Source organism: Stenotrophomonas sp. STEN031 (assembly GCF_056759975.1).
Map to the genome: position 1 here is coordinate 54892 of NZ_JBRREA010000016.1, position 40940 is coordinate 95831.

The window sequence follows — 40940 nt, forward strand, 5'->3', positions numbered from 1 at the left end:
ATCGCTGTTGCCGCGCGCACCGAGTCCAATAGCGCCGCGGCGGTGGCGTCACCGGCCAGATACGCATGCGGCCCACGCGTACCCAAGCCGGGATAGTCACTGGCCACCACCACCCAGCCACGGCCCAGCATGTCGGCCAATCCCGGGATCTGGTCCAGCGTTCGGATGGGTGTACAGGCCGGATCGATGCCCACCGTGCCATGCGCCCAGGCCACCACCTCACGTCCTTGAACCGGACTTGGCCCGTCGGGGGCGATCACCACGCCGGTGGATTGGGTCGGATCGCCATCGACATCGGTGGTTTCGTAGCGGATGCGCCAGGCCTTCGCGCCGGCGGGTGCGCCCTCGCTGGCGATCGCCTCCAGCAGCTTGCCCGGTGCTGCCATCGCTGGCGCACTGCCCAGATGCAGCAGGGAGACCAACACCAGCCAGCGCATCACGGCGTTCTTCATGCGTTCCAGTCCCTGGGGCATCCGGTTGCGCTGATGCTAGCTCAAACCGCGCGGCAAGTTCGACGAAGGCGTGTCAGTTCCCGACCTCGCCCCCCGAGATCAAAAGGCGGACGGCAACTGCGTCGTTACAATGCCACGCCAGCATCCTGTTTGCCGCAGCCCTGCAGCTGCGGCCGCTGCCGTCATCTGGAACCGCACTCAATGACACTCTCGCTTCTGCCGCAGAACATGCTTGGCCATTGGACGGACCGCACCCCCGCGGTCTGCGAGTTCCAGCACGGCAGCACATTGATCTTTGTCGAATACGTCGGCGCCTATCCATTGGAGCGCAAGCTGGCCAGTGCCCAGCAGACCATCGACGATGCGTTCGCGGAATGTGCCTGCGCGGTCGCCTTTGCCTCCGCGGTCTCCGCTGCAAGGCATCCCGCTTTCTGGAAGCATGCCAACCGAATCCCCCTGACGCAGGCATTGCTGATCGTGTTCAGCATCCGCTACGTTCCAGATTGCGATCAGCCCATCTATGAGATTTCGTGGAACCCACGCTTCCGAGCGGAATCCGGCGTCACGTACTCCGAAGACTGGCTGGAGGAAACCGTTGAAGTAGTCGCCCCCATGGATCTTGAGTTCATCCGCGTGAAGCGGATCGGCAGGCACCAATATCAGCTTCTGGATGGATCGCCGGCCTAGAACTGCCCCCGCTCCACACCCTGCCTCCACGCCTCCGGCCGCGGTGTCCATTCGCCCTCGCCAAGCACGGCCTCAAGCAGGTTCTGGATGGGATAGCCCAGGTGCTGCTGCGCGGCCAGGCCGCCATCGTTCATCTGCGCCGCGGCCACGAAGGCGCGGAACGCGCGTTCGTCGCCTGCTGCAAGCGCGGTGATCTTCTTGGCCAGGTCGTAGGAGAGCCGGTTGCCATCGTCCGCCGCCAGGAACGACTTGCCGGACCAGAAGGCCTGGATGCTGTCCTGGTTCCAGTAGGCCGCGTGCTGGGCAGCAATCTCGTGCGGGAAGTACATCTGTGCGCCCGGTGCGGCCAGCTGCGGGTACAAGGTGTGTTCGGTATTCACCGCCAGGCCCTCGTTCAACCACGCCGGTATCGGCAGGTGTTGCAGCAGGCAGTGGGTGAGTTCATGGGCAATCACCGGCTCCATCGAATCGATGATCTCCAGTGGCATCACGAAGTGGCCGTAGCCGGCCTTGATGAACATGCCCGATGACATCGCGTACTCGCCGCCGTCCGGGTAGTAATGCGATACGTAGGCGTAATAGTCCTCCTGGTCGGCAAACACCATCACCACATGCTTGCCAAGACCGGGCGCGACTGCGAGATCGCCAAGACTGCGATTGATCCGCGATAGCAGGCGCTGGCAGGTCGCAAGGAATACCTCGCCAGGCCTGTCCATCAGGTTCGACAGCAGCAGGAAGTCGGCGGACTCGGTGATGCGGTAGTGCTCTCCCAGTTGCTGGTTGAGCGCTTCCAGCCACTCCTTCGCCGCCGACGTGCGATGGATATGCGTCGCGTCGGCATCCATTCCCGTCGGCGCGTCCTCGCTGATACGTTCCCAATCCGCGATGGGCAGCCGGGTGCCGTCATACCAATGCATGCGCACCGGAACACGCGGCAATGGCGCTACTTTCGCGGATCTCTTTTCGCGCGACAGGTGCGTTGCCAGCCAAGCAATCAGGATGAAGACCACGAGGAAGAACGCCACCGCATAGAGTGCGTCCTTTCCTTTTTCCCTGTCATCAGCGAACGGACCGGCGTCTGCAGCCGCTACAACCAACGGCAGCACGGTATGCGCAGCATCAGCCGGAGCCGCCAGTGAACTGCCGATGCCGGGTGCCAGCAGAGCAGGAATCAAGAAGAATTTCATATTGCTTCGTCTACCTGTGCCAAACCAATTCCAATATTGAAGTCACTTTCCACCCGATCTATTCATCTATCTGCGGTAGATTCCGAAGCAGGAAGCCACCGCACCCGTCGCTCCGGAAGAGCCGCACAGCGGCACCTGATTCTGTGGGAGCGGCGTAAGCCGCGAAGCTGGCCATCCCTCCCATCTGCATGTGCCATGGATCTGGGCCGTTTGGAATCATCGGCTTCGCGGCTTACGCCGCTCCCACATGCAACTGTTGCTACCGCGAGCCCAACACGAGGAAGTACTTCTCGTCCTTCCCTGATCCAACCCGCAAGCAGCCATCGTCCGTCTTCCGGTCCAGCGCATGATCCCGATCCAGCGCCAGATACCGAAATACCACACCGATATCACCGGATGCGGTTACGATCCATGGCGTTTGGCAACTGTCGCCATCGCCACTTGCCATGATGGCCCGCAACAACCCGTCAAACCCAAAGCGCACATCCGCATCATCGTCGGCAAGGCTTTCCAGCGCATGCAAATGCAGGGGATACCGCCGCAGAAAATCCTGGTAAAGCTGCATACGCGCGCCAGCTGGGCCGCCCGCCTCACCCAACGCAGCAAGCTGGCTGCGCAGTTCGAGATAGCCCTCGGCCGCCGCCAGCTCATCAGCCCCGGTGAATGGCGAGCTGGCTTCGGCGGGTGTCGGCCCGAGTTCGCGCCGCAACCATGCGCCGTAGTAAAGATGGGCGAACTCATTGGCGCCAAGCGCCCTATCACGAGCGATGAATCGGGCCAGCAACTTCGGATGGAACGTTGCCTGCTCAGGCTCCAACACCGCATCCGCGCGCACACCAGTGACGCTCGCCATCATGCCCGGCCCTGCCGCATCACCGCGTGCCCACAACTGGCGTCCCGCGCGATAGCTCATCGGTGCTACAGGACCGTCATTCGTGCTTCCATAGCGCCGGACCAGCAACATCACATCGGTCCCGGCGCTATGTGTATAGCCGTCAACCGCCAGGACGTCGTCGTTCCAATCCGATGCAGCGTTCTCCCGACCATCCAGCGCCACCTCGCGGAACAGCAGGCAACGATTACCGGGCAGCCAGGTGTTCGCGCATCCAGCCGATGTCTCCTTGATCTGCAGCAGTCGTTCCGCTCCCTGCACACCGTAGTGCGCATCCTGCGCAAGCGCCGTCCCTTCGAAACGCAATACCCCGCCAAATGCGTCGCCAAGCTCCAGTTGCGGCCGGTCTTGTTTCGCCTGCTCAACGCGCATGCGTAGCGCATGCCCGCCGGACAACATCTGCAGCAGGCGCTGCTCAGCGGTGTACGCCGGCTTCTGGCAGGTCAATGCAGGCGCTCGCTCATGCGGCTGTCTGTGCAGATTCAGCTGCCAGGCCACCTCGCGCTGCGAATCAGCGCCCTGCACCTGATAGCGCCGCAGCACCACCTCGCCATCCACCTGCCGCTTGCATAGCTCGCTATGCACTAGCAGAGACGGTTCCGCTGACGGGCCTTTTTCCTCGACACCGAATTGCAGCTGCGGCGCATCCGCGCCCTCGCCGAACCAGGTTCGCGGCATTCCGTCCTTGTCCACCGCAGTGAGCAAACGCCAGCGGTAAAGTGGAAGCAGCTGTTGATAGCGCTGGGCGGTCTGGCGTGCTGCGGATTCGTCGGGGTGCGTTGGAGGTGGCGCCAGTGCAGCCGGCATTGATGCGGGCTGTCGCCCAATCGCCAGTGCGGGCAACGCAAGTACAGCAAGCGCGATCGCCATGCGGATTCCGGACAAGCGGCGAAGACGAATCGCGGTCATTCCACATCTCCCTATGTGGCTCTGGACTGTCGGACAGCCCAGAGCGCCTTCAACAATCGGCTCAGTCAATCAACCCTGCTATCGAACTTCGGTGCCCCTGTTGCCGCTGCACGCCGATCCTTCGCGACGAAGGTAACCGGACATTTTCGCGATCTCAGGATTCCGCCTCACATGTCGCTTCATCCGTGAGCAGCGCGGGGTCTACCGGCCGCGTAGTATCGATGAGCACACGCTGCTCCTCCGTCGGATCACCCAACCACCAGACCTGGCAGCGCGAGACCAGGCGGCCAACCATTCGGGCTTGCTCAGGCTGGTAAAGCATCGCCAACTGATGCGTACCGCACTGGTGTGCCTGGCAGGCCGTGTAGTACCACCATGTTTCCTGGCCCAGCAGCTTCGGGACGCCAGGCGCGCTGGGGCCACTGAGCAGACGGTCGCGCAGCGAAGGCACATCCGGATCGGCGATGTCCCCCTGCGCGGCCTCTTTCAGCAACGCATCGAATGCTGCAGTCACTTTGGCATCGGCACGCCCACAGTTGTCCACGCTGTTGCCACCTACCAGGGTGAAGAAGTAAGTGGCCAGCGGGTTCTCTTCGCAGCTCGGCTCATGATCGAAGCCTGCCGGCGTGGGGACATCGCTATCACCCTCCTCATACGGCGCGGACACGGTGTCTTCAGGCTCATTGTTCGTGCCACCACTAGCGGATACAGCCGGCCCCTGCACCGCTACGGCATCAGCGGCAGCGGCAGCGCCATCAGCCGCAGGCGCAGGCGCAGCAGCCTGCTTGCAACCGAGCAATGAACCCAGTGCCAAGGCCACCCACAAAACCCGTAACTTCATCTACCACCCCAGGTAATCAGCACATTGCATCCATGTCATTCCCGGCAATGCTGCAGGAATCTGCCGATTGTAGCTTCTGCCTCCAGCGGCCGTGCTATCAGATTGAAAGCAAACACCAAACCCAGCTCTTGTGGGAGCGGCGTAAGCCGCGAAGCCAGGAAACCAGAGGAACCACACTTTCCGGAGCTGTCGCTACTTCCCGCAGCTTCGCGGCTTACGCCGCTCCCACAAGTCAGCTTCGCTTTTGTTTTATCGCAAGCACTCTCAAACCAGCACGCTTCACCGCACCGCTACTACACAGGCATGAGCCGCCGGCTAGCCAACCAGAACACCAGCGCAACGCCACAGGTAGCAGCACCCAACACACAGACGCCGCTCCACCCTGCGCGCGCATAGATAGCCGTGGTGGCAATCGCCCCCAACCCGCTGCCTGCTGCATAGAACAGCATGTAAAGCCCGACCAGCCGACTGTGCGCTTCAGGCCGCTCGCGAAGGATCATGCTCTGGTTGCTCACGTGCAGCGCCTGCCCACCAAGGTCCAGCAACACAATGCCGAACGCCAGCGCCCACAACGACACCGGCATCAACGACAACGGCCACCACGCCAACAACAGCACCAGCAGCGCCATCGCCGTGACGGTCTGGCCACGCCCCTTGTCCACCCAGCGGCCCGCACCGGCAGCGCCCAATGCGCCGATCACGCCCACCAGACCGAATGCGCCAATCACCGTGTGTGAGTAGCCGTAGGGTGGCGCACTCAACGGCAGCACCAGCGCGCTCCAGAAGATATTGAACGCAGCAAACATCAGCAACGCCAGCATTCCCCGGATTTGCAGCACCCGCTCCTCTCGCAGCAGACGTGCCATGGAGCCGATCAGCTGCAGGTAGCCCAGCGCCGCCGGTGCCGCAGGCAGTCGGGGAAGTTTGCGATGAAGCAGGCCCGCCAGTAGCAGCATTGCCAGCGCGGAAACGACATAGACGCTACGCCAACCGCCCAGGTCGGCAACGCCGCCGGCGACCACCCGCGCCATCAACAGACCAATGAACACGCCGGCCTGCGCGGCGCCGACCACCCGCCCTCGTTCGTTGTCGCCAGCGGCACTGGCGGCATAGGCAATCAGCCCCTGCGTCATCGCCGTGCCGAGCAAGCCAATCGCCAACATACCCAGCAATAGCAGCCACGGCGATCGCGCCCAGGCCACCCACAGCAGCGCGACCACCAAGCCCAGTAGCTGGACCAGCATCAGGCGGCGGCGCTCCATCCTGTCGCCCAAGGGCACGAGCAACAGCAAGGCCAAGGCGCTGCCGATCTGGGTTGCGGTCACCACGCTGCCAACCGCCGCCAGACTGATGCCCAGCGATGCAGCAAGCAGGTCCAGCAGGGGCTGCGCGTAATACACATTGGCAACGCACAGCCCGCTGGCGATGGCGAACAGCCATATCAGACCGGCAGGCAGCGCCTGACCTACCCGGCTCACAGCTGCCTCGGGGCATTCCAAAGCACTTTCCAAAGGCAGGTTCATGGCACACCTAAATCCAGTTGCATATCGCAACCAGATGCATGCTAGCGAACTGTGGTTTTAAAATGCAACTACAATGGATTCAGCCACAGGAGTCGCCATGTCCCGCCGCAGCCTCGAATCCGACTCACCCTGCCCGGTAGCCCGCAGCCTCGACCTTGTCGGCGACCGCTGGTCACTGCTCATCCTGCGCGATGCCTTCGATGGCGTCCGCCGCTTCGGCGACTTCCAGCGCGGCCTGGGCGTGGCCCGCAACATTCTCACCGACCGCCTGCGCAAACTCGTGGATGCCGGCATCCTGCAGCTGCATGCCGCATCGGACGGCACGGCGTATCAGGAGTACGTACTCACCCCGAAGGGCGAGAGCCTGTTCCCCCTCCTCGTCGCCCTGCGCCAATGGGGCGAGCAGCACCTGTACCAACGCGGCGAGCGGCATTCGCAACTGCTCGACAACCGCACCGGCAAGCCGGTTCCGCTGATGCGGCTGCAGGGTTCGGATGGGGCGTTGCTGGGAGCGGGGGATACGCGGGTTCGCAAGCTGAGGTAATGCCGCAGATGTGGTTTGAGCTGCGTGCTGCGGAACATCCAAGACCCCACTCTGCCCCCGGTTTTCTTTCAGCTGCCAAAGCGTTGGGCGTAGCGGCTGACTACGTCGATATTCTGCTGCGCTACAGTCTGAATCTCCGGCGCAATCTCCGATTCCGCTACCCGCCGCCAGAACTGCTCAGCCAGTTCTGCGGCCCAGGCAATGAATGGCGCTTGCCCGGCTCTGCTGGGCGCATTGATGTTTACCGGTACGAGTGCGCGAATATTCCCGGTTTGCGCGGATGGCGCCATATACATCGGCAGCATGTCGTATGCAGGACACAAGGGTAGCGGGCCATCGTCGATCAGATGGAAACCGATGTTGCCAAGATGCATGTCGGTATTGCCGATCAACCGGCCGAACCAATGCAGCCGGGCCAGGTTCTCGGCGGTGCCCTGAGTGATCAATCGCTCATCAACGAGCTGCTCGCCGGCCAGCCCCCAGTCGCGCGGCCCCTCACCGATGAATGCTGCATCCAGCGCCAATAGCGAAACGAAACCGCGCCTGCCCAATACGTCCACAGTGCGATCAAACCGCTCCACTTCAAGGAACACATGTTCCTCGCTGCGCAGAAGCTGTGTGCGGGAAGCCGGGAAGCCGGCCTCGCGCAGCGTGGATAAGGCCAGATGCTCGCAGACGAGCAGATCCGCCCAACGCGCGCCCAACGGGTTCAACGACGGCAGCGCGAACTTGACCAAGGCAGCGTAGCGACCAGTAGTAGTAACAACAGTCGCGGTGAACTTGGGCTGCTCGCCTCCTGGAGACGAACCAACTTCCTCGCCATCCAGGGCTTCCTTTGCGCGTATAGCGTAGTCGTCGTGCCGGCTGGCTACGTCCACGCGATCCAGTGGCGCATCCACATCCAGCAACGCACGGTCGATGGCAGCCTGTCCCAACAACAAATCGCCGACACTGGTGCCGCCATGCAGGATGCCGAGCAGGTTGTCGCGCGACTGCCAGCTCTTCAAGTCTTCGGGCACACCCAATGCCCGTCCCAAACGATGCGCCAGGGAACGACCGAGGAAACCCTGCGGACGCACATCATCCAGAAACCAGGGCAGCCCCGGAAAGTAGCCCGTCGGGCCATCTACTGCGCGCATCAGGTTCGGACGATCACCCGAGGGTTCAAAAAGGAAGCTGTCTCCACGCAACGCGTGAAGGTTGCCCAGCTCTTGCATGTTCGCGTCCGCGCCCATCCGGTAAAGCGGCCACATATTGGGCCGGACCAGCGCAGTGGCTACGTAAGCCGTAGCGCGCGCCTTGCCAACCCGGCGTACCTGATCACCAGCCTCCGTGACCAACCGCGACAGGACGGGACGGGAGACGGCCAGCTTCTCGACCAACTCGCCGGCCGGCACCGGATCGCCGCTTTGAAGCAGATCAAGCAGTTGCAGGACGCTAGCTGATGGAGGACGGGCCATGATCAGAGCTCGTTTCTTTACGATTCAAGAAACGATACTTCATGGCGGCCACTGCTGCAATACACTGATATATATGAATATTTGCAACTTCTCCAGCACTAACATCGGTTCATTTCTTTACGATTTTTTATCGATATTGCGCTCTCTCTGCAGCAGGGCCAGTTGGTTCTGGAAGCCCAAGACCCCTCAACGATCAAGGGCCAGAGCGGAAACCCCACTCTGACCCCGATTCCCCCTTCTTGATGTCCTGCCACAGCCTTGGATAGTCATCCGTGTTGGCCTCCATCTGGATCACCGCATGCAGATGTTCCGGCAGCACAACAGCGGCCAACACCAGGTGCGGAACACGCCGCGCGGCGTTGCGCCAAGCCTGCTTCAGCGCATCGATCTCGCGCACCAGCAGATCACTACGCCGGTCCTGCAAGGTAACGGTGAAGAAGTAGGTGCCGCCGGCAACACGATTACGTCGATAGTTGACCATCGCCCCAGCGTAGCCACATCTCCGGATAACGCCTGCCCCGCGATCCGTAAGCAAAACACCCGCCAATTACCAATCAATCCGTAGCCCGGGTAAGCGCAGCGCACCCGGGGTCGCACGATGCCCGCCAACGCATCAGGCCGCAGCCGAGGGATTAGGCGCGTCGTCGGCATCGAACGAAAACAGCCGAAGCCAAAAGTAGAAAGCCGAGCGTCGGCTCGGCTTCTTCGATCACTGTAGACCCCGGGTGCGCTGCGCTTACCCGGGCTACGTTACTTTTTTATAAATCGACTGTCACAACGAATTGATATTGAAATGAGAATGAAGCGTGAATCGCAAGTCCTGCCCAGCATGAATTCCACAATCATCAGCAGTCGCTGGAACCTCCATGTTCGCAGCCCCCAAAATATGAAGAAAGCGGTCGCCATCCACAAGCTCAATAGGGATGTGCCTTGATGTACTTATCCGCGCGGCTTCGACTGATCCCCTCTGGAATTTCGAAGTCGCCACGAAGACACCACGCCGATAGCCCCCAAGAGTAAGAGCACCAAGAAACGATCTAATCTGCTCAACCTCGATCGATCTCTTCTTTCTCTTAACCTGTACGCCAATCACATCACCAGCAGTGGACCGAAGCACAACATCAATGCCTCCATCGCCGGAGTAAGCAGTAACATCCGCACGATAATCAAAGTCACGAAATACACTCGCAACGGTCTCCTCGAACAGTCGGGGATGCATATCTCTCAGTGCCTGTTGCTTGGCCGAAAGGTACCTCCGCACAGCCATGATCGGAACGTTTATATCTCGAATGTCTAGATCGCGCAGTACTGCACCCGAAACAAGGGTCATGCTCCAAATCTGACGGCGCTCGGCACAGAACAGTGCTCTATCAATTGCTACCCACCAACCACACACTGGACAAACCTGAAGGAGCGCATCTCTTTCACTGGGATTTCCCTTGATCCGGAGTCGCCGTTCAGGCAGTTCGATTCCGGCTTTCCGCATCGAACTCACTACACGATTGTGAGTTGCCATATACCTCGCTAGTGGAACCTTCCAAAGACTTTCGCCAACGTAATCGTCCATCAAGGAATAACAATACTGACAGCGAACACTGTCCAGTCGCCGCATCCCATCCAGCGGGGTTATATCTAATCCTTGGAGGGGATTCAGATACCGGCAAGGAACATGGAGAAGACCTGTCATGAGGGAAACTCCGAATTTCCTTAAGAAAAAAGAGCCCCTGAAGGGGCTCCTTTTCTTATCTATCGATTACCCGCACTTGCTATACCCACAATTCAAGCAAGTCTGGCAGCCGTCCATGATCACCAGCGCCTTGGTGCTGCACTTGTGGCACATGCTGGCGCTGGCCGGGAAACTGCCGTTGTCGGCGCTTTCGGGGTCGGCTTCGGGGGCGACGGCAACCTCAAGGGCTACCCCTCCCCGGCCCTCCCCTTCGCTTTGCGAAAGGGAGGGGGCGAGCGCGGCGCTTTGCGCCGGCGCTGCGCTTACTTCACTGTTTTTTTTTGAGCGTTCTTCGAACTGCTTGCGCTTTTCGGCGATCAGGGCGCGCTGGTGGGCGCTCATTTCCGGATCCTGCAGCAGGCCGATCGACTTCATGTGGTCTTCGACGATGGAGCCCAGCTCGGCCACCAGCGACGGCATGTACACGCCGCCGGCCTTGAAGTAACCGCCCTTCGGGTCGAACACGGCCTTCATTTCGTCAACGATGAAGGTGACGTCGCCGCCCTTGCGGAACACGGCGGACATGATGCGGGTCAGCGCCACGATCCACTGGAAATGCTCCATCGACTTGGAGTTGATGAAGATCTCGAACGGACGGCGCAGTTCGTGCTCGGTGCCCTGGTTGAGCACGATGTCGTTGATGGTCACGTAGAAGGCGTGCTCCACCAGCGGCGATTTGATCTTGTAGGTGCTGCCGATCAGCACTTCCGGGCGCTCGATGCGCTCGTGCATGTGCACGATGTTGTCGGCCGGGGACTCGTCCAGGGCCACTGCCACCGGGGCCTTGGCCGCTGCTGCTTCACGGGCCTTGTCGTCCGGGGTGATGACGGAATAGCCCTTGATTTTCTTGTCGATCTTGACGGCCATGGTGCGAGTCCTGGTTATGCGTTGCTATACGGATTGGCAGCAACCCCGTCCCGGGGGACGGGGTGCGCGGTGCGGCTTACTTGCGGGTCGCCTTCTTGGCGGCCTTCTTCACTGCGGTAGCCTTTTTGGTAACCGCCTTCTTTGCGGTAGCGGCCTTCTTGGCCACGGTCTTCTTGGCCACGGCAACCTTCTTGGCAGCGGTCTTCTTGCTGACGGCTACTTTCCTGGCGACCTTCTTTTCAGTGGCCTTCACCGTCTTCTTGACGGCGGCGACCTTCTTGGCAGCCTTCTTTTCGACCTTCTTCACTGCCTTCTTGGCAGCGGTGGTCTTCTTGACGACGGCCTTGGCAATCTTCTTCTCGGTGGCCTTCACCGACTTCTTGGCGGCAGCAGCCTTCTTGCTGACGGCCTTGGCGACCTTCTTCTCGGCAGCCTTCACCGTCTTCTTGGCCGAGGCGACCTTGCTGGCGGCCTTCTTCTCGACCTTGGCGATGGCCTTCTTGGTGGCCGCACGCTTGCCGGCACCCTTCTTCTTCAGCTCGGTGGCTTCAGCCTGGGCGTTGGCCTTGGCGGCCTCCAGCTTCTGGCGGACCGAGGCGACCTTCTTCTTTACTTCCTTCTTGGCGGCGGCCGCTTTCTTGGCGACGACCTTTTCGGCCTTCTTGACGGCCTTTTCAGCCTTCTTCACTGCCTTCTTGACCTTGGCCACCTGCTTCTTGGCGCCGGCCTCGACCTTGTGCGCGCCGGTCTTGACGGCGGCCACGGCATCGCTGGCGGTCACGGCCAGGGTCTCGCCGACGTTGGCTGCGGTTTCTTTCACGTTCTCGGCAACCTGGGTTACGGTCGCGGTCACACCATTACCATTGCTCATATAGCCCTCCTCAGGGCATCGGGTCTTTTAACGTTGGCGATGCTATATCGAAGCCGATGCAACGTGAAACAAACGCGCAACAACCCGGTGGCGGTGAGACCACCGTCATGCCCTCCCAGCGCGCGGCCGGGAGGGCGATGAAGGCACTCAGAACTTGCCGTAGTAGCCTTCCTTGAGGGCGTCGAACAGGTTGGCGGCGGTGTGCATCTCGCCGTCGTACTCGATCTGTTCGTTGCCCTTGACCTCCACCACCTGGCCGTCTTCCAGCTCGAAGCGGTAGGTGGTGTTCTCCAGGTCCGCTTCCTTGACCAGCACGCCCTGGAAGGCGGCGGGGTTGAAGCGGAAGGTAGTGCAGCCCTTCAGGCCCTGCTCGTGGGCGTAGCGGTAGATGTCCTTGAACTGCTCGTACGGGTAATCGGTCGGTACGTTGGCAGTCTTGGAGATCGAGCTGTCCACCCACTTCTGCGCGGCGGCCTGCACGTCCACGTGTTCCTTGGGCGAGATGTCGTCGGCGCTGATGAAGTACTCCGGCAGCTGGGCGTCGGCCTCGTCGGAGAACGGCATGGCCTTGGCGTTGACCAGCTGGCGGTAGGCCAGCAGCTCGAACGAGAACACGTCCACCTTTTCCTTGGACTTCTTGCCTTCGCGGATCACGTTGCGGCTGTAGTGGTGCGCGAACGAGGGCTCGATGCCATTGGAGGCGTTGTTGGCCAGCGACAGGCTGATGGTGCCGGTCGGGGCGATGGAGCTGTGGTGGGTGAAGCGCGAACCGACCGTGGCCAGTTCTTCCACCAGCTCCGGGGCCACCGTGGCCACGCGCTGCATGTAGCGGCTGTAGCGGGCGTGCAGCACCTTGCCTGCGATCTTCTGGCCGACCTTCCAGCCGTCCTTCTTCATTTCCGGGCGCTGGCGCAGCATGGCGGCGGTGACCGAGAACTGTTCTTCCATGATCGGGGCAGCGCCCTTCTCACGGGCCAGTTCCAGGCCGGTTTCCCAGCCGGCCACGGCCATGTCACGGGCGATGGCTTCGGTGAACTCGCAGGACTCGGTGCTGCCGTACTTCATCTTCAGCATGGTCATGGTGCTGCCCAGGCCGAGGAAACCCATGCCGTGGCGGCGCTTGCGCATGATCTCGTTGCGCTGCTGTTCCAGCGGCAGGCCGTTCACTTCGACCACGTTGTCCAGCATGCGGGTAAACACGCGCACCACTTCCTTGTACTCGTCCCAGTCGAACGAGGCCTTGTCGGTGAACGGGTCGCGCACGAACTTGGTCAGGTTCACCGAGCCCAGCAGGCAGGCGCCGTAGGGCGGCAGCGGCTGCTCGCCGCAGGGGTTGGTGGCGCGGATGTTCTCGCACCACCAGTTGTTGTTCATCTCGTTGACGCGGTCGATCAGGATGAAACCCGGCTCGGCATAGTCATACGTGGAGACCATGATCATGTCCCACAGGTGACGGGCACGGATGTGGCCGTACACCTTGCAGGCCACCAGGCCGTCATCGCGGACGATGTAGTTTTCGTGGGTCGGCCACTCGCGCCAGACCACGTCGGTGGCGTTCTGGTCGACTTCGGCCTGTTCCTTGGTGTTGATCGGGAACACCAGCTGCCAGTCGGCGTCGTTGTTGACCGCATCCATGAAGCCATCGGTAATCAGCAGCGACAGGTTGAACTGGCGCAGGCGGCCGTCCTCGCGCTTGGCGCGGATGAAGTCCTTCACGTCCGGGTGCGACACATCGAAGGTGCCCATCTGCGCGCCACGACGGCCACCGGCCGAGGACACGGTGAAGCACATCTTGTCGTAGATATCCATGAAGGACATCGGCCCGGAGGTGTAGGCGCCCGCGCCGGCAACGAAGGCACCGCGCGGACGCAGGGTGCTGAACTCGTAGCCGATGCCGCAGCCGGCCTTCAGGGTCAGGCCCGCTTCGTGGACCTTCTCCAGGATGCCGTCCATCGAGTCGGTGATGGTGCCCGACACGGTGCAGTTGATGGTGCTGGTGGCCGGCTTGTGCTGCTGCGCGCCGGCATTGGAGGTGATGCGGCCGGCCGGGATCGCGCCACGGCGCAGGGCCCAGGCGAAACGCTCATACCAGTAGGCACGCTTGTCGTCGGTCGCCTCGGCATCCGCCAGGGCGCGGGCCACGCGCAGGTAGGTGCCGTCGATATCGGCGTCCAGCGCTTCGCCCGCCTTGGTCGTGAGGCGGTACTTCTTTTCCCAGATGTCCTGCGAGGCAGGTTGCAGAGGGATCATGTCCGACTTGGTTTGATTGCTGACCACTTCCAGACGCACCGTACTCATGATTGTGGAAACTCTCCTGGGGCACCTTGCGGTGCGATTTTTCTTTTCCCAAACAGGCCAGGCTGCAAAGACAACGACGCGCAGGCGCGTACTTACGCGCCTGTCGGCGGGATGAGGGGATTCCGGGAACTACCGGTTTTCTGCATCACTGTCGCGGTCATTGCACGCCTTCCGTTGGGGTGCTTGCACCCCGAGCACTAAACCCTACTGCTTGGGGACGCTTTTCACATCAACCCAACATCTAGTGGGTGATGACCGGACCAAGCTTACCCACCCACGGGGTGATGTCAAACGAAAAATCTACCGCCGGACTATTGCAATCCGTGCAGGGCTTGGGCCTCTTGGGATTGCGGCGATGCAGAGGTTTCATTGCCGATTTAAGCGCCCCCCGCCACACTCGCGTTCAGCAACCCGCCCCACCCCGGCGCCGCCCTCGGGCGCCCCCGCATGGAACCCCCGGCAATGCGACCCATCCCGACCCTGCTGACCCTGGCCCTGGCCGCCGCCTTCGGTGGCTTTACCGCCACCGCCATCAATGCCCACCTGGACAACCGCGCCGACGCCGCCTCGCTGGGCACGGTGTTGCCGACCACCGCTGCGCTGCCGGCCGCCGTCGCCGGGCAGGCCGTGCCATCGCTGGCGCCGATGCTGGAACAGGCCATGCCGGCCGTGGTCAGCGTCAATACCAAGCAGGTGGTGCGGGTACGCAACCCCTACTTCGACGATCCGTTCTTCCGCCGCCTGTTCCCACAGATACCGCAGGAGCGCATCAACGAGTCGCTGGGCTCGGGCGTGATCATCGATGCAGCGCGCGGCTATGTGCTGACCAACCACCATGTGGTCGAGAATGCCGACGACGTACAGGTCACCCTGGCCGACGGGCGTACAGTCAAGGCCGAGTTCCTCGGTTCGGACCGCGACACCGACATCGCCCTGATCCGCATCCCGGCCGAAAAGCTCACCGCCCTGCCGCTGGGCAATAGCGACCAGCTGCGCGTGGGTGACTTCGTGGTGGCGATCGGCAACCCGTTCGGCTTCAGCCAGACTGTCACCTCCGGCATCGTCTCGGCAGTGGGCCGCAGCGGCATCCGCGGGTTGGGCTACCAGAACTTCATCCAGACCGATGCCTCGATCAACCCGGGCAACTCCGGTGGCGCACTGGTCAACCTCAACGGCCAGCTGGTCGGCATCAATACCGCCAGCTACAACCCGCAGGGCAGCATGGCCGGCAACATCGGCCTGGGCCTGGCCATTCCGTCCAACCTGGCCCGCGACGTGGTCGAGCAGCTGATCACCAAGGGTGTGGTGGTGCGCGGCACGCTGGGCGTGGAAACCCAGAACCTGACCCCGCAGATCGCCCAGGGCCTGGGCCTGGAAGAAGCCCGCGGCGCGCTGGTGACACGCGTGCTGGCCGGCTCCGGTGCAGCAGCGGCCGGGGTCAAGGCTGGCGACGTGGTCACCGCGATCAATGGCCAGCGCGTGGACAGCGCGCAGGCCCTGCACAACTTCGAAGGCCTCTCCACGGTCGGCCGCACGGTTGATCTGGAAGTGCGCCGCGACGGCAAGCCATTGCAGCTCAAGGCCACCTTGAAGGAACAACCGCGCGCCGTGGCCGGCGACACGCTGGACCCGCGCCTGAGCGGTGCCACCTTCGCCGACCTGCCCGAATCACTGCGCCAGGCCGGCATCAACGGCGTGCTGGTCAGCGAAGTGGCGCGTGGCAGCCGCGCCGCGCAATCGGGCCTGGCCGGTGGCGATGTGATTCTTGCAGCCAGCAGCGGCGCCTTCACCGACCTCGCCGGCTGGCGCGCAAGCTTCGGCCAACGCCCGCCACAGCTGGTGCTCAGCATCCTGCGCGGTGGCAGCCAGCGTGGCCAATTGATGATGCGATGATGCCCAGGTGAGCATCTTGTGCTGTCGGCGTAACGTTGTTTACACCCGGCAGCTGCTATTTGTTGAGTTCTGTTGCAACCGCGCGCCATCCGGCGCACCCGCTGAAACCAGGAGATCACGATGAGCCCCACCAATACCGAGAACATGAAGGAACACCTGGGCGAGGCTGGCGCACACCTGAAGTCCGCCGCTTCCGCCGCTGGCTCGGCCGTCAAGGGCGCCGCCGGTGCTGCCGGCGACGAACTGCGTCTGGGCAAGGCCAACATGAAGGCCGAATTGTCCGACAGCGCGCTATCTGGCCTGGCCGCTGCTGAACTTGGCGGTGCCGCCGCCAAGGAACAGGTCGATGCCTTGATGGACAAGGGCAAGGACCTGATCGACAGCGCCGCCGACCTCATCCGCGAGCGTCCGCTGGCCTCGTTCGGCGTGGCCTTCGCCGCTGGCTGGATCATTGCCAAGCTCGCCCGCAGCAACGACTGATCGGCGTGAGCGATAACGCAACACCGCCCACTGGCGACGATTCCACCCCGGGCCAGGCGCCCGGGCTGGAAGAAAGCATCCGCCAGGTTGGCGCGGCCGGCCGGCAGACGCTGGACTCGGCTTCCAACACGCTGCGCTCCCTGCGCCGGCTGGCTTCGGCCGACCTGGCCTTGGCGCGCAGCGCGTTTGGTCGCTCATTGGCATGGAGCGGCGTGGCCATCGTGTTCGGCGCCTCGGCGTGGCTGCTGTTGGCGGCCACGGCGGTGGCGATGCTGCAATACATGGGCCTGTCGCTGTTCATCTCGCTGCTGATCCCCACCCTCACCAGCCTGGCCGTCACCGGCTACGCGATATGGCGGGTGTCGTACTTCTTCCACCACACCGGCATGCACGCCACCCGCCGGCAGTTGTCGCGGTTGGGTCTGTTCGACGAACCAAGTGGCGACGACCCCGATGCCGAAGTGAAGATCCCCGGGGAGCACACACCGTGAATTTCGAAGCCCTGCAACGCCGCGTGCGTCGCGCCGAAGCCGTGGTGCAGGTACGTGGCGAGGAAGCCACCCAGCATTGGGACCGGCTCAACCAGACCTGGCGCAGTGCATGGACGCCCGGCCGCATCGTGGTTGTCGGTCTTGCTGGTGGCTTCCTGGCCGGCAAGCTGGAACCCGGCGGTGCCTTCAGCGGCAGCCGCTGGCTGCAGATGATCGGCTCGGTGTCCGGGCTGGTGGCTTCGGCCCAGGCCTCGGTGGCCTCGTTTGCCGCCGCCGCGGCTGGCGTGGCCGCCAGCCAGGCGGCAGGTGCCGCCGACGATGCGGATCAGGCCGCAGCCGATGCCGAACAGGCTGCTGCACCTGCGGCAGCCTCCGCGCAGGCAACGGCCCGGTCCCCGGACGCCTCCAATCCTGTGCCGCCGCGCGCCGCCGAAGCCGCCACGGAACTGTCAGAATCCTGAGCCGGGCGCGGCACCGCGCCGCGCCTTATCGTCCGGAGCATCGCCCGCATGTCCGAGCCGTTGCCTGAAGCTGCCGCTGCGGCGGCCGAACCTACGCCCCTGCCGCCGCGCCCGCGTGCACCTGCGGCGCTGGTGGTGCTGGCCACCCTGGCCGTTGGTTACACGCTGTGGGCCGCGCAGGAAGTCATCCTGCCGGTGCTGCTGGCGATGTTCTTCGCGCTGATCGGCAACCCCATCATCCGCCTGTTGCAGAAACTGCACCTGCCGCGTTTCCTCGGCGCGCTGCTGGTGCTGTCGGCCGGCTTGGCCGGCGCGGCCGCGCTGACCGTGCAGCTGGCCGGCCCCGCCACCGAATGGGTACAGGAAGCGCCGCAGCAGATGCGGCAGATCTCGCGCAAGGTGCAGGACTTCGTCAAGCCGGTACAGCAGGCCAACCTGGCGGCAGAGAGCTTCGCCCGCGCCGCCGGTGGCGAAGGCAACCGCAAGGTGCAGGTGATCCGCACTCAACTCGACGATCCCTACAAGGCACTGGTGCGCACGCCCAAGCTGGCCGCCTCGGCGCTGGCGGTGGTGCTGCTGACCCTGTTCTTCATGATCTATGGCGAAAACCTGCAGCGGCACGTGATCGCGCTGCTGCCCAACCGCCAGCAGAAACGCTTCACCGCCGAGATCCTGCGCTCGATCGAACGCGAGATATCCCGCTATGTACTGACCATCACCCTCATCAACGTTGGCCTGGGCCTGATCCTGTCCGGTGTGCTGATGCTGCTCGGCATCGCCCTGCCCGAAGCACTGCTATGGGGCACGGTGGCCGCGCTGCTGAATTTCGCACCGTATGTGGGGCCGCTGATCGGCATCGTGCTGATGCTGCTGATGGGCTTCGTCGAATTCCGCGATCCACTGACCGCCCTGCTGCCGGCGCTGGCCTATCTGGGCCTGCACACACTGGAAGGGCAATTGATCACGCCTATCGTGCTCGGCCGCAGCATGGCGATCTCACCACTGATGCTGATCCTGGCGTTGATGCTGTTCGGCTGGCTGTGGGGCATGATCGGCCTGCTGCTTGCGGTGCCGCTGCTGGTCTGCGTGAAACTGGTGCTGAGCCGCGTCGACGGCATGCAAGGCTGGGCAAAGCTATTGGAGTAGCGTCGCTATTGTGGGAGCGGCGTAAGCCGCGAAGCTGACAATGCTGAAGCAACCAGCGCCTCTGCCAACTGATGATGTCCGTAGCTTCGCGGCTCACGCCGCTCCCACAAGTCAGATCGGGCAGCCACGGCCCCTACAGGCCCGGCTCATGGGCTTGGCGTAAAATGGCCGGATGAATTTCCCCGTACTCGCCATCACCCTCGATCTGGACGACACCCTGTGGCCGTTCGCTCCCATCGGTGCCCGCATCGACCAGGTGCTGCATGACTGGATGCTGGAACACAGCCCGGCCACTGCCCGCATGTACCCGGTCGCGGCCATGCGTGAACTGCGCGAACGCTCGTTCCGCGACAACCCGCACCTGCACTACGACCTCAGCGCGCTGCGCCGGCTGACCCTGGCCGAGGCGCTGGAGAAGAGCGGGGCAAGCATGGACCTGCTCGATCCGGCCTACGAAACGTTCTACGCCGCGCGCAACCAGGTCGAGTTCTACCCCGATGCATTGGCGGCACTGCGCCGCATCGCCGCACGCGTGCCGGTGGCCGCAGTGAGCAACGGCAATGCCGACCTGCAGCGCATTGGCATCGGCGAGTTGTTCGCCTTCCAGCTGGGCTCGCGCGAATTCGGTGCGGCCAAGCCGGACCCGGGCATCTTCCATGCCGCTTGCGAACGCCTTGGCGTTGAGCACGCGCAGGTACTGCACGTCGGCGATCACGCCGAAATGGACGTAGCCGGTGCGATGCGCGCCGGCCTGCGTGGTTGCTGGATCAACCGCGAAGAACATTCATGGACCCACACCGAACTGCAGCCTGACCTGCAGTTCGACACCCTGACCGGACTGGCCGACTGGCTGGATGGCAACGCCTCCAACCCGCAGCGCTAAGCCCACGGCCGCCAGCAGACGCAAGAGAACACCATGACCCCGATTACCGCTTACACCACCGATTCCACCAACGCCCTGCCGCTGTACGTGCTGGACCGCGACGGCTTTGCCGCATGGAAGGCACAGCAGCCGGCCGCCGTGCAGGCCTGGGCGGCAGCGCAGCAGTTCAACGCCGCCCCCAACAGCGTGCTGTTGTTGCCCGGCGACAACGGCATTGCCGGCGCCGTGCTCGGCGTTGGCGACCATGCCGATGCCTACGCCTACGCGCATGCACCGTTCGCGCTGCCGGCCGGCACCACCTGGCAGGTTGCCAACGAATTGGACGCCAGCAGCAACGCCAACCTGCAGATCGGCTGGGGCCTGGGCAGCTACCGCTTCGACCGCTACCGCAAGCTGGCGCGCCCGGCCGCACAGCTGCTGGCAAGCCCGGCCGCTGACGTTCTCGACGTGGTGACCGCCTGTCTGCGCGTGCGCGACTGGGTCAACACGCCGACCGAAGACATGGGCCCGCAGCAGTTGGAAGACGCCGCGCGCGAGCTGGCCGACGCCCACGGCGGCGAGTTGGAAGTGATTGCCGGCGACGAACTGCTGGAAATGAATTTCCCGACCATCCACGCCGTGGGCCGCGCCTCGCACCGCGCACCGCGCCTGATCGTGCTGCGCTGGGGCAACGCGGGAGCGCCGCATCTGGCATTGGTCGGCAAGGGCGTGTGCTTCGACACCGGCGGCCTGGACCTGAAGCCGGCCGACGGCATGCGCAACATGAAGAAGGACATGGGCGGTGCCGCCCACGCCATCGCCCTGGCGGGCCTGGTGATGGCGCAGCAGCTGCCGGTGCAGCTGACCCTGGTGGTGGCTGCGGTGGAAAATGCCGTCGGCCCGGATGCCTTCCGTCCCGGCGAAGTGATCACCACCCGCAAGGGCATCACCGTGGAAATCGACAACACCGACGCCGAAGGCCGCCTAGTGCTGTGCGACGCGCTGACCTACGTCAGCGAGCAGAACCCGGACACCATCCTCGATTTCGCCACCCTCACCGGTGCCGCACGCATCGCGCTGGGCCCGGACCTGCCGGCCTTGTTCGCCAATGACGACACCCTGGCCAACCAGTGGCTGCAGGCCGGCGACAGCACCCGCGACCCGGTCTGGCGCATGCCGTTGTGGCGTCCCTACCTGCGCTACCTCAACAGCGGCATCGCCGACCTGGCCAACGCCGGCTCGCGCATGGCCGGCTCGGTCACCGCCGCGCTGTATCTGGAGCGTTTCATCAACGAAGGCCAGGTGTGGGCGCATCTGGACGTCTACGCCTGGAACGACGGCGAACGCCCGGGCCGCCCGGCCGGCGGTGAAGCGCTGGCGCTGCGCTCGGCCTGGGCCATGCTGAAGACGCGTTACGGCGCCTGAGCCAGCCGCTTGTGCCCCCTCCCTTGCGCGTAGCGCAGGGGAGGGTTGGGGAGGGGTAAGCTTTTGCGCTTGATCTGCGTTTGAAGCTTGGCGTGCGTGGATTGATGCAGTTGCCTTGAAGCAAGGGCAAGAGCACCCCTCCCCAGCCCTCCCCTTGCCTGCGGCAAAGGGAGGGAGCAATGCATCAAGCCTTCAGCGCCGCCAGCGACTCGGCCTGCAGGCGCTCGTAGATCGCGAATTCGTCGCTGACCTTCGCACCCAATGCCTGCTCGAAAGCATCACGGTTCGCACGCGCGGCATAGGCCCGCTGCTCACCACCACCAAGATTCGACTGGAAAATACCCGCCGCACTCACCGGCAGGAAATCCTCATAGATGATCGGATCAGCGCTGGCCAGGCCGCGCTCGATCAATACTTCCGCCGGCAAGGCACGGGTATCCGCATCAGCGGCAAGGCCCGCATCGGTCAGGCTGTAGCGGTAATAACCCAGGCCTTCGCGGCGCAGCGTTGCATGGTCATCCGGGAACGCGGTGAACGCGCCCTGCAGGCGCTGCATGTAGTCGCCACCGGCGCTGCCTTCGCCGCCGCGCGCCTGCGCAAGCAGGGCGTCATACAGATCACGGCCCTTCGGCGTCAGCGCCAGGCCGCGCTGTTCGATCTCACCGAAGCGCGCGGTATGGGTGCCCGCTTCGTTGTCGGCCCCCGACGGGAAATGCACCATCTCCTCCAGCGCCTTGAAGCTGGTCTGGCGCAGCAGGATGGCGCAGTCGCGGCGCGGCGGGCCTTCGATCACGGCCTTTGCCGCCAGACCTCGCTCATGCATCGCGGCCTGTGCGGCATCGATGTCCAGCGTGCGCGGGGTGAGGTGATTGATATGCGGGCCACGGAAACTGACCACGTCGGCAACCAAACGGTGCGCGCCATGCAGGGCGTGATAGGTCTCCAGCGAGACGGTGGCTTCGTTGTGCCAGCGGAAGGTCTCCAGCGACTCGACTACGAAGCGCCAGGCATCGTCTTCGCTCAAACCACCGTCGCGCTCGCACTGTTCAATCAGCTGCAATGCGCCAGGGGTGAAGATGTTGCGGCGGGCGAGGATCTCGGCGGCCTGCTCGCGCAGCACGGCGTCCTCGATCAGCTCCAGCCGCAGCAGCGAGGTGAACACACGGAACGGGTTGCGGTTCAAGGACTCGCCGTCCACCGGCCGGAACGCAGTGGAATGCACCGGCACGCCGGCCACCGACAGATCGTAATACCCCACCGGCTGCATGCCCATGACCGCGAACAGGCGGCCGAGCGTGGCCAGCTCCTGCGCGGTGCCGACGCGGATTGCGCCATGGCGTTCCACATCCAGGCGCTCGCGTTCGCCGCTGCGCTGCATCTGCGCGGCCAGCTCCGGCTGCGCGGCCAGAACGTCGGCGTTGATCGCGCCAACCAGTTCCACCAGCGTGCCGTACAACGGCACTTCGGTGCGGTACATATGCGACATCGCCTGCGAGAACAGGCTGCGGATGTGATCGGGCGAAACGAAACGGTCGGCGGTCATGACAAAGCGCTTTGACGCGAAATCGAAGGAACGCCATTTTCGCCCGGAATCGCCCCCTGCGCCTATCTGCAGGGCAGCAAATACCGCCGCGGTTTACTCCGCGTCACTCCTGCGCGCCGCCGCCTCGCGTTGGGCGCGGTCGCCGAGCTGGCGCTGCAGCAGCGGATCCAGCGTTATCGGCCGGTCCCAGTGGTCGAAACTGGCGACGATGGCGTGGCGCAGGGCCCGCCAGCGCAGGTTGTCCGGGGCCGGCTGCAGGCCAGCCAACACCTCTTTCCAGCTGGCCTCGGGCTGCTGTGCGCGGGCCTTCACTGCAGTACGGCAGTTGCTGCCATTGACCTTGCCCCAGAAGCAGGCCAGATAGACATCGCCGGGCTTCCAGCCATGGTCCTGCAGCAAGGCCTGCACATAGCCCGGGCGGGCACTGGCATAACGCGCCAGCTCATCGACGAAGGCCTCCGGGTAGCGCGCGGCATAGGCGTTGATATCGGCCAGCTGCTTGTCCACCCAGGCATCACCGGTGGCCGGCGCGTGGACCTCGGCCACCGCTGCCGTTGCCGGCTGTTGTGCCAACAACGGCAAGGGCAGCACGGCAGCTGCCAGCAGGCCCAGTCGCAGCAGCAACGCTGGCCGACGCAGGTGGTGCCGGGAGCCTGCCGCGCTCACCTCAGTTGCCCTGTGCCGCTGCAGCCTGCGCGGCGACCGCACGCACGGCTTCCGGCCACTGGTGGGCGGTGTCGGCGTGATGCAGGCGTGGCTCTTCCGCGGAGACACCGTGCTCGGCCTCGTGTGCCCAGGTCATTGCGTACGGGGTATGGATGCCCCAGCCGCCCAGACCCAGCACCGGCTCGATATCCGAGCGCAGCGAATTGCCGATCATCACGAAACGCTCGGCCGGCATGTTGAACTCGGCCAATACCTTGGCGTAGGTCGACTGGTCCTTCTCCGAGATGATCTCGATGCGCGGGAACAGGTCCAGCAGGCCGGAACGCTCGATCTTCTGCTCCTGGTGGAACAGATCGCCCTTGGTGATCAGCACCACCGGGTATTCGGCAGCGATGGCAGCCACGGCTTCGCGGACGCCATCGATGACATCGACCGGATGCTCCAGCGTGCGCCGGCCGATCTCGACGATCTGGCGCAGGTCATGCGCGGAGATCTTCTCGTCGGTGAGCTCGATGGCGGCTTCCAGCATCGACAGGGTCATGCCCTTGGCACCGTAGCCGAACACGGCCAGGTTGCGCCGCTGCACCTTGAGCAGATGCTGGGCAGTGCCGGCGTCGTGCAGGTCGATGTAGTTGCTGAGGATCAGGCCAAATTCGTGCTCGGCCTTCTGGTAATAGTCTTCGCTCTTCCAGAGCGTGTCATCGCCGTCGAAGCCGACCAGGCCGATGGCGGAGGGGGTGGTCTGCGTGTTCATGCCGCACAGGATAGCAATCTGCCTTGAAGTGAATAGGGGATTGCGTCCGGGAGGCGGGGTTTGGCTGGCTGGAATGGCAGCTCAAGCAAAGTGCAACGGCAAGAGCCCCCCTCCCCAGCCCTCCCCTGCACTGCGTGCAAGGGAGGGAGCGGACCGCGCAAACTGCTGGGGTGCACCGCGCAATGCCGCTTCTTCCAACCCCTCCCTTGCGCATAGCGCCGGGGAGGGTTGGGGAGGGGTGCTCTTCGAGCACTACCCGGTTACCAATTACTTCTTATGCGCAGCCGCATAAGCCCGGTACTCCTCCGGTGTCAACTTGCCATCCTTGTTGCCATCGGCTTCGTCGAACACCTGCGCCAGGCCGGCGTTGGCCTGCGACTCTGTCTTGGTGATGGCACCATCGCCATCGGCATCCACGTCGGCCCAACTCTGCCCACCGCCGGCGGCTGCCGATGCCTTGGCGGCGCTGCTCGATGCACTGGCAGCAGCGTTCTGCGCCTGTTCTGCCGAATCCTGCGCCTGTGCAGCCTGTGCCTGCGCGGCGGCGGCCTGATCCTGTGCATCCTGCGCCATGGCCGGCAATGCGAGCGCGGAACCTACGATGGCAACCAGGGCGAACAGCGGAGTGCGATTACGTACGGTCATCAGGTCTTCCTCGTGTGTTGGCTAAAGCGCGGAAACTCCGCACGCCTCCACCCTGACAAGCAGCGACTGAATCGCTTGCACCCTGCAAAACCGCGAAGAACATCCTGTTAACCACTTCCGCTCAAACAGCGGTTACCGCCCTCGTTAGTCGTGAATGAAGCGAACGTAAGCCCGGGATTAGAGCGTTCCAGCCATCGCGCCTATCCGCACGATCATGGCCACTCAATGCTCATGCGTAGTACCAGCCAGGGGTTGCCGCGAACTGAACAACAACCAACCCAGGCCGACGCCAATCGCTACCCCGATCAGTTCCAGCAGCACGCGCGGACCCAACTGGTCCGGATCATGGATCGAAGCCAGGGCCAATTTGGCGTACAGCGGTGACTGCAGGTTCACCATACCCAGCGAGAAAAGCTTCCAGCCATCGACACCTGCGGCGATGGCCGCTGCCATCAGGCTTGCGTAGGCGATGGCGTGACCGTTACGCAATCCCATACGGCGGCACACCTGCCACCACAGCGCGAACACCACGAAGCCAACGGCCAGGGCAATCAAGCCCGCCTCCAGCGAGCCCAGCAGTCCGTAATGCAGAACCAGATTCATCGGTGCGGTGCGGTCCATTCGGGGACCCGCAGTCTACCTGCCCCTGCGCCGCTCAACGCACCGGGAAGTCATAGGCCGTGGTCGGCGTGGGCTCGGGCTTGAAGGTGTAATGCCACCATTCCATTGGATAGTTGGCAAAACCCTGCGCCTGCATCGCATCCAGCAGCAGCTGCCGGTTCTGCTTCTGCAACGTACTGATATCGGGATTGGCGGTATGCGCCAGCACATCGAAACGGTCGAAGCCGGTGCCCATGTCCAAGGCGGTGCAAGGCATGCTGCGGCAATCCAGCACGCCCAGGTCCACCGTCGCCGCCCGGCTATGGCCCGAGGTTTCGGCGATGTAGCCATCGAGCAGGCGGCTCTTGTCGATGTTGGGGTAATAGCGCTGCTTGGCGATCTGATCCTGGGCATCGTGTACCCAGCTGACGAACGAGGTCACCGCGTGCACCGGCCGGTAGCAGTCAAACACCTGCAATCGATAGCCCTGCGCACGCAGCCCGCGCTGCACCCGCGCCAAGGCCTGCGCCGCCGGCTGCAGCAGATAACAGCGCGGCGCTTCATAGCCAGGCACGACGCGACCGGTGAAGTTGTCGGTGCCGGCGTAGCGGATGTCCAGGGCGATGTCCGGGGCCAGCGCGGTGACATCGACGATGCCGGCCTGTGCCGGCGTCTTTGCCGCTGATACCTGCACCTGCTGGGCAGCCGCGGTGAGCGGCAACAGTGCCAGCAACAACGGCAGCGATTTAGTGGCAATCGCCATGGCGTTGGAATTCCAGATCGGGGTAGTCATAGCTGAAGTCGATATCCGGGTCGATGGCGCGCAGGTGCAGCAGCGGGTGTTGTGCGTCGCCGGAAAAGTCCAGCCAGGCGTCGGCATCTTCGCCCAACCCCTGCCAGGCCACATACCAACGCTCACCGGCGCGCATCACCTGCCCGCTCATGCGCGGTGATTTGAGCGAGGCAAACTGCAGCTTGCCATCACGCGGGCACAAGGACACCTCGCCGAACCACGGATCTCGCCAGACGCCAGCCTTGCTGCCGAACTCGGCCGGCGTGGCCGGGCGTGCATCCGGCAATGCGGGGCGCACATGCCCTGCCGAACGGCGCTGCGCGGCAGCATCGTCAATCAACCTGGCGTAATGCAGCACGTCATTGTCCGCGGCCGGTGCGGTGTAATGCTTGAGCATGGCCTGCATCAGCGCCGTGCGTGCGTCTTCGCCTTCACCGTTGATCAGGATCACCACGCCGGTCTTGAGATCCGGCAGCAAGGCCAGCGAGGAATACATGCCGGACAAGGTGCCGGTATGCGCGACCTTCCACTGCCCATCCATATCCGACAGACGCCAGCCATAGCCATAGGCGTAGAAGTGCGTGTTGTCCCAGTCGCGCAGGCGTTGGCTGATCGGCATCGGCATATGCGCGGTCCATAGCGCACGCCGCTGGCCTGCGTCCAGCCAGCCCGGCGCCTGTGCCGGGTCCAGCAGCACCTGCATCCAGCGCAGCATGTCGTTGAGGCTGCAACGGATACCGCCGGCAGCCATCGATGGGAAATCGGTGACCTGTGCAGGATCGCGCTCGGCAGCGACGTTGCGCTTGCCGTCGCGATGATGCGGCTGGGCAACATTGCCAAGCGCCGCCGGTGACCATGTGCCTACCTGGCAACGCTGCATGCCCAGCGGCTGGAAGATTTCCTCGCGCACCAGCTGCGAGTACGGTTTTCCACCCGCAGCTGCGGCGACTTCGCCGGCCACCACATACATGAGGTTGTCGTAGGCATACGCGCTACGGAAGCTGCCGGTCGGCTTCAGGTGGGCGAGGCCGGCAATGATGTCCTGGCGATCAAAGTTGTTCGGTTCGGGCCACAGCATCAGGTCGCCTGCGCCCAGGCCGAGGCCGCTGTTGTGGATCAGCAGATCGCGCACCTGCATGTTGCGCGTCACCCATGGGTCCTGCATGCGGAACTGCGGCAGGTACCTGGTGACCGGATCATCCCAACGCAGCTTGCCGGCCTGCACCAAGCGCGCGAGCACCGCTGCGGTCATCGCCTTGGTGTTGGAGGCGATCTTGAACAGGCTGTCGTCGTTGATTGCGGCGCCCTCGCCCACGGCAAGTTCGCCGCGGGTGATACGCCGGACCACCTTGCCATCCTCGATCACGCCCACGGCGATGCCGGGTAGCTGATAGCGATGCATCGCCTGGTCAACCAGAACATCCATGCGGCCTCTATCGGCATCTGCCGCGAACAGAGGATTCGCCAGCAGCATGGCAGCAGCGGACAACAGCAGCTTCAGTCGCATCGTCATCTTTCCCCACAAAAGCGAACGGCCCGCCGAAGCGGGCCGTCCTCATACACTACATCAGAAGTTCCAGTTGACCATCAGCTGCGCATAACGCGGCGCCTGCCAACGGGTACCGGTACCAAAGGTGTCACGCATGACACCCGGCTGGCCTTCGTAGCGGGCAGCCACGTTGATCACTTCCTGTGTATTGATCAGGTTGTAGACCGACAGGCTGGCCTTCAGGTCGATGCCTTCGACCGGCAGCGTCCAGGTTACGGTTGCACCCAGGTTGTAGGTCCATGGCATGCGGCCGAAATCACCGCGCGGTGAATACCTGTAAACGCGGTCTTGCCACGGTCCAGCACACTTGTCCACGCACAGCCAACCGGTACCGCCACCACTGCCCGTACTGGTATAGCTGGCAATCGCGGCATTTTCATCCGGCCAGGTCACACCAAACGCAGTGATCGGGCCACCGGACAGCGCGGTGAAGGTGCTGCCGAACGACCACATTTCGTTGAGCTTGTAGCTGGCGCGCAGCTTGATCTGGTGACGGTGGTCGTTGAACAGATCGCCGTAGCGCTGGTTGTTGGCGGGGTGATCCCAGTGCTGGACCATGCCGGTGTCGGCGTAGTTGGTATCCGAGTTGACCGGGCCCTCGTGGTTGCCCGACGACTTGGACCACAGGTAGGAGGCATTGAACGCCCACTTGTCGTCCCACGCGCGGTCGACCTGCAGCTCGATCGACTTGTAGGTGCGCTTGGGCTTGGAGTAACCGATGATCTTCTCGCTGCCGGCCATGATGTAGCCCTCCTTGGAGGTATCGATCGTGACCCAGCCATCTTCCGCGCAGCCCTGTGCCTTGGTACCCCACAAGGTGAGCTTGTCACCGGGGTTGGCGATCGGCCACAAATTGCCATGCCGCTTGCCGCACAGCGCATTGATGCGCATGTCATCCATCGCATTGGGCATGCGCCGGTAGGTACCGGTGACACCCCACGACCAGGCCTGGTTGATCATGGACTGGAAGCCGAGGATCGCTTCGTCCTGGTAGACCGCATCCAGGTCGCGATCCACGCTCTGGCGCAGGTCCTGCACCGCGATGTTCTGCGACTGATCAACCGGCCCGATCTGGGATCCGATGATCGGCGCCATGTACGGCGCACCGGTGACAGGGTTGGTTTCCTGGCGCCAGCCATCCAGCGCGTAGTAGGTGTACTCATCGAGCAGACCGCCAGCGAAGTTGTAGCTCAGGATGCTCGGAATCGGCATGTAATAACGGCCGAGATTACCAAACAGCTTGGTGCTGCCATCACCCTTCATGTCCCACGAGAAGCCAAGACGCGGCGAGAACAGGTTGTCCTGCTTGGTGAAGGTGGTCCCCACCGTGGTCATGTTCTCGAAGTTGTCCATGCGCACGCCGAGGTTCAGCATCAGGTGCGGGGTGACACTCCAGTTGTCTTCCAGGTAGAACGCGCTGGCCTTGATATCGAATACACCACCGTCGGCACGCTCACGCGCACGCAGGATGGCGTTCACGCCACCCGGCACAACCGCGCCGTTATCCAGCAGATTGCCCGGCTTGGTGCCATAGGCGGTGTAGTACTTGCGGGTAGGGCCCGGGTACTTCGTCTTGCGATCAGTGGTCATCAGCTCGTGATCCCAGCCGAACCGCAGCTGGTGGTCGCCCAGCACCCACTCGAAGTCCAGGCGCTTGGCGATGCGCTCATCTTCATGGTCGACGACCGTACCGCCAGGATGGCAGCCCAGCACCGGGCTGCCCATCGCACGATAGGTCGCGCCATAGCTGGCGTTCTCGTAGGTAACGTAGTCGCAAAGCGAGTCGGCCGGCGAGCGGTTGTAGCTGCTGCTGCGATTGATGCCGTACATCGCCTTGGCGGTGAAGTTGTCACCGAAATGGCCGGTATAGGTCAGCGAACCACTGGTGCCGCCACTGGAAGCGGTGGACTGACTCGGCGCACCGCTGCCGATGGTCGAATTGGCGAAATCATAGGTATAGATCTCGGAATCAACATCGCCCTTGTCGGAGAACGCCATCGCCTCCAGAAGATGGTTGTCACTGATGTTCCAATCCAGCTTGGTACCCCAGAAGCCGTTGTTTGACTCGGCCTTTGTCCAGCTGTTGCCTGCGGCATTGGTGTTGCCGGAGTTGGTGTCGCGCTGCTCATACATGGCGAACAGGAACAGCTTGTCCTTTACCAGCGGGCCCGACGCCCAGCCATTGGTCTTGGTGAAGCTGCGGCTGTCGTGGCTGGAGCGGACGTTGGTCCGGCCATCCTTGTAATAGTGATCATCGGCCTTCGAACGGAAGGCAGAGGGTTCGAAGGTGACCGATACACCGCCCTTGAGTTCATTGCTGCCCGAGCGGCTGACCGCGTTGATCACGCCGCCGGTGGAACGACCGAACTCGGCAGAATAGCCACCGGTCTTGATCTGGAATTCTTCGAAGAACGCGAACGGCGCGCTGGAGAAGCTCTGCCGCTTGTAGAAATCGGTAACGTTCAAGCCGTTGATGAAGATCGAGTTCTCGGCCACCGAGGAGCCACCGAACGAGATACCACCAAACGACGAGTTACCGGCGATCACACCCGGCGCGAGCATCGCCACCGAAGTCAGATCCTGCGGCACCGGCATGCGCGCGAGATCTTCGCGGTTGATGTTGAAGGAGGACTCCGTGGAGTACACGTCCACGCGATTGACGATCTTGGAGCCGACAACCTGGACAGAGTCCAGGGTAACAGCGCTGCTCGATCCACCACCCAGATTGACATTGGTGGTGCCGCCCAGCGACACGTTGACCGCCACCGGCTCCTTGTCGACTTCCCCGTCCCGCTTGACCTGCAGGCTGTAGTCGCCCACCGGCAGCTGGCTCAGGCGATACGAGCCGTCAGCGCCCACGGTTACGGTACGGGTCAAACCCGTCGCTTTGTTCACCACGGTGATCTGGTCACCGGAGTTTGCGCGGCCGGCAATCGCACCGTTCGCACTCTGTGCCATCACGCTCGGCGCCATCACGCCGAGACAGGCACCCAATGCGACGGTCAGCGCCGCCCTTTTCAACATTTTCCTGTTCATCCCCTGCTCTCTCCTGCAGATGTAAATCGATAAGTAAGACAACGGTTACGACGTTCTATTACTTGGACTCCGGCGCCAGAACCTGCGACTGGAAGTCGTATTGCCACTGGTTGAAGTAAAGGTTCCCCCCTTCCCACTCAACCTCACCTCGTTGCAGATCAACGGTCTCCGAACGGAAGTGCTGCTTGGCAGGCACGAACGCGCGTGAGTAGTCATCGTTGAACGCGATGCGGTAGGCATCCAGCCCGCCGAAATAGAAATTGCGTTGTTCGGGCTGGTCGCTGTCCAGTGCACCCGTGCTTACATCCATCGGCACCCAGCCGTAGGGCGCAAGATAGAGCGCGCCCCAATCGTGCAGGTTGTTGTAACCGACCTCGTTATCCGAATACACCATGCCCGACTGCCAACGCGCCGGGATACCGTTCATGCGCAGCAGCGAGATCAGCAGCAAGGTCTGCTGGCCGCAATCGGCGTGCCCTGCATGCAATGCGTAATCGGAAATATTGCTGATCGTCGAGTACTCGCGGGCGCCGCCCCACGGAATCGCATCCACCGCGTCGAACAACTTCTTGGCGACGCGGTAGGGATTGGTTTCATTGCCCACCGCCTTGCGCGAGAACTCCCGCATGGCCGGGGTGAACACCACATGCGGTGCGCGCTCGGCCAGATAGGGCGCAAGCGCCGGGTCCCGCGGCGTGGGCAGCACCTTGTCCGGGTCGATGATGAAGCGGCGCGCGGAAATGGTGAGCTCGTAGCTGACCGAGAATTCGGTCGGCGTGCCGGCTACGGCCTTGCGCTCAAGATAGGCGGTGCGCTGCAAGGTGTCTTCGGGTGCGATCTGTGCGCCCTGCGGCACGCTGGACAGCCATTGGATGTTTTCCTGCTGGCCGGGTATCGAACGCGGATACGGCAGCCAGGCGCGCACGGTTTTTCCCGCCGGCACTGCATCGGCATCGACCTTGATGGACTGGGTGATACGCACGCGGCGCGGGCTGATGCTGGTCTGGCCGGCCTGCTCCGATGCCTGGATCACCTCCAGATGGTGCGAGCCGAGTCGCTCATAAGGACCGGGCCGGGAAACACGCTTCTCCGGCGGCCGCCGGTTGGAAGCCTCGGCACTGAACAGGAACAGATTATTGGGGGCGCGCTTGAACCAGCGACGCTGGCCGTCGATGTCCAGATGCTCGATCAGGCCGGCGTCGTCCCAGGCCTTGAACTCCTCGTCGCGCAGATCGGGGACCGACTTGCGCACCGTCGCCTTGGCCTGCGCTTCGTCCAGAGTGAAATCCAGGCGGATACGGCGCATGCGCTCACGCTGGAACAGGTAGGCGGCGCGGCTGTCGGCATCGGTAGCGGGCGCGGCCAGCGCCTTGTCGATTTCAGCCTCCGCGCCGGCAAAATCGCCACGGTCCACGCGCGCTACCAACTCGGGCAACGCCGTCGATGGCGCCTCACCGGCATGGGCGATCCAGGCCAGGCCCATGCACAGGGCAGAGGCGAGGACCTTGCGGGCGAACGGTACGCGGGCAAAGCGGGCAGAATCGGCGTTTGAAGCCACGGCAACACTTCCACGTGCAGGGTGGTTAACGCTGTGTAACACGCACCCGACAGCGGGTCAATAATTTATTCTTGCTTTCGAAGGCGAAAGGAATAAGTATTCCTGAGCATCAACGAGGGGAGCTTCCCAATGCTTGCTTTGCCGCCGCTATCCCAGCGCCGACGCTTTGCCCCGCTGGCGCGGGCTTTGATCCTTGCCACGGCAGTGTGCGCCGGGCCGGCTTTCGCGCTGTCGCGGGCCCCCGTGGCCGCGATTGCTCCCACTTATGCCGGCATCATCGGCCTGGAAGAAGCCCTGCTGACGCCGCAGCCCTGGATCAGCAAGCTGCCCAATGCCGACGCGGTGATCCTGGACCGCGCCGCCATCGATGCGCAGAACGCCCGCATGCGCCAGCTTGATGCTTCCATCATCGACCTGCACAAGCTACCCACGCTACTGCCACAAGTACTGGTCCGCGAGCAGATCAACGGCATTTCCAAGGCCCCGAGCCGCCCCCTGTACGATGTCCATGGCAAGCTGGTCACTCCAGCCCAGCTGCAAGCGGTGACCGCCAACCTCAGCCTGGATGCGATCCCGGCCACGCGCCCGATCCAGTACGGCCTGGTGGTACACCGCGCCGCGCTGCGCGCCTTCCCCACCGAGCTGCGCGTATTCAGCAGCCAGGGCGATACCGATATCGACCGCTTCCAGGAGTCGGCGCTGTTCCCCGGCGACGCCGTGGCGGTGCTGCATGAGAGCGCCGACGGCAAGTGGGTATTCGTCGCCAGCGAACGCTATGCGGCATGGATGGAAAAGCGCTTCGTCGGCATCGGCAGCGCCGAACAGGTATTCGGCTACGGTGCCAGCGGCCCGTATCGGGTGATCACCGCCGGCAAGGCGTTCACCGCACACACCCCGGAAGAGCCGCGCGTCTCCGACCTGCAGTTGGAAATGGGCGTGCGCGTGCCGGTGCTGGCCGACTGGCCGGCCATGGACCCGGTCAACGGTCAGCAGGCGCATGGCGGCCATGTGATCCAGCTACCGGTGCGCAATGACGACGGCAGCCTCGCACTGGTGCCTGCGCTGCTGCCGCGCTCGCAGGAATCGTCCAGCGATTACCTGCCACTGACCCAGGCCAACCTGATCACCCAGGCCTTCAAGTTCCTTGGCGAACGCTATGGCTGGGGTCATTCCTATGACACCCGCGATTGCAGCGGCTTCGTCTCCGAGATCTACCGCAGCTTCGGCGTGCTGCTGCCGCGCAATACCAGCGCGCAGGCAATCAGCCCGGCCTTGAACCGCGTGCCGTTCACCGACAAGGACAGCAAGGCCAAACGCAACGAGGCCATCGCCAAGCTGCAGGTCGGTGACCTGGTGTACATCCCCGGCCACGTGATGATGATGCTCGGCGAAGCCAATGGCATGACCTGGGTGATCCACGATACGTCCGGTGGCAGCTGGTTCGATGCCAGCGGCAAGCGCGTGCATGCCAGCCTCAACGGCGTATCGGTGACCCCACTGCAGCCGATGATGGCCAGCGACACCGCCAGCTATATCGAACGCATGACCAACATCCAGCGCATCCGCCTGCAAGACACCAAATGAAGATCACCGACATCGAACTTGGCATGCTCCGCGTGCCGCTGAAAACCCCGTTCAAGACCGCGCTGCGTACCGTGGAAACGGTGGAAGACATCGTGGTGATGGTACGCACCGACACTGGCCACACCGGTTACGGCGAGGCGCCGGCCACCGCGGTGATCACCGGCGACACCCACGGCTCGATCATCGAAGCCATCAACACCTTCATCAAGCCCCGCCTGATCGGCGAGGACATCAGCAACCTCAACCGCATCTGCGGGCTGATCCAGACCTCGCTGGAGCGCAACACCAGCGCCAAGGCGGCGGTGGAAATCGCCATCTACGATCTGTGGGCACAGCTGCACAAGGCACCGCTGTACCAGATGCTGGGCGGCGGCGACCCGGTGATCACCACCGACATCACCATCAGCGTCGACTACATCGACAAGATGGTGGCCGATTCGCTGTCAGCGGTGGAGCGCGGCTTCGAGTCGCTGAAGATCAAGGTCGGCAAGGACATCGGCCTGGACATCGAACGGGTCAAGGCCATCCACGCTGCCGTTGAAGGCCGCGCACTGTTGCGCCTGGATGCCAACCAGGGCTGGACCGCCAAGCAGGCGGTGTACGCGATGAACGTACTGGAGAACGCCGGCGTCGTACTGGAGCTACTGGAACAACCGGTGAAGGCAGCGGACATCGCCGGCATGAAGTACGTCACCGAGCGCGTCAACACACCGGTGATGGCCGACGAGAGCGTGTTCAGCCCGCACCAGGTGTTCGACCTGATCCAGCAGGGGGCGGCCGACATCATCAACATCAAGCTGATGAAGACCGGCGGCATTTCCAATGCAATCAAGATTGCAGATATCGCTTCGTTGTACGGCGTGCCGTGCATGATCGGCTGCATGCTGGAATCCAGCATCAGCGTGGCGGCAGCAGTGCATCTGGGCGTGGCCAAATCAGGCGCTATCAGCAAGGTGGATCTGGACGGGCCGTCGTTGAGCCAGTTCAATCCGGTGGTGGGTGGTGTGATCTTCAATGAATCGGAGATCAGCATTACCGACGCGCCGGGCCTGGGCATCATCGAGGTGCGCGGGCTGGAGATGATCAAGCCGTGATCACGCAGGCGGCAACCGGTCTCTCCTCGGTTGCCGCCGCCGTGATCGCGCATGCGCAAACAACAGCACCGGCAAAGCCCGGTGCTGTTTTGTTTTGGCAGGAGCGCCCCTATCAACGCATGAAGCTGGCTTCAGCTTCGGCTGTCGCCCCCTCCCTTGCGCGCAGCGCAGGGGAGGGTCGGGGAGGGGTAGCTTCTGCTTTTGCTTCTGCTTTTGCTTCTGCTTCTGCTTCTGCTTCTGCTTCTGCTCCGGCTCCGGCTCCGGCTCCGGCTCCGGCTCCGGCTTCTGCTGTTGCTGTTGCTGTTGCTGTTGCTCCAGCTTTTGCCCCACCGGGTCCCCTTCCGCAACGACGCAGCCGCCGGACAGGACCCCGCAGGGGCGACGTGCATGGATGCACGTCGTTTTTCGACGAGACAGGGACGTCTCGTCGAAAAATCCCGGCGGCGGAGTGGACCCGCGACGCGCAGCGTCGTGGGCGCGTAGGCAGCGTGTGCTTTCTTTTGGTTAGCTTTTCTTTGCACAAGCAAAGAAAAGTAACTCGCTCCCCGAAGGGGAGTGAAAGCCCTTGCTTTGACTTTGACTTGCCCTTTGGCACCTCCAAAGCAGCTGCAACGGCAACGGCAAAACCAGAATCAAAAGCTTTCACCCTCCTTCGGGGCGCGAGCGCACCTTTGTTTGCTTGTGCAAAGGAACGTGGCCCAACGAGGCGCCTTTTCAACAGCCGAATGGCTGGTCAAGCACACCCTGCCTCCGCGCCTTCCGCGCTGCGCGCTCCAGGTCCACTCCGCTGGCAGGATTTTTCGACGATACATCCCTGTATCGTCGAAAAACGACGCACATCCCTGTGCGTCGCCCCGTTCGGGGTCCTATCTGCCAGCTCCGTCGCTGCGGAAGGGGCCCCGGTAGATCAAAGGCAACAGCAACAGCAACAGCTACCCCTCCCCAACCCTCCCCTGCACTTCGTGCAAGGGAGGGGGCTGGAGCAACAGCAGAAGCAAAATCAAAAGCAAAAGCAAAAGCAAAAGCAGAAGCAAAAGCAGAAGCTCCCCCTCCCCGGCCCTCCCCTGCGCTGCGCGCAAGGGAGGGAACGACGCATTGCTCCGCTTGCTTGCGCAATCCCTTAAAGTCATCAGCAGATAAACACCCATACGCCCATGCCACCTCTGGTAAAAATCCGCTCCGAACGCGAACAGATGTCGGCCATCGAACGGCGCATCGCCGACTTCATCCTCGACAACGCACACCTGCTGCGCGACTACTCCTCGCAGCAACTTGCCAATGCCTTGGATATCAGCCAGTCCAGCGTGGTCAAGTTCAGCCAGAAGCTCGGCTTCAAAGGCTATCCGGACCTGAAATATTCAGTCGGCGCCGCCGTCGCCGCCGCAGGCAACGGCGAAAGTACCCGTTGGCCACCGGAAGACCAGCCAGGCGGCTACCTGCTGATCGCCGAGACCCTGCGCCGCGCCAAAGTGGCGGCCGAAGAAGAAACGATGGCCGCCAACCCGCAGGCCGATGTCGAGGCCATCATCGGCTTGATCGATACCGCGCCCAAGGTCTTCATCTACGGACTCGGTGACGATGGCCTGTACGCGCGCGAATTCGCCATGCGCCTGTCATTGCTCGGCTTCCTCACCGTGCAGCATGCCGACCCCATCCTGATGACCGCCAACCTCTCGGCGGCCCGCCCCGGCGACGTGCTACTGGTGTTCTCCGAGTTCGGCAAGCTGCCACAGCTGTGGCAGTTGTCGCGGCAGTTCCAGGAAGTCGGTGGCAAGGTCGTGTCGATCACCCGCCACACCGCCAACCCCCTGCGTGCACACGCCGATGCGGCACTGGCCATCTGCGCGCATGACCCGCAGCCCCCCATCGCGCAGCTGCTGTACCGCAGTTCGCTGCAATACCTGCTGGATTTCGTGTTCGTACTGCTGTGCCAGACCAATCCTGATCGGCAGCGGCAGCTGGCATTGAACCAGGAACGCATCCAGCATCTGATCGACAACTGACCCAGGAGCCGGCGCCATGCTCAGCTTGTTACATCGAAACTTCCGTCACCTGCTGGGCAGCGCATTGATGCTGATTGCCCCGGTCAGCATCGCTGTGCCGCTGGCCACACCCATGGGCGAAGCACGCCAGCTGATCGTGGTCACTTCTGCCGGCTGGGACACACCCAATGGCCACCTGCAGGCCTTCGAGCGCACCGCCAGCGGCTGGAAAACCCATGGCGCGGGTTTCGATGTCAGCCTCGGCCGTAGTGGCAGCGCCTGGGGCATGGGCGTGCACCCGCAACAGGCAGATGGCCCGCAGAAGCGCGAAGGCGATGGTCGCAGCCCGGCCGGCATCTTCGCTATCGGCCCGGCCTTCGGCTATGCCGAACACATCAGCAGCGCCATGCCCTACCAACCGATGCTGGCCAGCAGCTACTGCATGGATGTACCTGCCTCGCCGCTGTACAACCAGATCGTCGATGCCGCCAAGGTCGGCGAAGCCGCGGTCAAGGGTTCCACCGAGGCCATGCGCCTGGACCTGCACAACGACGGCGACCGCCGTTACCGCGAAGGTTTCGTCATCGAGCACAACCCAGGTGCGGTGCCTGGCCAGGGCAGCTGCATCTTCGCCCATCTGTGGCGCCAGCCCGGCGAAGCGACCGCCGGCTGCACGGCAATGGAACCAGCGCGCATGTCGGCCTTGCTGGCTTGGTTGTCTCCCGACGCCAAGCCGCTGTTCGTGCTGCTGCCCGACGCCGAGTACCAGCGCCTGCAGCGCAGCTGGGATCTGCCCGCACTTCCAGAAACCACTCGTTGAGCATTTCTCCGTTACCAGGCATCTTCCCTTCCTTTAGCCAGACCTTCTCTTCATGACCGACAGCGCACCCGCAAAAACTTCCAAGGTCTCCGCGCCCGTCAAGGTGCTGATCGCGCTGGTGCTGGCCGCCATCGTCGGCCTGGCATTGACCGCCTACGACCAGACGCTGGCGCTGAAGATCGCCGACGTGCTGCGGCCGATCGGCCGACTCTGGCTCAATGCGCTGCAGATGACGGTAGTGCCCCTGGTCACCGCATTGGTGATCGTCGGCGTCAATACCGCCAGCAATGCCGCCGCCTCCGGGCGTACCGCCCGCAACGCGATCATCGTGTTCCTGATCCTGTTGGTCGGCTCGGCCGCTTTCTCCGCGGTGATCACCCCGTTCCTGCTGGACCTGCTGCCACGCGACGCCGACAACATCCAGGCCTTCCGCGACGCGTTGCGCTCGCCGACCACCGCAGCGACGCCGCTGAGCGCCGCGCAATGGATCAGCTCGCTGATTCCCAGCAATGCACTGGCGGCAGCCGCCTCCAGCGCGATGCTGCCCCTGGTGGCCTTCGCCATGTTCTTCGGCTTTGCCCTGAGCCGGCAGGAACCGGAACGCCGCGACCGCATCCTGGACATCATCCGCATCATCGCCGACACCATGATCACCATCGTGCGCTGGGTGCTTTGGGCGGCACCGGTGGGCGTGTTCGCGCTGGTCTTCGTGGTCTGCGCCGAGGTCGGCATGAGCATCATCGGCGTGCTGGGCTATTACATCGTGCTGATGTGCGTGATCTACATCCTGATCACCCTGCTGCTGTACCTGGTTGCCCGCTTCGCCGCCGGCGAGCCATTCGGTCGTTTTGCCCGCGCATTGGTGCCGGTACAGGTGATTGCCGGCAGCACGCAGTCCTCGCTGGCCTCGCTGCCGGCCATGATCGACAGCGCACGCAACCGCCTGGGCTACCCACCGGCGCTCACTTCGCTGGTGCTGCCAATGGCGGTATCGCTGTTCCGCATCACCAGCCCGGCGCAATACATCGCCGTGGCCAGCTTCATTGCCTGGCTGTACGGCATTGATGTGCATGCCTCGCAGTACGCAGTGGCGGTGTTGCTGGCAGCGGCGATCAGCATGGGTTCGACCGGCCTGCCCGGCCAGGCCAACTTCATGACCAACAACATGCCGATCACCCAGAGCCTGGGCCTGCCGGTGGAACCGCTGGGCGTGCTGCTGGCGGTGGATACCATCCCCGACGTGTTCTGCACCATCGGCAATGCCACCGGCGGTGTCACCGCAACCGGCATCGTCGCCCGGCACACGGCACAGCACCCGGAGCAGGACCCGGGCAGCGACAGCTGATCGGCTGCAGCCACTCCCGCCATAGGCGGGAGTGGCATTCACTCACTCCTGCGGCGGCAGCGGCGGGGTGTCGTAGGCCGCGTCGGCCGCCATCACGTCGCGGGTGTTCTTCTGCACCGCCACGGCGCCGAACAGCGACAACGCGAACGACATGCCGTAGAAGCCCTTCTCGCTCAGCAGCAGGGTCGCGTTCCACAAGCCAACCAGCAACAACAGCAGCGCACACAGCAGTGCGAACCAGCACAGGCTGTAATACAGGCTGCTCACCGGGATGTTCTCCAGGCGGTCACGCACGCTCTTCTGCAGCGACACCGCCGAGAACAGGCCGAACAGCAACAGGGTCAGGTAATAGCCTTTCTCGTTGAGCAGCATCTCGGCGTTGAACAGGCCAACCAGATACGCCACCGCCCCCAGCAGCAAGGCCGTCCACGCAGCGGCAATGAACGCGCCGGACGGGCGATAGATCTGATGTTTCGTCATGAAAACTCCTTTTTTGTGGAACCACGAGCCCAGTATCCGCGGGCACTCGGCCGCTACGGTAAGCGATTCCATGCGGCAGGCCCATCCCCCGAACGGGCAGCATCGGTCGCCATGGTGTAAAACCCTGCACTGGTATCGCTTACCGCTTCCGGAGACCTCCATGCCCCGTACCCTCCTGCTCAGCATGACCCTGGCCCTGGCCCCCGCCCTGTTCACCAGCGCCTGTGCGGCCGACCCCGACCCGGCAGCAGAAGCGGCCGTGAAGCCCGCGCAGTGGCCGTTCACCGCCACCGAAGCCGCCCGCTTCAACGAGCCCTGGGCGATGACCTTCCTGCCCGACGGCAGTCTGCTGGTCACCGAGAAGGGCGGCAAGCTGGTCCATTTCTGCCCGGCCAGCGGCAAGCGCGGCGACATCAGCGGCGTACCCACCGTGGCCCACGGCGGCCAGGGCGGCTTTGGGGATGTTGTTGTCCATCCGCAATTCGCCAGCAATGGCCTGGTCTATTACAGCTATGCCGAAGACGGCACGGATGACACCCGTGGTGCGGCCGTCGCCCGCGCCAAGCTGATCTTGAATGCCGACGGTAGCGGCACGTTGAGCGACGCGCAGGTGATCTGGCGGCAGACGCCCAAGGTCAGCGGCCGAGGCCACTACGGCCACCGCCTGGCATTCGGCCCGGACGGCAAGTTGTGGATCAGCTCCAGCGAACGGCAGAAGTTCGACCCGGCGCAGGACATGAAGACCAACCTGGGCAAAATCATCCGTCTCAACGACGATGGCAGCGTGCCGGCCGACAATCCCTTCGTAGCGCAGGGCTCGCCCGCTGACCAGGTATGGTCGCTGGGCCATCGCAGCGTGCTCGGACTGGCCTTCGACGCCAACGGCAAACTGTGGGAACACGAGATGGGCCCGAAGGGCGGCGATGAGCTGAACCTGATCCAGCGCGGCGGCAACTATGGCTACCCCATCGTCTCCAACGGTGACCACTACGACGGCCGCACCATCCCCGACCACGACACCCGCCCCGAGTTCATCGCCCCGGTGGTGACCTGGCGGCAGGTGATCTCGCCGGCCGGCTTCATCATCTACAACGGTGCACTGTTCCCGCAGTGGCAGGGCAGCGGCTTCATTGGCGGGCTGTCGTCCAAATCGCTGGTGCGTGTTGCCTTCGATGGCGACAAGGCCCGCGAAGCCGAGCGCTTCGACATGGGCAACCGCATCCGCGAAGTGGAGCAAGGCCCGGACGGCGCCCTGTGGCTGCTGGAGGATGGCGCCAACGCGAAACTGCTGAAGCTGACGCCGAAGGCCGGTTGACGCCCGCTCCCTGTAGTGCCGAGCCATGCTCGGCAAGGGGCCTCACCGGTAAAGCTTCATCTGTAGTGGGGGGGGCGGGGAGGCCGCGGGGGGGGGGGGGGGCGAGCGCCCCCCCCGCCCCGCCGCCGCGAGACAAACTAGACTCAGCGGGGGGGCCCGCC

The 40940-nt window shown here is 63.5% G+C and carries 36 protein-coding genes (1 of these 36 running past the window's edge); 15 read left to right on the forward strand and 21 right to left on the reverse strand.

What is annotated here, in order from left to right:
- Positions 1 to 452, reverse strand: the start of a protein-coding gene (locus ACVOLQ_RS09705) for an alpha/beta fold hydrolase (RefSeq protein ID WP_481527836.1). The gene continues 691 nt to the left of window position 1, outside the view; only the first 452 of its 1143 coding nucleotides appear in the window; the start codon lies at positions 450 to 452; its stop codon lies beyond the left edge, outside the window.
- A gap of 201 nt (positions 453 to 653) precedes the next feature.
- Between ACVOLQ_RS09705 and ACVOLQ_RS09710 the strand changes: the two genes are divergently transcribed.
- Positions 654 to 1139, forward strand: coding sequence for a hypothetical protein (locus tag ACVOLQ_RS09710; protein WP_481527837.1), 486 nt, complete (start codon positions 654 to 656; stop codon positions 1137 to 1139).
- Here the strand turns inward: ACVOLQ_RS09710 and ACVOLQ_RS09715 are convergent.
- The 4 genes from ACVOLQ_RS09715 to ACVOLQ_RS09730 form a co-directional block, all read right to left on the reverse strand.
- Positions 1136 to 2326, reverse strand: a complete 1191-nt coding sequence (locus tag ACVOLQ_RS09715) for a DUF2268 domain-containing putative Zn-dependent protease (protein WP_481527838.1) — start codon at positions 2324 to 2326, stop codon at positions 1136 to 1138. The two genes, ACVOLQ_RS09710 and ACVOLQ_RS09715, sit on opposite strands and share 4 nt — an antisense overlap.
- A gap of 259 nt (positions 2327 to 2585) precedes the next feature.
- Complete coding sequence (locus ACVOLQ_RS09720) at positions 2586 to 4196, reverse strand: hypothetical protein (RefSeq protein ID WP_481527839.1); 1611 nt, start codon at positions 4194 to 4196, stop codon at positions 2586 to 2588.
- A gap of 85 nt (positions 4197 to 4281) precedes the next feature.
- A complete protein-coding gene (locus ACVOLQ_RS09725) occupies positions 4282 to 4968 on the reverse strand; it encodes a hypothetical protein (RefSeq protein ID WP_481527840.1) in 687 nt (228 codons plus the stop codon).
- A 293-nt stretch (positions 4969 to 5261) separates the two neighbouring features.
- Positions 5262 to 6446, reverse strand: coding sequence for an MFS transporter (locus tag ACVOLQ_RS09730; RefSeq protein ID WP_481527841.1), 1185 nt, complete (start codon positions 6444 to 6446; stop codon positions 5262 to 5264).
- A 142-nt stretch (positions 6447 to 6588) separates the two neighbouring features.
- Here ACVOLQ_RS09730 and ACVOLQ_RS09735 point away from each other — a divergent pair, with 142 nt between their 5' ends.
- A complete protein-coding gene (locus ACVOLQ_RS09735; RefSeq protein ID WP_481527842.1) occupies positions 6589 to 7035 on the forward strand; it encodes a winged helix-turn-helix transcriptional regulator in 447 nt (148 codons plus the stop codon).
- A gap of 68 nt (positions 7036 to 7103) precedes the next feature.
- Here the strand turns inward: ACVOLQ_RS09735 and yjjJ are convergent, their stop codons facing one another.
- The 6 genes from yjjJ to ACVOLQ_RS09765 all read right to left on the reverse strand — a co-directional run bounded on the left by yjjJ (position 7104) and on the right by ACVOLQ_RS09765 (position 14257).
- Positions 7104 to 8495 (reverse strand): type II toxin-antitoxin system HipA family toxin YjjJ, encoded by a 1392-nt coding sequence (gene yjjJ, locus ACVOLQ_RS09740; protein ID WP_481527843.1) that lies wholly within the window; start codon positions 8493 to 8495, stop codon positions 7104 to 7106.
- Positions 8496 to 8688: 193 nt separating this feature from the next.
- Entirely contained in the window at positions 8689 to 8976 is a 288-nt protein-coding gene (locus tag ACVOLQ_RS09745; protein ID WP_481527844.1) for a transposase, read from the reverse strand.
- Positions 8977 to 9267: 291 nt separating this feature from the next.
- Positions 9268 to 9825 (reverse strand): restriction endonuclease, encoded by a 558-nt coding sequence (locus tag ACVOLQ_RS09750; RefSeq protein WP_481527845.1) that lies wholly within the window; start codon positions 9823 to 9825, stop codon positions 9268 to 9270.
- Between the two features lie 423 nt (positions 9826 to 10248).
- The gene (locus tag ACVOLQ_RS09755) at positions 10249 to 11088 is read right to left on the reverse strand and encodes a TSCPD domain-containing protein (RefSeq protein ID WP_481527846.1); all 840 of its coding nucleotides are present in this window, start codon (positions 11086 to 11088) and stop codon (positions 10249 to 10251) included.
- Between the two features lie 76 nt (positions 11089 to 11164).
- Positions 11165 to 11959, reverse strand: coding sequence for a hypothetical protein (locus tag ACVOLQ_RS09760; RefSeq protein ID WP_481527847.1), 795 nt, complete (start codon positions 11957 to 11959; stop codon positions 11165 to 11167).
- 147 nt (positions 11960 to 12106) lie between these two features.
- Positions 12107 to 14257: an adenosylcobalamin-dependent ribonucleoside-diphosphate reductase gene (locus ACVOLQ_RS09765; RefSeq protein WP_481527848.1), complete on the reverse strand. Its 2151-nt coding sequence runs from the start codon at positions 14255 to 14257 to the stop codon at positions 12107 to 12109.
- 462 nt (positions 14258 to 14719) lie between these two features.
- Here ACVOLQ_RS09765 and ACVOLQ_RS09770 point away from each other — a divergent pair, with 462 nt between their 5' ends.
- From ACVOLQ_RS09770 to ACVOLQ_RS09800, 7 genes are all read left to right on the forward strand, one after another.
- Complete coding sequence (locus tag ACVOLQ_RS09770) at positions 14720 to 16150, forward strand: Do family serine endopeptidase (RefSeq protein WP_313493292.1); 1431 nt, start codon at positions 14720 to 14722, stop codon at positions 16148 to 16150.
- Between the two features lie 120 nt (positions 16151 to 16270).
- Positions 16271 to 16630, forward strand: a complete 360-nt coding sequence (locus tag ACVOLQ_RS09775; RefSeq protein ID WP_296246876.1) for a hypothetical protein — start codon at positions 16271 to 16273, stop codon at positions 16628 to 16630.
- A gap of 5 nt (positions 16631 to 16635) precedes the next feature.
- On the forward strand, positions 16636 to 17121 hold the full coding sequence (locus tag ACVOLQ_RS09780) for a phage holin family protein (protein WP_481527849.1): 486 nt from the start codon (positions 16636 to 16638) through the stop codon (positions 17119 to 17121).
- Complete coding sequence (locus tag ACVOLQ_RS09785) at positions 17118 to 17582, forward strand: protein sip-5 (RefSeq protein ID WP_481527850.1); 465 nt, start codon at positions 17118 to 17120, stop codon at positions 17580 to 17582. The genes ACVOLQ_RS09780 and ACVOLQ_RS09785 overlap by 4 nt, the downstream gene beginning before the upstream one ends.
- A 48-nt stretch (positions 17583 to 17630) precedes the next feature.
- On the forward strand, positions 17631 to 18728 hold the full coding sequence (locus ACVOLQ_RS09790) for an AI-2E family transporter (RefSeq protein ID WP_313493290.1): 1098 nt from the start codon (positions 17631 to 17633) through the stop codon (positions 18726 to 18728).
- Positions 18729 to 18900: 172 nt separating this feature from the next.
- Positions 18901 to 19611 (forward strand): HAD family hydrolase, encoded by a 711-nt coding sequence (locus ACVOLQ_RS09795; protein WP_313171033.1) that lies wholly within the window; start codon positions 18901 to 18903, stop codon positions 19609 to 19611.
- 33 nt (positions 19612 to 19644) lie between these two features.
- Positions 19645 to 21015 carry a leucyl aminopeptidase family protein gene (locus ACVOLQ_RS09800; RefSeq protein WP_481527851.1) on the forward strand — a complete coding sequence of 457 codons (1371 nt, stop codon included), beginning with the start codon at positions 19645 to 19647 and terminating at the stop codon, positions 21013 to 21015.
- 184 nt (positions 21016 to 21199) lie between these two features.
- On the opposite strand, the gene hglS is transcribed toward ACVOLQ_RS09800, so the two are convergent.
- From hglS to ACVOLQ_RS09845, 9 genes are all read right to left on the reverse strand, one after another.
- Positions 21200 to 22558 carry a 2-oxoadipate dioxygenase/decarboxylase HglS gene (gene hglS, locus ACVOLQ_RS09805; protein WP_481527852.1) on the reverse strand — a complete coding sequence of 453 codons (1359 nt, stop codon included), beginning with the start codon at positions 22556 to 22558 and terminating at the stop codon, positions 21200 to 21202.
- Positions 22559 to 22651: 93 nt separating this feature from the next.
- Complete coding sequence (locus ACVOLQ_RS09810; protein ID WP_481527853.1) at positions 22652 to 23224, reverse strand: hypothetical protein; 573 nt, start codon at positions 23222 to 23224, stop codon at positions 22652 to 22654.
- Between the two features lies 1 nt (position 23225).
- Positions 23226 to 23978: an HAD family hydrolase gene (locus ACVOLQ_RS09815; protein WP_313493286.1), complete on the reverse strand. Its 753-nt coding sequence runs from the start codon at positions 23976 to 23978 to the stop codon at positions 23226 to 23228.
- 267 nt (positions 23979 to 24245) lie between these two features.
- On the reverse strand, positions 24246 to 24623 hold the full coding sequence (locus tag ACVOLQ_RS09820) for an EF-hand domain-containing protein (RefSeq protein ID WP_313171043.1): 378 nt from the start codon (positions 24621 to 24623) through the stop codon (positions 24246 to 24248).
- A 222-nt stretch (positions 24624 to 24845) separates the two neighbouring features.
- The gene (locus ACVOLQ_RS09825) at positions 24846 to 25226 is read right to left on the reverse strand and encodes a hypothetical protein (RefSeq protein WP_481527854.1); all 381 of its coding nucleotides are present in this window, start codon (positions 25224 to 25226) and stop codon (positions 24846 to 24848) included.
- A gap of 52 nt (positions 25227 to 25278) precedes the next feature.
- Positions 25279 to 25986: a M15 family metallopeptidase gene (locus ACVOLQ_RS09830; RefSeq protein WP_481527855.1), complete on the reverse strand. Its 708-nt coding sequence runs from the start codon at positions 25984 to 25986 to the stop codon at positions 25279 to 25281.
- A complete protein-coding gene (locus tag ACVOLQ_RS09835; protein ID WP_481527856.1) occupies positions 25970 to 27523 on the reverse strand; it encodes a serine hydrolase domain-containing protein in 1554 nt (517 codons plus the stop codon). The genes ACVOLQ_RS09830 and ACVOLQ_RS09835 overlap by 17 nt, the downstream gene beginning before the upstream one ends.
- Positions 27524 to 27583: 60 nt before the next feature.
- Complete coding sequence (locus ACVOLQ_RS09840) at positions 27584 to 30601, reverse strand: TonB-dependent receptor (RefSeq protein ID WP_481527857.1); 3018 nt, start codon at positions 30599 to 30601, stop codon at positions 27584 to 27586.
- Positions 30602 to 30659: 58 nt separating this feature from the next.
- Entirely contained in the window at positions 30660 to 32084 is a 1425-nt protein-coding gene (locus ACVOLQ_RS09845) for a transglutaminase-like domain-containing protein (RefSeq protein WP_481527863.1), read from the reverse strand.
- Positions 32085 to 32288: 204 nt separating this feature from the next.
- Between ACVOLQ_RS09845 and ACVOLQ_RS09850 the strand changes: the two genes are divergently transcribed.
- The 5 genes from ACVOLQ_RS09850 (at position 32289) to ACVOLQ_RS09870 (ending at position 38984) form a co-directional block, all read left to right on the forward strand.
- Complete coding sequence (locus ACVOLQ_RS09850; protein WP_481527858.1) at positions 32289 to 33743, forward strand: C40 family peptidase; 1455 nt, start codon at positions 32289 to 32291, stop codon at positions 33741 to 33743.
- Positions 33740 to 34837: a dipeptide epimerase gene (locus tag ACVOLQ_RS09855; protein ID WP_313171055.1), complete on the forward strand. Its 1098-nt coding sequence runs from the start codon at positions 33740 to 33742 to the stop codon at positions 34835 to 34837. The genes ACVOLQ_RS09850 and ACVOLQ_RS09855 overlap by 4 nt, the downstream gene beginning before the upstream one ends.
- Before the next feature lie 1154 nt (positions 34838 to 35991).
- Positions 35992 to 36840, forward strand: coding sequence for a MurR/RpiR family transcriptional regulator (locus ACVOLQ_RS09860; protein ID WP_481527859.1), 849 nt, complete (start codon positions 35992 to 35994; stop codon positions 36838 to 36840).
- 67 nt (positions 36841 to 36907) lie between these two features.
- Positions 36908 to 37639 carry a L,D-transpeptidase family protein gene (locus tag ACVOLQ_RS09865; RefSeq protein ID WP_481527864.1) on the forward strand — a complete coding sequence of 244 codons (732 nt, stop codon included), beginning with the start codon at positions 36908 to 36910 and terminating at the stop codon, positions 37637 to 37639.
- Between the two features lie 52 nt (positions 37640 to 37691).
- A complete protein-coding gene (locus tag ACVOLQ_RS09870; protein ID WP_313171059.1) occupies positions 37692 to 38984 on the forward strand; it encodes a dicarboxylate/amino acid:cation symporter in 1293 nt (430 codons plus the stop codon).
- 42 nt (positions 38985 to 39026) lie between these two features.
- On the opposite strand, the gene yiaA is transcribed toward ACVOLQ_RS09870, so the two are convergent.
- The gene (gene yiaA / locus ACVOLQ_RS09875; RefSeq protein WP_481527860.1) at positions 39027 to 39464 is read right to left on the reverse strand and encodes an inner membrane protein YiaA; all 438 of its coding nucleotides are present in this window, start codon (positions 39462 to 39464) and stop codon (positions 39027 to 39029) included.
- Between the two features lie 160 nt (positions 39465 to 39624).
- Here yiaA and ACVOLQ_RS09880 point away from each other — a divergent pair, with 160 nt between their 5' ends.
- Positions 39625 to 40779 carry a PQQ-dependent sugar dehydrogenase gene (locus ACVOLQ_RS09880; protein WP_481527861.1) on the forward strand — a complete coding sequence of 385 codons (1155 nt, stop codon included), beginning with the start codon at positions 39625 to 39627 and terminating at the stop codon, positions 40777 to 40779.
- The last annotated feature ends 161 nt before the right edge of the window (positions 40780 to 40940 follow it).

Excerpts from the sequence above, each read along its gene's own strand:
- yiaA (WP_481527860.1), bottom strand. The coding sequence starts at position 39,464 with ATGACGAAACATCAGATCTATCGCCCGTCCGGCGCGTTCATTGCCGCT.
- ACVOLQ_RS09775 (WP_296246876.1), top strand. The coding sequence starts at position 16,271 with ATGAGCCCCACCAATACCGAGAACATGAAGGAACACCTGGGCGAGGCT.
- ACVOLQ_RS09860 (WP_481527859.1), top strand. The coding sequence starts at position 35,992 with ATGCCACCTCTGGTAAAAATCCGCTCCGAACGCGAACAGATGTCGGCC.
- ACVOLQ_RS09725 (WP_481527840.1), bottom strand. The coding sequence starts at position 4,968 with ATGAAGTTACGGGTTTTGTGGGTGGCCTTGGCACTGGGTTCATTGCTC.
- ACVOLQ_RS09710 (WP_481527837.1), top strand. The coding sequence starts at position 654 with ATGACACTCTCGCTTCTGCCGCAGAACATGCTTGGCCATTGGACGGAC.
- ACVOLQ_RS09790 (WP_313493290.1), top strand. The coding sequence starts at position 17,631 with ATGTCCGAGCCGTTGCCTGAAGCTGCCGCTGCGGCGGCCGAACCTACG.
- yjjJ (WP_481527843.1), bottom strand. The coding sequence starts at position 8,495 with ATGGCCCGTCCTCCATCAGCTAGCGTCCTGCAACTGCTTGATCTGCTT.
- ACVOLQ_RS09715 (WP_481527838.1), bottom strand. The coding sequence starts at position 2,326 with ATGAAATTCTTCTTGATTCCTGCTCTGCTGGCACCCGGCATCGGCAGT.
- ACVOLQ_RS09870 (WP_313171059.1), top strand. The coding sequence starts at position 37,692 with ATGACCGACAGCGCACCCGCAAAAACTTCCAAGGTCTCCGCGCCCGTC.
- ACVOLQ_RS09735 (WP_481527842.1), top strand. The coding sequence starts at position 6,589 with ATGTCCCGCCGCAGCCTCGAATCCGACTCACCCTGCCCGGTAGCCCGC.
- ACVOLQ_RS09840 (WP_481527857.1), bottom strand. The coding sequence starts at position 30,601 with ATGAACAGGAAAATGTTGAAAAGGGCGGCGCTGACCGTCGCATTGGGT.
- hglS (WP_481527852.1), bottom strand. The coding sequence starts at position 22,558 with ATGACCGCCGACCGTTTCGTTTCGCCCGATCACATCCGCAGCCTGTTC.
- ACVOLQ_RS09755 (WP_481527846.1), bottom strand. The coding sequence starts at position 11,088 with ATGGCCGTCAAGATCGACAAGAAAATCAAGGGCTATTCCGTCATCACC.
- ACVOLQ_RS09750 (WP_481527845.1), bottom strand. The coding sequence starts at position 9,825 with ATGACCCTTGTTTCGGGTGCAGTACTGCGCGATCTAGACATTCGAGAT.
- ACVOLQ_RS09855 (WP_313171055.1), top strand. The coding sequence starts at position 33,740 with ATGAAGATCACCGACATCGAACTTGGCATGCTCCGCGTGCCGCTGAAA.
- ACVOLQ_RS09800 (WP_481527851.1), top strand. The coding sequence starts at position 19,645 with ATGACCCCGATTACCGCTTACACCACCGATTCCACCAACGCCCTGCCG.
- ACVOLQ_RS09835 (WP_481527856.1), bottom strand. The coding sequence starts at position 27,523 with ATGCGACTGAAGCTGCTGTTGTCCGCTGCTGCCATGCTGCTGGCGAAT.
- ACVOLQ_RS09825 (WP_481527854.1), bottom strand. The coding sequence starts at position 25,226 with ATGAATCTGGTTCTGCATTACGGACTGCTGGGCTCGCTGGAGGCGGGC.
- ACVOLQ_RS09765 (WP_481527848.1), bottom strand. The coding sequence starts at position 14,257 with ATGAGTACGGTGCGTCTGGAAGTGGTCAGCAATCAAACCAAGTCGGAC.
- ACVOLQ_RS09795 (WP_313171033.1), top strand. The coding sequence starts at position 18,901 with ATGAATTTCCCCGTACTCGCCATCACCCTCGATCTGGACGACACCCTG.
- ACVOLQ_RS09830 (WP_481527855.1), bottom strand. The coding sequence starts at position 25,986 with ATGGCGATTGCCACTAAATCGCTGCCGTTGTTGCTGGCACTGTTGCCG.
- ACVOLQ_RS09865 (WP_481527864.1), top strand. The coding sequence starts at position 36,908 with ATGCTGATTGCCCCGGTCAGCATCGCTGTGCCGCTGGCCACACCCATG.
- ACVOLQ_RS09745 (WP_481527844.1), bottom strand. The coding sequence starts at position 8,976 with ATGGTCAACTATCGACGTAATCGTGTTGCCGGCGGCACCTACTTCTTC.
- ACVOLQ_RS09850 (WP_481527858.1), top strand. The coding sequence starts at position 32,289 with ATGCTTGCTTTGCCGCCGCTATCCCAGCGCCGACGCTTTGCCCCGCTG.
- ACVOLQ_RS09880 (WP_481527861.1), top strand. The coding sequence starts at position 39,625 with ATGCCCCGTACCCTCCTGCTCAGCATGACCCTGGCCCTGGCCCCCGCC.
- ACVOLQ_RS09770 (WP_313493292.1), top strand. The coding sequence starts at position 14,720 with ATGCGACCCATCCCGACCCTGCTGACCCTGGCCCTGGCCGCCGCCTTC.
- ACVOLQ_RS09820 (WP_313171043.1), bottom strand. The coding sequence starts at position 24,623 with ATGACCGTACGTAATCGCACTCCGCTGTTCGCCCTGGTTGCCATCGTA.
- ACVOLQ_RS09815 (WP_313493286.1), bottom strand. The coding sequence starts at position 23,978 with ATGAACACGCAGACCACCCCCTCCGCCATCGGCCTGGTCGGCTTCGAC.
- ACVOLQ_RS09845 (WP_481527863.1), bottom strand. The coding sequence starts at position 32,084 with ATGGGCCTGGCCTGGATCGCCCATGCCGGTGAGGCGCCATCGACGGCG.
- ACVOLQ_RS09760 (WP_481527847.1), bottom strand. The coding sequence starts at position 11,959 with ATGAGCAATGGTAATGGTGTGACCGCGACCGTAACCCAGGTTGCCGAG.